The following is a 57,671-nucleotide window of genomic DNA, read 5'->3' as shown; positions in this document are numbered from 1 at the left end:
ACGCTGCTACGTTCTCCCATCCGCCGCCGTCGATGCTGATCCTGGTTGACACCACATCGTTGGTGGTGGTGGATGGGGAGGACCAGTTCAAGGTCAGCGACTTCTGGTTCCTGGCACCGTTCTGTCCTGAGGCTGAGGGCGTACCCGGCGACCCGAAAGGGGTGGTCGAGGCGCCGGCGCTGGCATTGGAGCTCGGTGCAACGGTGGAGTGCGCGATTACGGTGACGGTGGTCGGTGCACCATTGGTGAAGCCGCCGACTGTCTGGCCGCGTGTGATCGGACCGTTTTCGCCCGTACTCGCGTTATAGCTGTAGCTGACCTCGTTCACGGACGAGCCGTTGCGTTCGGCCGCTGTCAGTTCCTTGAAGTTGATGGTCACTCTCCGCCCCGCTCCTCCGGTGTCAGCTGCAGCGACAGTGACCCCTGAGACCTGGCCGAGTTTTCCGGTGGCCCGTCGGGGCGCCGAGGCGGGACTAATGGCACCCTTGCCGGCCTTGTTTTCGGCCTGGACGGTAAAGGTGTAATCGGCCTCGGAATTGTTGGCGGTGAAGTTTGCGGTCCGCACAGTACCCGCGATGGTCTGGGTTTGCGGTGCGCCGCCGCCGCCGCTCATGGTGACGTAGTAGTTCTTGATGGCGTCACCGTTGGTATCGGGTTCGGTCCAGTTCACCCGCAACTGGTTGGTGGTGCCCACCGCTGAGGCCACGGCGGAGGTTGGTGCCGCCGGTGCCGCGGGCACCCCGGCGGGGTTGTCTTCGGAGGAATAGATGCTCCAGTCGGACGGGCCGAGCTCATTGACGGCCTGGGCTCGCACCTTGTAGCGGACTCCGTTGGTCAGGCCGGGCCAGGTGTAGGTAAGTCCGGTGACACCGTTCTTCACGGCGATCCCGCTGGCTGGCGGCGGGGAGAGCTCGAGGTTGTAGCTCTTGACGGCCGAGCCCTCGGTCTTGGCTGGCAGCCAGTTGATCACCATGTTCTTGTCCCCCGCTTTCACGGAGGGTGCCTCGGGCGGTGACGGCTTTTCGTCGGGCCGGATTTCGTTGGACTGCGCTGACGGCTGGGAGTCTCCTACCTCGTTGGTGGCGATCACGGTGAAGACATACTTCACGTCGTTGGTCAGCCCGCTGAGAGTGCAGGTGGTGGTGGCGCATTTTTGTTCAAAGCCTGTGTTGGATTTGACCGTATAGCCCGTGATGGTGGCACCGTTGTCCGACGGCGGCGCCCACTTGAGCACAGCCGTCCGGCTGCGCACGTCCGTGGCCGAGGGGGCCGAGGGGGCGTCCGGATTGTCCCGGACCGTGATGCGGACCCGGCCGTTCACCTGGCGCGACGGATCACCGGTCTTGTCCGAGACCGTGTAGCGCAGCACCATCACGCCCTTGGATCCGTCCGCGGGCGTCACCGTGATGGAGTCCCCGCTGATGAGCGGTTGCCCCGCGGCGGATCCGGTTTCCACGGCGACGGAGGCGATTTTCAGCGGGGTGTCACTGAACGGGTTGAAGTCGTTGGCAAGGACATTGATGGTCTCGGTCCGGCCGGCGTTGGCCTTCTCAAGGACGTCCTCATTGGCGGTGGGCAGCGGCCGGTTGGAGGCGACGACGGTCGCCGTCACCGAGGCTTTGACGGGTCCGGACCGCCCGTCCGTCACTTTCAAGGGGATGGTTCCCTTCCGGCCGGCGGCCATGCCCGTCTCGGAGCTCACGGACAGCGTCTGGCCCTCAATCGTTGCCTTGAAACCCTCCGGCAGGGATCCGTCGAACTCGAACTTGAGTTTTTCCTGATCGCCGGCATCCACATCCCTGGCAAGGTTGCCCAGCTCCAGGCGTCCGGTTTCGGCCTTCGGCACTTCCAGGTCGCTTCCGCTGAAGGTGGGCTCATGGTTGGCGTTCGGGTCCGGTATGACCTTGGTCATGACGGTCAGCGTCGATTTCAGGCCCTCCGGGTCTTCCGGACCGGAACCGTCTGTCACTTCGAAGGTGACGGAGCCGGGTCCAACGTAGTCCTTGAGCGCAGCGTAGCGAAGCGTTCTGGCGTTGCCGCCGATGACGTTTTGGGGGTCTGCACCCTGTACCTGGACTTTGTCCGCCTGCGAGATCTGCGGCGTGCGGCCGTCCCTCACGCGGACATACTCGTTGAGGTCCAGCGTGACCTCCTTGCCGGCCATCACTTCCACTACATCGGTGCGGGCCAGGGTCGGGTGCTCCTCACCTTGCCCGGGCACCCAGATGACCGCAGTGGCGGTCTGGCCGTCGACGTCGGTGACGGTGTACGGGACCAGCTGGTCAGCCGGGGCAAGGCTGACCACCACGTTGCCGTCACCGCCAACGCGGGCGTTCGGGTTGCCGTCAGGCAGGCTGACTTTCAGTTCCGAGGCCACTCCGTCGGGATCGGAGTCGTTCTTCAGGACCGGAGCGTCCACGGCGGATTTTCCGAGCGTCTCGGCCCGTGTGATGACGTCGTCCTTGGCGATCGGGGCCTTGAGGGTGGCGTCCGGGCTGACCCGGACACGGATCACGGCACTGCCCTGGGCTTTCTTGTCGTCCTGGATCTTATAGCCGACACTCTCGTTGCCGGCGGCGCCCGGCGCGGTGAGCAACACCCTGCCACCGTCCGCGGTTTCGACGCCGAGTTCAGGGCGGGCCTCGAAGGCGTCGCCGACAAGCCCGATTGGGTCCCCGTCCGGGTCTGAGTCGTTGCTGAGAGCGTCCACGGCGATCTTGCGGCCAGGCCGGACATCGACGGAGTCGTCAACGGCAATGGGCTTCTGGTTATTGGGCTCGGGCGGTGCGATGCCGACGATGACGGTCCCGGTGTTCTCGGCGCCGATCCGGTCCCGGACACGGTAGGTGAACGTGTCCGTGCCGGCAGCGGATCCGGTCGCGGTGAATTCGAGGTAGCCGTCCCTCACGACCGCCGTTCCCATGGCGGGGGCCTTGTCCACACCGATCAGCTGGACGGAGTCGCCGTCGGAATCGATGCCGTCCAAGGGCACGGGAATCCGCACTACCATGCCGGAGACCACCCGGGCGGTGAGGTTTTTCGGCTCGGGGCGGGTGTTCCGTTCGTCATCGCGTGCGCGGATGCGGATGGTGACCTGTTGGGAGTCCGACTGTCCGGATTCGTTGGTGACCTTGTAGATCGCATACGCCGTCTTGGGCAGGTCCCCGGCAATAAAGCGCAGCGTGTTGCCGGCGAGGAAGACGCGGCCGTCGGCGTCGTCGGGCTTCTGCGGAAGCTCCGGCTCAAGCGTGAGTTTCCCACCGTTGGGATCAGTGTCGTTCTCAAGGACGGGTATGGTGACGACGTCGCCGACCCGGACCGAGACCTCGTCCGGTTTTGCCTGGGGTGCCTGGAGCTTGGCCGGTGCCGGGACCACCAGCACCGCGATGTCACCGCTGGCCGAGGACTTGCCGTTGGAGATCGTGTATTTGACGTTGAGCTGGCCCTCAGCCCGGATATCGGTGATCCGGACTACGGCGTGGTCCAGCACCGAAGCAGTGACCGGCAGGCCGTCGGCCGCGGTCACGGACTGGACAACCAGGACGCCTCCGGACGGGTCCGAGTCGTTGCCCAGCACGTCGACCAAAACGCTGCCGCCGCTCGGCAGCAGGGCCGTGTCCCGCACAGCGACGGGGGCGCCGTCGCCGTCGCCGGAAACGACGTCGACGCGGACCAGTTGCTGGGCGCTGGCCGGCCCGTTGGTCACGAGGTAGGACACATAGTGGGCGCCTTCGGCCGTGGAGTTGAACGTGAAGGTCTGCTGGTCCGCCCCCAGGGTGGCGGTGGAGTTGCCGTCAGGCGTGATCTGCGCGAGGCGGAGTGCCCCGCCCTGGGGGTCGGCGTCGTTCTTCAGCGGTGCGATGACAGTGTCCACACCGGCTACGGCGACAACGTGGTCCGCGTTGGCGATCGGCGGCAGCGCCCCCGGGGCTCGGACGTCCACGGTGACTTTTCCTTCCGCGGTCGACTGGCCGTCGGACACCGTCACGGTCACCACTTTGCGGCCAGGTTCCGTGCCGGCGTCCTGGAAGGTGATCAGCCCGTCAGGCCGGATCTTGACTTGGTCACGGGGGTCGCTCCCGGTGGCGCTGACCGTGTACAGGTCGTCGCCGTCGGGGTCCGTCCAGTCGGTGAGGATGTTCTGGCTGACGATTTTGCCTGCCTGGACCACGAGGGTGGTGTTGCGGTTGGGCTTCTGCCGCGGGGCGGAGTTCTCCCCCGGCGGGATGATGTTCAGGGTGACGTCGGAGGAGGCTGTGAGGCCGCGGCCATCGTCCACCGTGTATTTGAAGGTTTCGGAACCGGCTTTGTCCGCTGGGACGCTGACCTGGAAGCCGGTGGAGCCGTAGATCGGGGCGACGAGGCCGGACTTGATCGGATCGGGGGCGCGGACGGTGAGGATGTCGCCGTCAGGGTCGGTGTCGTTGTCCAGCACCGGGAGGATGGCGGTCCGTCCCGCCCGTATCCCGAACGTGTCAGGCTTGGCCACCGGTGCGCTGTTGGGTTTGGTACGGTCCGGCAACACAGTCTGCTGGACCTCATCGGCGGAGTCCTTGTCCGCGTCGTCCGAAGTTTCCTTCGGCGGGATGACGTCCTCCCAATTGTTCACCAGCTGCATGTTCTGGTTCACCAGCCACACATTCCCGGAATTCACATCGTTCAGGACCACCAGATCCCGGTTCACCCGGAAAACGTACGACGGCGACGCACTCGCCTTGGGCACATCAACGTCTTTATCATCGGCATCGTTTGTGCAGTCCCGGACATACTTGTTCGCCCCGGACCACGCCGCATGCACACACCCGGCCAACTGCACCGGAGCCGCCGGCACACCCTCACCATCGAACGTGACGGTCTTCGCCGTCGAACCATCCAACGGCTGCTTCAGCAACGCCTTCTGCGTCGAAACCGCCACAAAATCACTGGCAGGCCCGCCCTGCTGAAGCTTCGCATCCCGCGCATTATCCAACTGCAACCGCTTACCGCCCGGCAGGAACAACTTCCCCGCAGCAGCATCCAACACCACCGGCTTATCCCCCACCACCGTGATCTGCAGATCACCGGCGCCCTTCAACTCACCCCAGGTACTGGCATCGGAGGACGTCGGCTCACCATCCGCGTTGACCGAAGTGACAGTCACCGTCCCCGTCTTCGGGTCGGCGCTGTAGATCCGGTCATCGGCCCCCACCGCGGACACCGTGCCCTGCGAAGCAGTCAGCACCGGCTCCGAGGACTCCTCATCAAAACCATTAACGCTGGACGGCGACAGCGCCCAGACCTTGCCCATCCCCGCATCCGTCACCGAGATCACGCGGGCACCAAAACTCACATCCGCCGAACCCGGCAGCTTCTTATCCCCGCCCAGGCGCATGTTCGCAGGAGAAATCTGGTTCAACGTCGAACCCGCCTCATCATCCACAAACACCTCCCCGGAGTTCTGGAGAATATCGAAAGTAGTACCCGCAGGCGTCACCGCACCATCCAAAACCCGCGACGGATAATTCAGCCGGCCCACCGCATTATTCGACTTCGAAACCACCCACACGCCGCCGTCGTTCAACTCCACCTCAGTGGTCTTGAACCCCGGATAAATGATCGCACCGGTCACCAGGAGGACCGCGGCAGCGGCAAGGGCCGTGCCCGCAACGCCGCGGGAGCGCAGAATGCCGCGGCGGGTAGTCCAGCCACCGCCGTTTCCCGCGCGCAGGTTTGTGGCACGCGGGTTTGTGGCGCGCGCCGTTCGGCGAAGCTTCATGGCCGGTTTCTCCCCCAAGTAATACTCCGGCCGGGCCGATATACGGTCCGCTGCAGCCGGGCACAACCGACTATAGCGGCATTCACCATCAAGTGGATAAATACATGGGGCCGTAACGCCCTAGTCGAGGACCAGGCCTTTTCCTTGTCCGCGGGCCAGGCGAACCGGATGGATTTCGCCGAACCCCCGGACATTCTCCGCGGGCTGAGGAACGAGAACGAATCTCTTGTCCTGGTCCAGTGCGGAAGCAGTCATGGAGTCGATCAGGACCGTTCCCGGATCCGCCAGCGTGGTGAGCCGGGCGGCGAGGTTGACCGTGGGGCCGTAGATGTCCCCCAGCCGGGACAGGATCCTGCCCCAGACCATAGCTACCCGCGCTTCCGGCAGGATCTCATCTTCGGTGAACGCCTGTGCCAGGGCCAGCGAGATCTCGGCTCCGGCAGCCGGCGTTTCCGCGATATACAGGACTTCGTCGCCTACTGTTTTGACCAGCCGCCCTCCCCCGACGGAAATGATTTCTGCGCATTTGTTCTCAAAGCGCTGGACCAGCCGGGCGAGGGTCTTTTCATTCATCCGGCGGGAGAGGCTCGTATAGGAGACCAGGTCGGCAAAGCCGACGGCGCGGGCCAGCGGCAGGGGCGCATCGTCTTCATCGCCGTCGCGGCCTTCTTCGCTGGCCTGCAGGCCGGCTTCCGCGCGCACGGCAAGGCGTTGAACGCCGGCATTGAGTTGCCGCCGCCACGAATAGACCAGCATCTCCTCCAGCGCGTCCAGCAAGGATGGCAGTTCCTTCACCAGTCGCTTGCGGGCCACGGCGTCAGTGACGCCCTGTTCGTGGACCATGTCCTCCACCAGGGCCTCGATCTGCCAGACCACCATGCGGTCCGTCATCTGTCCGATGGACCGGGTCACGGAGATGGCGGCTTCTTCGGTGAGCACCCCGGTGCGGACCAGATCAACCACCGTGGACAGCGCGGCCTGATCCCTTTCGGTGAAGGCGACGTCCTCGTCACCGAAGTTGGGGAAACCGAGGGCACGCCACAGCTTCCGGGCCGAAAGGAGGGACAGTCCTGCCCCGGCGGCCACCTCACGGCGGCGCAGCTTCCGTTCGCCGCCCAACAGGCGGGTTTCGAGGGCCTTGGCAGCTACCCGCTCGGGAGACAGTGTGCCTGTTGCCGGGTGGGCAGTTTCGGGCACGGCGGGAGCCGGCAGGTCCACTTCGTCCCGCTGGTCCTCATCGTTCATCGTCTCCACCTTCTCTCAACTCCCACGGCAACGCTTCGTCTGTGTAATCCGGTATCTCATCATTCTCCGGGCCCCCGCTGGCAGGCAGTTCGTCGATTGCATCCAGCACAAAGTCCCGGAACCGCACCGCTTCCGGGACGTCCTGGATGACCACCACGCCTTGGTACCCGGTTTCCAAGGATATATTCCCGGAGCGCAATATGCGCTGCAGCACCGACTGGTGGACCGTCACGTTGCGGATCGCGGCGAGATTGACCTGCTCATCCCGGCGCCGCACCATGCCGTAGCGGGCAACAATCCGCCTGCTCGTGAGGATGTACCTGGTTGCCTGCCACCGCAACAGCCGAGGCAGGCAATACGCCAACCATATCCACGCGGCGGCCAGGACGCATGCAAGGACGATCCACGGCGTCCAGTCAGCGGAAGCCAAAGGCAGTAACCGGGTAGCCTCGCCCCGTACGGTCCAGGCGCTGACAAAGGCTGCAGCGGCGGGCGCCGCAATAAAAGCTGCGGCCGGGCCGGCCAGTTTCCTCGGCTGCGGGCGGGTAATCGTGATGACCTGCTCGCCCGGCACGAGGCCTTTACGCATAGCCGCTTTCGGTGCCCTGGCCGGGCGGGGTCCACGGGCGCAGGTGGACCACATCGCCGGCGGTGACAACATGCTCCCGGCGGTCCTTGTCCACCACCAGCAGTGAGCCGTACTCGTCCAGCCTGGATGCGTGCCCAATAATCTCGTGGTCGCCGGGCAGCTGCGCGCGCACTTGCTTGCCCAGCGTCACCATCACGGACTCCACCCGCTTGTGGAGCGACGGGCCGCCGGCAAGCCCGGCGGTGGGGTCGCCGTCGGCATTGCAGAAGCTGCGGTAGAGCACTGTGAAATGGGCGAGGTAGCTCTTGAGCAGCAGGGTGCGGTCAACAGTCAGCGGCTCTTCCAAGGCAACGGAAGTCGCTGTGGGCACCGGGAGTTCTGATGCGGTCAACGTCACGTTCAGGCCGGTCCCCAAAATGACCGGCGGAACGGTCCCGTCCCCCATTGGACCCAGCTGGGCAAGGATCCCGGCGATCTTACGGCCCCGGACCAGGACGTCATTGGGCCACTTGAGCTCGGCCGGAATGCCCGCGGCCTCGATCAGCGTCTCCCGCAGCGCGAGTGCGCCCAGCAGTGACAGCCACGAATACGTTTGGGTGGGCAGCGGCCTACCTTCTGCATTCGCGGGACGCAGGACCAGGGATACCGACACCGAGCTCATCGGCGGCGCTTCCCACCGCCGGTCCAGGCGTCCCCGGGCAGCGGTCTGGTACTCGGCCGTCAGCACTGACAGGTCCGGCCACTCTTTGGGCTCAACAGTCACCGAACGCAGGAGGTCCGCGTTGGTGGAACCGATGGAGTCAACCACCACCACCTTGGCGATGCCCGTGGCCGCAAGGAAATCCTGGTCCGCCAAGGCTCCGCGATTCAACGGATTTCCTGGGGTGTGTGAGTCATCCATGGTTGAATCCTATCGACTCAGGCGCCTCCGCTGGCCGTTCCCACACAGCCACATGGCTGGAACCGCGGCTCAGAGGAAGATGTCCGGAACCAGCCGATCCTCCGCTGCCCCGAGGCTGTAGGGACGGAAGTCGGTGACACCCGCAGCGCGAAGTACCTCTTCGTCCGTGTAGAAGTTGCCGCTGGACGCGCCCGCACTGTCCCCGGTGCTGCCGGCCGGGTGCGCGCCGGCGAGGTTGCTGCCGGTCAGGACGGCATGCGCTGCGTCGGCCATGATCTGCGGTCCGCGGGCAGCCTGGACGATCTCCTGGCCGCCGGGCATATTCCGGATGGCCGCCGTATCGATAAGGGTGCACGGCCAGAGTGAGTTGACGTGGATGCCGTCGGCCTTGAGTTCTTCGGCAAGGCCCAGCGTGGTGAGGCTCATCCCGTATTTGGCCATGGTGTACGCCAGATGCCTGCCCGCCCAGTGTGGGTCAAGGTTCAGTGGCGGCGACAGCGTGAGGATGTGGGCGTGGGCCGATTGGCGCAGCGCGGGCAGTGACAGCTTGGACAGCAGGAATGTCCCGCGGACGTTGATGTCCTGCATCAGGTCGTAGCGTTTCATGTCCACATCGTCTGTGGTGGACAGATCGATGGCGGACGCGTTGTTGAGCACGATGTCGATTCCGCCGAAGCGTTCGACGGCGGCCGCCACGGCACCTGCGACGTCATCGTCATTGCGCACATCACCCACGATGGCCAGGGCATGGCCCCCGGCGGCCTCTACCTGCTCGGCGGCGCTGAAGACAGTGCCTGCCAGCTTCGCGTGGGGCTGGCCGGTCTTGGCCATCATGACAATATTGGCACCGTCCTGCGCTGCCCGGGTGGCAATCGCCAGCCCGATGCCGCGGCTGCCACCGGACATCAGAATGGTGCGGCCCCGAAGGGACCCGGCGGCCTGGTATGGCGCTGCGGCAGCGGCCCGGTACGGAGTTGCGGAATCGTTGCTGGAAGTCATGGCTCCACTGTAACCGAGGTATGTTACTGATGAGTAACATAGGGCTGGCCGCCGGAAAGTGCGGAAAATTGTAGGTTTTCTACAGTCGTCCCACGCAGATGCGTCATTAGACTAGCCAGCAGGGTTCGTCTTTTGTGTGGAAGCTACTTAAATCACGCGTCTGACCTGCCAGTTACCACCGCACGCAGCACCACATTGTTGCAGCACCAATCTGCTACAGAGCCGGAGAAACTTGATGAGCCACGATCTGACAACGACAGCGGGAAAGATCGCCGATTTCCGCGACCGCCAGGCCCGTGCAGAACAACCCTCCGGCCCCGAAGCCATAGAAAAGCAGCACGCCCGCGGAAAGAACACTGCCCGCGAGCGTGTGGACCTGCTGCTGGACGAAGGCTCGTTTGTGGAGCTTGACGCTCTGGCCGTGCACCGCTCCACCGCTTTCGGGATGGAAAAGAAGAAGCCGCTCGGCGACGGTCTGGTCTCCGGCTACGGCACGGTGGACGGGCGTCCCGTCGCCGTCTACAGCCAGGAATTTTCGGTGTACGGCGGATCGCTGAGCCAGGTCAATGGCGAGAAGATCGTCAAGGTCCAGGAATTCGCGCTGCGCAACGGCTGCCCCGTCGTCGGCATCCTCGACGGCGGCGGTGCCCGCATCCAGGAAGGCGTGGCCTCCCTGGCCATGTTTGCCGACATCTTCCGCAACAACGTCCACGCGTCCGGTGTGGTGCCGCAGATTTCGCTCATCATGGGCCCGTCCGCCGGCGGCGCGGCGTACTCCCCCGCCCTCACGGACTACGTGGTGATGGTGGACAAGACCTCGCACATGTTCATCACGGGACCCGACGTCATCAAGACCGTTACGGGCGAAGACGTGGACATGGAAACCCTGGGCGGCGCCCGCCAGCACAATGCCAACACGGGCACGTCCACGTACTTGGCCTCCGACGAAGCCGATGCCATTGAGTTCGTCCGCGAGCTGCTGGACTTCCTGCCGTCCAACAACCTCGCCGAGGCCCCGGTGCTGGAGCACCAGCAGGAGCTGGAGATCAACGACGACGATCTCGCCCTGGACACACTCGTCCCGGACTCTGCCAACCAGCCGTACGACATGCGAACGGTCATCGAGCAGATCGTTGACGACGCCCACTTCCTGGAGATGCAGTCCCTTTATGCCCCCAACGTCATCATCGGCTACGGCCGGGTAGAGGGCCACACCGTGGGGATCGTGGCCAACCAGCCGCTGCAGTTCGCCGGCACGCTGGACATCGCGGCCTCGGAGAAGGCCGCCCGGTTCGTCCGGAACTGCGATGCCTTCAATGTCCCCATCATCACGCTGGTGGACGTCCCCGGCTTCCTGCCCGGCAAGGACCAGGAGTTCCAAGGCATCATCCGCCGCGGCGCCAAGCTGCTGTACGCCTACGCCGAAGCCACCGTCCCCAAGCTGACAGTCATCACCCGCAAGGCGTACGGCGGAGCGTACATCGTGATGGGCTCCAAGAAGCTCGGCGCGGACCTGAACCTGGCATGGCCCACAGCGCAGATCGGCGTGATGGGCGCCCAGGGCGCCGTTAATATCCTGTACCGCCGCGACCTGGCCGAAGTTGCCGAGGCCGGCGGCGACGTGGAGGCCCGGCGCGCCGAGGTCATCCGACAGTACGAAGACGAGCTGCTGAACCCCTACCAGGCCGCCCAACTGGGTTACGTGGACGCGGTCATCGCACCGTCCGATACCCGGGGCCAGATCATCAAGGGCCTCCGCGCCCTCCGCGACAAGCGGGCGAGCCTGCCCACCAAGAAGCACGGGAACATCCCGCTGTGATCCCCAACGGCCCCCTAACCTCGCAGGCTCGGCCAGGGAACCCTGCCGTCGTGGCCCCTGGCAGCGAGCCGGTGGTTGAGCCGGGGAGCGAAACCCTTGAGCCCTCATTCCCCCTGCTCTCTGTCGTCAAGGGCCAACCGACAGCGGAGGAGCTCGCGGCCCTGACCGCCGTCGTGCTTTCCCTGGGCAGCGCTGACCCCGTGGCCTCCGGAAAGCCCACTGCCCGCGACTGGGTACGCCGCCAGCAGCTGCGGCTCGCCCCGACACCGGGTCCCGGCGCGTGGAGGCGGAGCCGGGGTTAGGCTCGTGGGGTGACTACCGAAGCCGCTCCTGCCGCCCGTCCGCACTCCGCCATCGATGCCATGGCGGATGACTACACCGACACGCTCATCCGACTTGACCCGTCGCTTGCCACCACGCTGGGGCTGCCGGGGCACGAGAAAGAGTACCCGGATTACTCCCCCGCGGGCATCGACGCCTTTGCGGCAGCGGCCCGGAACGCCCTTGCTGCCCTGGAGGGCCTGGCGCCGCAGGACGACGTGGATGCTGTCACCCTGGACGCCATGCGGGAACGGCTGGGCCTCCAGCTGGAAATCCATGAGTCGGGCTGGGACGAGGCGGCGCTGAATAACATCGCCTCGCCCGCACAGGACATCAGGGCCATTTTCGACCTGATGCCCACCGAAACCGATGAGCATTGGGAGCACATCGCCGGCCGTGCCCGGAACGTCCCCGGCGCTCTCCGCGGCTACATCGAGTCCCTGCGCCGCGCCCGGGACGCCGGCAAAGTCGCGGCCGAACGCCAGGTCTCCATTGTCATCGAGCAGACCACTAAATACGCCGCCGACGACGGTTTCTTCGCCAAGCTCGCCGCCGGAGCCCGGATTGGCGATAGTCCCCTGCCGGGTGAAACGCAGGGAAGGCTCGACGCCGGTGCTGCCGCCGCCCGGGGTGCCTACCGGGAGTTCGCGGAGTTCCTCCGCACGGAACTGCTGCCTGCCGCACCGCAGCAGGACGCCGTCGGCCGGGAACGGTACGCACTGGCTTCGCGCTCCTTTCTGGGCGCAGCCGTCGACCTCGAAGAGACCTACGCGTGGGGAGTCCAGGAACTGGACCGGCTCATCGCCGAGCAGGAAAATGTCGCGTCTCGCATCAAGCCAGGGGCCAGCATCGCGGAGGCCAAGGAGGTCCTCAACAATGACCCGGCACGCCAGCTCAAGGGCACGGAGGCCCTCAAGGCGTGGATGCAGGAACTCTCGGACAAGGCTGTAGCCGAGCTTGCCGGGGTGCACTTCGAGATCCCGGACGTGATGAAACAGCTCGAATGCCTTATCGCCCCGACCGACGAGGGCGGCATTTACTACACCGGCCCCTCTGATGACTTCTCACGCCCGGGCCGGATGTGGTGGTCGGTTCCGGCCGGCGAAGACACTTTCACCACCTGGGCCGAAACCACCACGGTGTTCCATGAAGGCGTTCCCGGGCACCACCTGCAGGTGGCCACCGCCACGTACCGGCGGGAGCTGCTGAACAAGTGGCGGCGCAACATCTGCTGGACGTCCGGCCACGGCGAAGGCTGGGCCCTCTACGCCGAAAAGCTCATGCAGGAACTCGGCTATTTGGCCGATCCCGGCGACCACATGGGCATGCTGGACATGCAGCGGATGCGGGCAGCCCGTGTGGTATTCGACATCGGCGTCCACCTGGAACTTGAAATCCCCGAACGCTGGGGCACCGGAACATGGACCCCGGACGCGGGCTACGAATTCCTCAAGGAGAACCTGCCCATCAGCGAAGGCCAGCTCAAATTCGAGTTCACCCGCTACCTCGGCTGGCCCGGCCAGGCCCCTTCCTACAAAGTGGGCCAGCGTCTCTGGGAACAGATCCGCGCCGACCTCGAAACCCGGCCCGGCTTCGATTTGAAGGCGTTCCACACGCGAGCGCTGAACATTGGATCGGTCGGCCTTGATACCCTCAGGCGAGCGCTGCTCGGAGTTTCACAATAGGGGCCCACGCCGGCAGGGTCCCCTGGCCGAGCTTGCGAGGTTAGGGAGCCGGTGGGGAGCACGCTGCCGGATGCGCCCCCTCCGGCCCCCTGAACGCGAGACGTTTACCACATCCGGCCTGGGAATAACTTCACAATTCCCTTGCATGACGGCGGATTCGCGCGGATTTCCGGTCTTGGACCGTTCGGGGGCCGCGTAACATTTCTCAACATCTGTTCGCCGTGGTAGGGACCCCCGGCCTAGCGTGTTCTGGTGAGCACTCAAACCCGCACCCCCGAATCCACAGGAAAGACCGGCTTCCAGCTGCCCAAGTGGGCTGGCTCGTTCGGTTTCCAGATCATCGCCGCCCTCATTGTTGGGCTGGGCCTCGGCCTGCTGGCCAAATACACGGGCAGCACCAAGGAGGCCCCCAACGGCCTTGGCGCCACGCTGCAGACCATTGGCTCCAGCTACGTTTCGCTGCTGCAGACCGCGGTGGTCCCGCTGATCTTCACCGCCGTGGTGAGCTCCATCTCGAACCTGCGCCAGGTCTCCAACGCCGCCAAGCTGGCCTGGAACACCCTGCTCTGGTTCGCCATCACGTCGCTGATCGCCGTGGTGATCGGCATCGGCCTCGGCGTGCTCCTGCAGCCCGGCGCCAACACCGGCATCACCCAGGAAGCCAAGTACGCCGGCAAGTCCGGTGACTGGTGGTCCTTCCTGATCGGACTGTTCCCCAAGAACTTCCTTGGCCTGGGTGCCAGCTCCACCGTGACCGAAAGCGCCACCGCAGCTACCACCGTCAGCACCTCTGTGAGCTTCAACGTGCTCCAGATCCTGGTGATTGCCATCGCCGTCGGCGTCGCCGCCCTCAAGGTGGGCAAGGCTGCTGAGCCGTTCCTGAACCTCAACGCCTCGGCGCTTGCCGTCATCCAGAAGGTCCTTTGGTGGATCATCCGCATCGCCCCGCTCGGCACCGTGGGCCTGATCGGCAACGCCGCGGCCGTCTACGGCTGGGACACCATCGGCGCGCTCGGTAAGTTCACCTTCGCCATTTACGTGGGCCTGGCCCTGGTGCTGTTTGTGGTTTACCCGACCCTGATCCGCTCGCACGGCCTGTCCGTGAAGCAGTACTTCTCCGGCGTCTGGCCAGCCGTGCAGCTGGCATTTGTGTCCCGCTCCTCGATCGGAACTCTGCCGCTAACCCAGCGCGTCACGGAGCGCAGCCTGGGTGTTCCCCGCGCCTACGCATCCTTCGCCGTACCCCTGGGCGCCACCACCAAGATGGACGGCTGCGCCGCGATCTACCCCGCGATCTCCGCCATCTTTGTGGCCCAGTTCTTCGGCGTCCAGCTGGACGCCAGCCACTACGTGCTCATCGCCCTCGTCTCGGTCCTCGGTTCCGCCGCAACGGCCGGCACCACCGGCGCCGTGGTGATGCTCACCTTGACGCTCTCCACGCTGGGACTGCCCCTGGCCGGCGTCGGACTCCTGCTCGCGATTGACCCGATCCTGGACATGGGCCGCACCGCGGTCAACGTCGCGGGCCAGGCCCTCGTGCCCACCATCGTGGCCAAGCGCCAGGGCATCCTCGACGAGACGCTCTACAACGCACCCCGCAACGGGACTCCGTTCGTGGACGACGACGCCGACTCCGCCGCTGCGGATCCCTCCGCCATCGCCGGAGCTACTGACGCACCGGAAGCCGGACGCACACTGGCCGATGCGAAGGCCTGACGCACAAGGCTGACGCATAGGCCTGACGCCGCCGCGCGAACAGCTAACAGGGGAAGTCCCCGGGAAGTGCTCCCGGGGACTTCCCCTGTTCTGTGCTGCGTGTCGCCCAGCCCAGCTTGCGCTAGCGGCCACCACCTCCGATGACTCCGTTCTGGACAGCCTTGGTCACGGCGTCCGCCTCGGCCTGGGTCAGCTTGCCGTCAGTGACGGCCGCATCCAGGCGCGTCTTCAGAGCCGCGGCGCGATCCGCCTGTTCGGCAGTGCGCAGCTCTTCGAGCGCCGCCGTGACCTTGGCCTCGTCGATGCCCAGCGTCGCCGCGAGGGACTTCGCGAGTTCAGCCTGCTTCACGGCCGGGTCCGGCCGGGTTCCTTCAGTTTTTGTTCCGTCGGCTGGCGGGGTGGCGGGCCTGTTGGCGTCACGGTAGGCCTTCAGGGCCTCCGTCACCTTGGCCTCATCCACACCCAGCTTGGTGGCGAGTGCCGCGGCGTCCGTACCACCGAAACCTCCGAAGCCGCCGTGGCCGTGACCGCCCCGCATGCCCTTGCCGTCGGCGGGCGCGCTGCTGGTGCTGCCGTCCGCGGCGGCGCTCGAGCTGGCGCTGGGGGTGGGCGTCGTGGTTGCCGATGCCATGCCGGCAACGCCGATCCCGGCGCCAAGTGCCAGCGCAGTGGCCGTGAGGCCCACAGCAATTCTCTTTGTGCGTACCATTCTTGTCTCCTGGATCTGCCGCCCGGTGACGGCTGGTCAAGATGTCCCAGACGGGACTCTTTCAGTCTCCGGCGGCAGCCTCAGGCCCAGCTGTCGGGAACCTTTCATCTTCCTGTGAATCAACTTGCGCGGCGTGCAAAATTGCACGTAGTGTAATTTTATGCCCGAACTTCTCTCGCGCCGTGAGCTGAACAAAGCCGCCACGCGCCAGGCCATCACCGATGCCGCGTTGACCCTGCTGCGCGCCCAGGGACCCGGGAATTTCACCGTGGAAGACATTGCCGAATCAGCCGGGATCTCGCGCCGCACCTTCTTCAACTACTTCAGCAGCACCGAGGCCGCGCTGGCCTCCATGACCCACGGGTTTCTGGACAACGCCCTTCAGCAGTTCCGGCAGCGGCCTGCTGACGAGCCCATCCTCGAGTCTGCGCGCGCAGCCCTGATGCAGCTGGCCGACCCCATGACGGTTGCTCCGCTGGCCGAACTCTTCACCCTCACCCAGAACAACGCCGTCCTGTCCCGGTCCGAACTTGAGGCGTGGGACCACTGCACCGAAGAGATCATCAGCGCGGCCCGGGAGCGCTTCGCCGGAACCCCGGGCCCCGCCGTCGACGAACTGTACCTGCGCGCCCTCGCCGGCTCCGTCATCTCCTGCGGGAAGGCGGCCATGGACGTGTGGTTCGCCCAATGCGGCGCTGATCTCTCCCCCGTATCGCTCGCTGTCCTGCGGCAACTGCTTATTGACGCCATGGGCCACCTCGGCTCCGGCTTCGGCAGCCCACTTCCAGCAGCCGGCCCCACTGCTACTTCACTGGCTGCCACCACCCACCCCCTCAAAGAACGGCTCTGACATGGCCCTGCTGCTCTACCGCCTCGGCAAGTTCTCCTACCGCCACCGCTGGCTGGTCGTTTCCCTCTGGCTCGCGGCACTGGTGGCCGTGGGCGGCTCCGCAGCAGCCTTCCACGGCACACTGTCCAACAACTTCCAGATCCCGGGCACCGAGACCCAGCGGATCGCGGACAAGCTGAAGCAGGAACTGCCGGCAGCGTCCGGCGGCTCTGCGACCATCGTCTTTGAAGCCCCGGACGGCGGCTTTACGGACGGGAGCCGCGCCGCTGTAACGGCCGCGCTGACCAAGCTTGGTGACCTGCCGGACGTCAAGGCCACGGTGGATCCGTTCGCCACACAAGCCCAGCTGGACCAGGCCGGGCAGGCCATCGCCGACGGCGAGCAGCAGCTTGCCGCTGGCCAGGCCCGCCTGGATGCCTCACGCGCCGAGCTCGACGCCGGCACGGCGCAGTTGGCTGCCGCGGAGCAGCAGATGACTGCCGCCGGCGCAACCCCAGCCATGATCGAAGCCCGGCTCGGAGCACAGAAGGCCGCCCTGGCCCAGGGCCGGGCGCAGTTCGACGCCGGCACCCAGGACCTGCAGGCTGCCAAGGCCAAGCTGGACCTGGGCAAGCGGCAGGCAGAAGCTTCCGCCGGGATCCGTTTCGTCTCGACGGACGGTCAGGCCGCCGTGGCACAGGTGCAGTTCAACACCTCCATCAATGCCCTGACCCCCGCAGTGCGCCAGCAGGTGCAGGACATCGCGCATGAGACCTCGTCCGCGGGTGTGACGGCACTGGCCAGCAAGGAAATCACCGAAGACATTTCAGAACTCTTCGGCACGGCCGAGATCATCGGCATCGGAGTGGCGGCCCTGGTCCTGATCCTGATGCTCGGCACGCTCATCGCCGCAGGCCTGCCGCTGCTGATGGCCGTGATCGGCGTTGGCGTTGGCGTGGGCATCACGTTCGCCCTGTCCGGCGCCTTCGAGATGAGCTCCATCTCCCCCATGCTCGCGCTGATGCTGGGACTCGCCGTGGGCATCGACTACTCCCTCTTCATCGTCAACCGGCACCGGACCCAGCTGCTTGCCGGCATGGACCCCGAGGAATCCGTGGCCCGCGCCACCGGAACCTCGGGCAACGCGGTGCTTTTTGCCGGCCTGACGGTCATCATCGCCCTCGCCGCCCTGGTGGTACCCGGGCTGCCGTTCCTGAGCGTGATGGGCCTGGCCGCGGCCGGCACCGTCGCGGTGGCCGTCATGGTGGCGCTCACCCTGACACCCGCCATGCTGTCCCTGATCGGCCGGCGCATCATTTCCCGGCGGGCCTGGGCCAAAGCCGATGCCCACAACGCCGAGGCCGGCCACGAGGTTTCCGACCAGGCCAAGGACGAGGAAAAGAGCACCCGTGGCTGGGGCGGCCTCGTCACCAGGCACCCCGTCGTGGCACTCGTCGCCGGTGTGCTCCTGCTGGGGACGCTGGCCCTGCCTGCCGCTCAGCTTCAGCTCGCCCTGCCCGACGGCGGCTCCGAACCTGTGGACTCCGAGGCCTACCAGGCCTATGACGTCACCGCGCGCAGCTTCGGCGAAGGCGTCACCGGACCGATTGTGGTGGTGGGCGAGTTCCCGGCCGGGCTGGACGAAACCCAGGCCCAGAAACTGCAGTATGACGTCGCGGACCTCATCCGCGGCGTGGACAACGTAGTGGCAACAGTGCCGGTAGCACTGAGTGAAGATCGCCGCACCGCCGTCTTCCAGGTCATCCCGGAGGAGGGGCCCGCCAAGGCCGGCACGGTGCAGGTGGTCAGCGAACTCCGTGAACGCGGCATGCAGATCCAGGCCGAAACGGGGGTCACCATCGGCCTGACCGGGCAGACCGCCGGCAACATCGACGTCTCTTCAAAACTTGGTGATGCCCTGCCGCCGTACCTGGCGATCGTCGTCGGGCTTTCCCTCATCCTGTTGTTGCTGGTGTTCCGCTCCATTGTGGTTCCCCTCCTGGCAACCGGCGGTTTCCTGCTGTCCCTGGCCGCCGCGTTCGGCCTGGTGGTGGCCGTTTACCAGTGGGGCTGGCTGGGCGGCGTGTTCGACGTCGCCAACCCCGGCGCGGTGCTGAGCTTCCTACCGATCATCCTGATCGGTGTGCTGTTCGGCCTGGCCATGGACTACCAGGTGTTCATCGCCTCCGGCATGCGCGAGTCCTACATGCACGGTGCTCCCGCCAAAAAGGCCGTACGCATCGGCTTCAGTCACGCCGGTGCCGTGGTGACCGCCGCCGCGATCATCATGGTCAGCGTGTTCGCCGGCTTCATCTTCAGCCACCTGACCATGGTCCGGCCGCTGGGCTTCGCCATGGCGTTCGGTGTGCTGCTGGATGCCTTTGTGGTCCGCATGACCATCGTCCCGGCCGTGATGTACCTCCTGGGCGAAAAGACCTGGTGGCTGCCGAAGTGGCTGGACCGGATCCTGCCGGACGTGGACGTGGAGGGCGCCCGGCTGGAACGCCGCGAAAACGAGCCGCAGAACCTGACCGAGCCAGTCCATTAGGCTGAAACGGTGACCCGCCTCATCCTCGCCTCCCAGTCCCCCGCCCGCACCAAGCTCCTGGCTGACGCCGGCATCCGGCACTCCGTGCTGGTCTCCGACGTGGACGAGGACGCGGTCCAGGCCCGCTACGGCGTCACGGATCCGCACGATACCGCGCTGCTGCTGGCACGCGCCAAAGCCGAGGCGGTGGCCGCGTTGCCGGAAGCCGAGGGCGCGCTGGTCATCGGCTGCGACTCCGTCTTCGAGTTCGACGGCGAGGCGCACGGCAAACCGTACACGGCCGCCGTCGCCCGCGAACGGATGCTGCGAATGAGCGGCAACAGCGGGGTCCTGCACACCGGGCACTGGCTGGTGGACTGCCGCGCGACGGCAGCCGACGAGGAATCCGCCGATGAGGCGGGGAATGAAGCGCCCGACGACGGCATCACGGCGCTGGGATCCGGCGCCACGCTCGGGGCGGTCGCCTCCGCCGAAGTCCACTTCACGGACATGGATCCCGAAGAGATCGACGCGTACATCGCCACCGGCGAACCGCTGCACTGCGCCGGCTCCTTCACCATTGACGGCCTGGGCGGCGCGTTCATCCTGAAGGTGGACGGGGACCCGCACGCCGTTGTGGGCCTGTCAGTCTCCACGCTGCGCAGTCTCCTCGGGCACGCAAACGTACGCATCACGGAGCTGTGGTCCGCCGAATAATTGCGGCGATTTTACGGCCAGTTGTAGGTTCCCTACAAAGCCGTGCCCGTTTACACGCGGAAACCGCAAGTAATATCGGCGGAACCCACAAAATCGCGCTAGGCTCCCTGAAGGAAAGAAGGAGACGCCTTGTCAGCAAATTTGGAGCAGTCCGCTAGTCCCGTGCAGTCGAACCTCACCAAGGTGCTGATCGCAAACCGGGGCGAAATCGCCGTGCGCATTATCCGCGCGGCACGCGACGAAGGCATTGCCTCCGTGGCCGTCTACGCCGATCCGGACCGCGACGCGCTCCATGTCAGGCTTGCCGACGAGGCCTACTCCCTGGGTGGCAACACCGCCGCGGAGTCCTACCTGGTGATGGACAAGATCATCGACGTTGCCCGCCAGTCCGGCGCCGACGGCATCCATCCCGGTTATGGCTTCCTCGCCGAAAACGCCGAGTTCGCAGCCAAGGTCATCGCCGCCGGCATCACCTGGATCGGCCCTTCCCCTGCCGCCATTTCCGCGCTGGGCGACAAAGTCCAGGCCCGGCACATCGCCGAGAAAGTCGGCGCGCCCCAGGTCCCCGGCACCGCCGATCCTGTGCAGTCTGCCGAGGAAATCCTCGAGTTCGTGGACAAGTTCGGCCTGCCGGTGGCCATCAAGGCAGCCTTCGGCGGCGGCGGACGCGGCATCAAAGTGGCCCGCACCCGCGAAGAAATCCCGGAACTCTTCGAGTCAGCCGTCCGTGAGGCCATCGCAGCGTTCGGCCGCGGCGAATGCTTCATTGAACGCTTCCTGGACGCCCCGCGCCACGTCGAGACGCAGTGCCTCGCGGACGCCCACGGCAACGTCGTGGTCATCTCCACGCGTGACTGCTCGCTGCAGCGCCGCAACCAAAAGCTCGTTGAAGAAGCACCGGCACCGTTCCTCACCGCAGAGCAGAACCGCCGCCTGTACGAATCCTCCAAGGCAATCCTGAAGGAAGCCGGTTACCTCGGCGCCGGAACCTGCGAGTTCCTGGTGGGCCAGGACGGCACCATCTCCTTCCTCGAGGTCAACACCCGCCTGCAGGTGGAGCACTGTGTCTCCGAGGAAGTCACCGGCATCGACCTGGTCCGCGAACAGTTCCGGCTGGCTCGCGGCGAGGAGCTCGGCTACGGCGATCCTGAGGTCCGCGGCCACTCGTTCGAATTCCGCATCACCGGCGAGGACCCGGGCCGCAACTTCATGCCCGCCCCCGGCACAATCACCACCCTGAAGAACCCCACCGGCCCTGGCATCCGGATCGATTCCGGTGTGGAGGAGGGCGACGTCATCAGCGGCAACTTCGACTCGATGCTCTCCAAGCTGATCGTCACCGGCGCCACGCGCACCCAGGCCCTGCAGCGTTCCCGGCGCGCCCTGGAGGAAATGGTGGTGGGAGGCATCCCCACCGTTATCCCCTTCGACCTCGCCGTTGTATCGGACCCCGCCTTTGCGCCCGAGGAAGGGCCGTTTAGCATCCACACCCGCTGGATTGAAACCGAATTCGTCAACAACATTCCTGCCTGGACGCCGGACGGAACCGCTGACGCCGGCGGCGACGCCGGTGAACGCCAGCGTGTGGTGGTTGAAGTGGGCGGCAAGCGCCTCGAGGTAGTCCTGCCCGCCTCCCTGGGTTCGATCGGGGCGGGTTCCGCCGCCGGTTCCGGAGCCAAGACGGGCAAGTCCAAGAAGCGCGTCCGTTCAGGCGGTGCGGCCGCGGCCGCCGCCGGGGACGCGCTGACATCCCCGATGCAGGGCACCATCGTCAAGGTTGCCGTGGCCAACGGCGATGTTGTGGCCGAGGGCGACCTGGTGGTTGTGCTCGAGGCGATGAAGATGGAACAGCCCCTGACCGCGCACCGTTCCGGAACCATCACCGGACTCAGTGCAGTGGCCGGTGAGACGGTTTCGGCCGGCGCCGTCATCGCCACGATCGAAGACTAGACCCTGCCGGAGGCACCCCATGCTTGCACCCAGTTTTGAAGAAGAAGTAGACCGCTACCACCTGGCGGTTCCGGAAATCACCCGCGGGAATCCCGGTGCCGTCAAGGAACTGTATTCCAGGCTCGACGACGTCACGCTGGCCAACCCGTTCGGCGGCATCGCACGCGGTTGGGCCCAGGTTGAGGCCCGGCTGGACCAGGCGTCCCGCCAGTTCCACGACGGCGAGATGCTCGGGTTCGACACCATCACGTCCTACACCGCACGTGACACGGCCTTCCTGGTGGAAACGGAACACTTCCGGGCCCGCCTGGAAAGCGCCGCGGCGCCGGAGGAATTCGCGCTCCGTGTGACCAGCATCTTCCGGCGTGAAGAAGGCTACTGGAAGCTCGTCCACCGCCACGCGGATCCGGCCGCACAGCCGCAGTCCCGGCGATCGCTCGCGCAGCCGGCCGGCCACTGACATCAGTCCGGCGCAGGCTGCACTCTGGCGCTGCGCTGGAGCCAACGGCACACTTAGCGTGTGAAGCCTTTCCTGCTCCTGGCCTCCCGGGCCGAAGACGCCGCCGCCGAAGACGAGTACGCCGCATACCTGAGGTATGGCGGGCTGGCACCGGACCAGCTCCGGCGCGTCCGGCTTGAGGCTGCTCCCCTGCCGCACCTGGACCTGGCCGACTACTCAGGCGTGATCGTGGGCGGCAGTCCCTTCACGTCCAGCGACCCGGCAGAGAAGAAGAGCGACACCCAGCACCGGGTGGAGCGTGAGCTTGCCGGGCTGCTGGACCGGATCGTCGCTGAGGATTTCCCGTTCCTTGGCGCCTGCTATGGGGTCGGGACTCTGGGAAGGCACCAGGGCGCTCTCATTGACAGGACATTCGGCGAACAGTTGGGCGGGGTGGAAATCGAACTGACACAGGCAGGGCTCGCGGATCCGCTCCTGCGCGGGATGCCGCGCCGCTTCACCGCCTTCACGGGACACAAGGAGGCCTGCACCAAACTCCCTTCCCACGCCGTGCTGCTGGCATCCTCCCCGGCCTGCCCCGTCCACATGTTCCGGATCAAGCAGAACCTGTACGCCACGCAGTTCCACCCTGAGCTGGACGCGGAGGGCCTGGTCACCAGGATCGACATCTACCGGCATGCTGGCTACTTTCCGCCCGAATCCGCCGAGGAGCTTATGGCGGGTGCGCGGCGGTTCACTGCTACGGAGCCTATGAAGATCCTGGCGAATTTCGTGGAGCGCTACGCCGGCTGAGCCTGCGCAAGGGTGGCGGCGCCGCCGTCGTGCGTTCCTCTGTGTCCTGCGCGGGTGCGCCTGCCCCGAACACAACAATGCCCGGCGCGCTCCCCGGAATTTCGGGGAGCACGCCGGGCAGTTCTGTCAGCAACCGGGCTGGAACACCCGACGGCGGGGCGTCAGGCTACGTTGTTCTCGTAGTCCAGGTCGCGGGTTTCCTTGCTCACGAACAGCGCGATCAGCGTCAGCACCGACATGACTGTCAGGTAAACACCCACCAGGACCGGGCTGCCGTCAGCCAGCTCCCACAGCGCCACGGCGATGAACGGGGCCACCGCAGCGCCCAGGATGCTGGAGACGTTGTAACTGACGGCGGAGCCCGTGTAGCGCACGTTGGTGGGGAACAGTTCCGGCAGCAGCGCACCCATGGGACCGAACGTGAGGCCCATCAGCGAGAAGCCGATGACCAGCAGGGCCATAGTGCCCACGAAGCCGCCGCTGAACAGCGGAACGAACAGCAGGCCGAAGACGAAGATGCCGCCGGTGACCGTCAACAGCATCTTGCGGCGGCCGTACTTCTCCGCCAGCGGTCCGGAAACCAGGGTGAAGATGCCGAAGAAGACAACGCCGGCAATCAGCATCCAGAGGAAGTCGTTGCGGGTGAAGCCCAGGCCGGGAACAAACGCCGCAGCGGCGGCCTCGGACATCGGCTTGCCGGCCTTCTCTGCGGCAGCTTTGGCGGCATCGAGGCTGGAGGCGCGGGTGCCGTAGGTCAGCGTGAACGTAGTCATCAGGTAGAAGAGCACGTACGTGGCGAGCATGATGAACGTGCCCAGGATGAGCGGACGCGAGCTTGTCTTGAAGACCCGGGCCAGGGGCAGCTTGGCCACCTCATTGGATTCGAGCACCTTGGTGAAGGCAGGCGTTTCGATCAGCTTGAGGCGGACGTAGAGGCCGATGATCACCATAACGGCGCTGAGCAGGAACGGCACGCGCCAGCCCCAGGCCAGGAAGTCGGCCGGCGTCAGCGCGTAGCTGGCCACCAGGAAGATCACGTTGGCGATGATGAAGCCGATGGGCGCACCCAGCTGCGGGAACGTGCCGTAGATGGCGCGCTTGTTGGCCGGAGCATTCTCCGTGGCCAGCAGGGCCGCGCCGCTCCATTCGCCGCCAAGGGCCAGGCCCTGGGCGAAGCGCATGACCACCAGCAGTGCCGGGGCCCAGAACTGCCAGCCCGGGACAAGCGCCGTGGGCAGGCAGCCGATCAGGAACGTGGCAATGCCCATGGTCAGCAGCGAGGCCACCAGGGTGCCCTTGCGGCCGAACTTATCGCCGAAGTGGCCAAAGACGATGGATCCCAGCGGGCGGGCCACAAAGGCCACACCGAAGACAGCGAAGGAGCTGAGCAGCTGGGTGGTCTCGTTCTGGTTGGGGAAGAACAGCGACGGGAAGACCAGCACGGCGGCGGTCGCGTAGACGTAGAAATCGTAGAACTCAACGGTGGTGCCGATCAGGCTGGCCACAATCACGCGGCCGCGTGAGTTCACCGCCTTGGGGGATTGTGACTCCGCGGTGGTTTGACTGGATGACATATGAACACTTTCCTGGGGACCGGCCGGGCCCGGTAAGGTCCGGCATGCAGTAGTTAGGGTTCAATATTAGTTCCGGCCGTCCAGTCAATGGACAAAAGGTCCACCATGCGGACTTATGGCATATGTCCCATCCTTCGGTCCGTTAACTCTCCTCACGCCGCCGGACGGCTGCCGATAGGCAAATGTCACAGCGCGTTAACAAACCGCGACCGTCCACGAAACGCACCTTCTCTACCTTGGAAGAACATCATCCCCCATGAGGAGGTCCACCGTGACTGTTGACCGCAGCGCAAATGCCGGCCCCGGCAATTCCGTAGATATAGACACCGACCCACTGCACGGAGGCGTGTCCTCAGCCGCCAGCGCGCAGCCCTCCACCGGGACAACCGACGCCCCGGCCCTTGAATTCCGTCCCGGCCGCTGGATCGCCAACTGGAACGCCGAGAACAAAGAGCAGTGGGAGTCTGGCGGCCGGGCCATCGCCCGCCGCAACCTGAACTGGTCCATCTTCGCCGAGTTCCTCGGTTTCGTGGTCTGGCAGCTCTGGTCCATCGTAGTGGTCCAGCTCCCCGCTGCAGGCTTCACATTCAGCACCTCGGAAATCTTCTGGCTGATCTCGATGCCCAGCCTGGTAGGCGCCACGCTCCGCATCCCCTACACCTTTATGATTCCCCGCTTCGGCGGCCGGAACTGGACCATCGTGTCCGCGCTCCTGCTCCTGATCCCCTCCGTCGGACTGGGGCTCTGCGTCTCCAACCCGGAAACCCCGTTCGGTGTCATGCTCTTCGTGGCAGCCCTCGCAGGCTTCGGCGGCGGCAACTTCGCCAGCTCCATGGCCAACATCACCTTCTTCTACCCGGCCAGGGAAAAGGGCTGGGCCCTTGGCCTGAATGCTGCCGGTGGCAACATGGGTGCCGCCGTCGCACAGCTCGCCGTCCCGATTGTGATCACCTTGCTTGCCGTCGGCAGCGTCAACCTGCCCATGGCCGGCTGGATGTGGATCCCCTTCATCCTGATCGCCGCCTTCGGTGCCTGGAAGTACATGGACAACCTCACCAGCGCCAAGGGTGATGTGGCCGGTTCGGTCGCAGCACTGAAAGAACCGCACCTGTGGATCATGGCACTGCTGTACATCGGCACCTTCGGTTCGTTCATCGGCTTCGCCGGCGTGTTCCCGAAGCTCATCAAGGACTACTTCCCGGCGTTCTCCTCCATCGGAGTCGGCACCGTGGCACTCTCGCTCGCCTTCCTCGGCCCGCTGGTCGGTTCACTCGCTCGCCCCTACGGCGGACGCATGGCTGACCGCATGGGCGGGGCACGGATGACTGTCGCAGCATTTGCCGCCATGGCCGTTATCACCCTGACCATGATCTGGACCCTGCCGCTGAAGAACTTCTGGCTCTTCCTGGTCCTGTTCCTGATGCTCTTCACCGCCAGCGGCTTCGGCAACGGCGCAACCTACCGGATGATCCCCATCATCTTCGCCACGTCCAGCCGGGCAGCAATCTCCGGTGCCAGCACGGTCCAAACCCAGCGGCTCGCGTCCTCGGCCCTCGGCCTCATCTCGGCCATCGGTGCCTACGGCGGCTTCGTTATCCCGCAGGTGCTGAACGCCTCCAACACCGCCAGCGGCTCCTACACCCCGGCCTTCTACGGTTTCGTCGGAGCCTACGTCGTCATGCTGGCGGTCTGCTGGTTCTTCTACATCCGCAATGCCAACCGAAACGCGATGGGACACGTCTAACATGACCAAAAGCGCCGACACGCACTGCCCTTACTGCGCCCTGCAGTGCGCCATGACGCTCACGTCACCAGCGGAACTGACCCCGGCTTCCGAGCCGGGGTCAGTCCCCGTGCCGGCTGAATCCGCAGCGCTGGCCACTGCGGATGCCACCCTGAAAGTCCCCCTGCTCGAGGTCAGTGGACGCGATTTCCCCACCAATCGCGGCGGCCTCTGCCGCAAAGGCTGGACCTCCGCCACGCTCCTGAACCACCCCGGACGGGTCACCGAACCGCTCCTCAAGGGCGCCGACGGCGTCCACCGCCCCATCGGCTGGGACCAGGCTTTGGCGCTGGTCACCACCGCCGTGAAGGACACTCAGGCACGCTACGGTAAGGACGCCGTCGGCGTTTTCGGCGGTGGCGGCCTCACCAACGAAAAGGCCTACATGCTGGGCAAGTTCGCCCGCCTGGCCCTGGGCACCTCACGCATCGACTACAACGGCCGCTTCTGCATGTCCTCCGCCGCGGCCGCCGGGATGCGCGCGTTCGGCCTGGACCGCGGCCTCCCGTTCCCGCTGACGGACCTGGACACGGCCAGCACCATCCTGATGCTCGGCTCCAACGTGGCCGAAACCATGCCGCCGTTCGTACAGCACCTCCAGGGCGCGCGCGACGCCGGCGGGCTGATCGTGGTGGATCCCCGCCGTTCAGCCACGGCAAAGTTCACGGCCGACGGCGGCGGCCTTCACCTCCAGCCCCTGCCGGGCACGGACCTCACCCTCCTGCTGGGGCTCTCGCACGTGATCATCCACGAAGGCCTTGCAGACGCAGACTTCATCGCGGCACGCACCACCGGCTATGACGCCGTGGTCCGCAGCGTCAACTCTTTCTGGCCCGAGCGTGTCCAGTCCCTCACCGGCGTCCCGGCGGAGCTCATCCGGGAAACCGCCCGCAGGCTCGCCGACGGCGCAGGCAAGGGCGGCAGCTACATCCTCACCGGCCGCGGCGTGGAACAGCACGTGGACGGCACGGACACAGCCACCGCCGCGATCAACCTCAGCCTCCTCCTGGGACTGCCCGGTTCACGCCGCAGCGGCTACGGCACCCTCACTGGCCAGGGCAACGGCCAGGGCGGCCGCGAGCACGGCCAGAAGGCCGATCAGCTCCCCGGCTACCGCAAGATCACCGACCCCGCCGCCCGCGCCCACATGGCCGGCGTCTGGGGCGTCCCGGAGGGAACCATTCCCGGACCCGGACTGCCCGCCGTCCAGCTGCTGAAGTCGCTGGGACAGCCCGACGGCGTCCGGTGCCTCTTTGTGCACGCCTCCAACATCGCGGTGGCCTCCCCCGACGCGAACGCCGTCATCGCCGGGCTCCGCAGCCTGGACTTCCTGGTGGTCTGCGACTTCTTTATGTCCGAGACCGCCGCCGAAGCGGACCTTATCCTCCCGGTCCTGCAGTGGGCCGAGGAAGAAGGCACGCTCACCAACCTGGAGGGACGCGTCCTGCGCCGCCGCCGGGCCCTGCAGCCGCCCGCGGGCGCACGGAGCGAACTGTGGATCATGGCCCGGCTCGCGGAAGCGCTTGAAGCCCCGTCCACATACAGCGAGGATCCGGAAAAGGTCTTTGAGGAACTGCGCCTGGCCTCGGCCGGCGGGCACGCAGACTACTCCGGCATTGACTACGCCATGCTGGATCGCGGCGAAGCCGCCTACTGGCCCTACCCCGTGGGGAGCACCGGGACGCCCCGGCTCTTCCTGGACGCGTTCGCCCACGCCGGCGGCAAGGCGGTCATGACCCCGGTGACGCCCCGCCGTCGTCGTACGCCAGCCGGGCCCCCTGTTGGGGACCCCACAGTTCCGGCCGCAAAAACCATGACCCTCATCACCGGCCGCCTCCTGGAGCACTACCAGTCCGGAGCGCAGACCCGGCGGGTCTCCGAGCTGCTGGCCAGCCAGCCCGAGGCGAAACTGCAGATCCACCCCGCCGCCGCGGCCGCCATGGGCATCACCGACGGTGCGTTTGTCTCGGTGGCCAATGAACGCGGCGAAGTGTTCTGCCGGGCGGAACTCAGCACCGCGATCCGTGCCGAGACGGTCTTCCTGCCGTTCCATTTTCCGGAACTTGAAAGCGCCAACCGCCTCACCGAAGCGGCCACGGATCCCATTTCCGGGATGCCCGAATTCAAGTTCAACAAGGTGTGGGTCCGTGTGGTCGCAACCGGACTTCAGAACAGTGTTCTTCAGACATCGGAGGCCTCATGAGTGAGCAGATTGTCGTTGTTGGTTTCGGTCCCGTGGCTGCCCGCCTGATCGATGAACTGCTGCCCGCAGTCCGCGACGGGCACGTCAGCCTGACCGTGGTGGGCGAGGAGGCCGAGGCCGCGTACAACCGTGTGCTGGTGGCCGATCTGGGCGTTGGACGCACCACTGCCGATGCCCTGGCGCTCTCCGACGCCGAAGCCCTGGCCGCCGACGGCGTGGACGTCCGGCTTGGCGTCCGGGTCCGCCGCGTGGACCGCGCCCGCCAGCAGGTGCTCCTCACGGACGGCACCTCCGCCCACTATGAGCGTCTGGTCTTCGCCACCGGTTCCCGGCCCGTCATTCCCAACCTGACCGGCATCAACCCGGACCCCGCCTCACCCGTCCTCCCGGCCGGTGTCACTGCGCTCCGTGACCTCCGTGATGCTGCGGTCCTGCGCGCGGCGGTCGACGGCGGCAAGCGTGTTGTGGTGCTGGGCGGCGGCGTCCTTGGCCTCGAAACAGCCCTCGCCGCTGCCGAGGAAGGCGCCACCGTCACGGTGGTGCACAACGGGCCGCACCCGCTGGGCCGCAACATCGACCGCGGCGGTGGAGCGGTCCTCGCGGCCAGCCTGCGCCGGTGCGGGGTCCGGATGGCCGGCAACGCCCGGTCCACCGGCGTGGAGCACAACGCGCCCGACGGCGGGTTCTCGGCGCTGCTGCTCAATGACGGTTCGGCGATCGACGGGGACCTCCTGGTCCTCTCCTGCGGTGTCCGTCCCCGGACCGAGCTCGCCGAAGGCTGCGGGCTGTCGGTGGGGGCTGGCATCCTGGTGGACCACCGGCTCCGGGCCCACCACGAGCCGCACATCTTCGCGATCGGCGACTGCGCCGAGGTCCGCTGCCCTGACCCCGCCTGCGGTGAGTGCCGTACGGCAAAGGGCCCGTCCGGCCTGGTGGGACCCGGCTGGCGGCAGGCCGAATGGCTGGCCGAATACCTGACCCTGCTGGCCTCCGGCACACAGGAGGACGCCGACGCGCTGCAGGAACTGCCCCAGGAACAGGCCGCCGTGATTGTGCTCAAGGCCCGCGGCATGAACATGGCCGTGGCCGGGGACAACGGCGCCGAGCCGTGGGATGAGGAGGCGCTCACCGCGGGCGCCGTGAACGGCCGGCCGCGGCTGCAGATCGCCCAGTGGGCTGATCCGGAACACGGCCGCTACGTCAAGATGACCACCCGCGGCGGAGTGCTGGAAGGCCTGGTGTCCGTGGGCATGCCGCGGACCGCCGCGGAACTGGTAGGGCTGTTCGAGCGCGGCGCGGAACTGCCGGCTGACAGGTCACTGCTGCTGCGGCTGGACGGCCCTGACCAGCTGGCAGCATCCGGCCCGGCTGACCCGGCGGGCACTGTGTGCCGCTGCGCCGGAGTCAGCGGCACCAAGATCCAGGGTGCCGTGGCCGATGGCTGCTCCACAGTGGCCGAAGTCTCCAAGGCAACCCGCGCCGGCACCGGCTGCGGCGGCTGCCACGAGGACATCAAGGGGCTCATCGAAAAACACTTCCAGGCGGCTCCCGCCGCCTGAAGTGGGCTGAAGGCGGGGCCGAGCCCCTCGAAACCCCAAGCCCGGAGTTGCGACGTAATGCGAATCGGGCCGGAGGCCTGCGGCAGGTAGCATCGGGGCCATGAATGCCGACGAAGAAGACGACATCACCGAAGACCTGCTGGCTGACGCCGGGAAACTCACGGGGCTGAGCCTGGAGCTGCTTGGCCTTGACCCGCACCCGGATGACATGACGCCGGAACAGCGGCTGCAATTCGACCCGGAAGACCTGGACGAAATGGCCTCAGTTTTGCCGGAAGTCCGGAAAACCGCTGTGAGCCAGACACTCCTGCTGGCAGGCCTCCTGTGGAACTCGTCGGGCGTTCTCGTTGACCAGCTCTTTCACGATCTGGGGACCCTGAGTTCCCTGGATGTGGTTACTCCGTCTGACGTCGCCGGTACGTCTGTGCTGTCCTCGCTGCCGCCTCAGTTCGCCGCCAGTTACGACGCGACGTTTACCCGGAAGTTCCTCGTGGTCGCTTCCGATGTGACGGCATCGCTGGTCCGCGGCTGGACGGCCCCCGGATGCCTCGCTGCAGAGCTCGCCGTCCGCTGCCTGCTCGATCAGGCGGAAATCACCGAGGACATCTATGAACTCGACCTCCCGGAAGACTGGCGGGCACAGGTCGAGGAAGTCCTGTTGGAAGAGGCGGACAGTCCGGCTCTCTACGCGGACAGCCCCGACCTTCCGGAATACGACGCCGGGAAGCTGAGTATCGGGGGCTGGTTCACCCCGTTTGCAGCCGGGAGCTCGGTCCCGCCCTACGCTCTGACTTAGGCGTTGAGGCCGGAATCCGGGCGGTCTTTAGGCCGGGGCCTTGGGGATCATGATCCACAGCGCGATGTAGACCAGCTCGCCGATCCCCACCAAGCCAAAGATCACAAAGCCAAGCCTGACCAGGAACTTCGGGAGCCCGAACCGGGCTGACAGGGCGGCGCAGACGCCGCCGATGATTTTTCCGCGGCGTGGCCGCTCCAGAGCTGTAGTCATGCCCGCCACGCTACCCGAGATTGCCGGCGATTAGGCATGATCCCTCGGGTTTCGACAAGCTCAACCACCGGGCTCGGGTTTCGCGCACAACCACCGGGGCAGGCTACATGTGGACGTGCAGGCGCCGCGCGGCTTCCGAGATGGACCCGCTCAGTGACGGGTACACAGTAAAGGTGTTGGCTACGTCGTCGACGTGGAGCTTCTGCGTGACCGCAAGGGAGATGGCAAAGATCAACTCGGAAGCGTTCGGCCCCACCACAACACCGCCAATCACGGTGCCGGAGCCCTTACGCGCGAAGATCTTGACGAAGCCGTCCTTGTGATTGCGCATTTTGGCGCGGGCATTGCTCTTGAGCGAGAGCTTGACGATGTCGCCCTGGTATTTACCCGACTCGATCTCGGCTTCGGAGACGCCCACGTTCGCGATCTCCGGTGAGGTGAAGATGTTGGAAGCCACCTGGTGAAGCTTGAGCGGCATAACGCTGTCGCCCAGGAAGTGGGCGATCGCGATCCGGCCCTGCATTGCGGCCACCGAGGCCAAAGCCAGCACCCCGGTGCAGTCGCCGGCGGCGTAGATGTTCGGCGCGGTGGTGCGGGAGACGCCGTCGACCTTTATATGGCCACTCTCGGTGAGGGCCACGCCGGCCTCTTCAAGGCCGATGCCGGCGGTGTTCGGGATGGACCCCACGCACACCAGGCAGTGGCTGCCAGTGATCTTCGATCCGTCACCGAGGGTGACCACCACGCCGTCGTCCGTCCGCTCGACGGTTTCGGCACGGGAGCGGGACAGCACGCGCACACCGCGGCGCTCGAAGACTTCCTCCAGCACCTCCGCGGCGTCGGTGTCCGAACCGGGCAGCACCCGGTCGCGGCTGGAGATCAGGGTGACTTTGGAGCCCAGGCCGTTGTAGGCGGAGGCGAACTCGGCACCGGTCACGCCGGACCCCACCACGATCAGTTCCTCGGGAAGCTCGTCAAGGTTGTAGATCTGCGCCCAGTTCAGGATGCGTTCCCCGTCCGGCCGCGCGGTGGGCAGCTCGCGGGGGTGCGCGCCGACGGCCAGCAGAATGGTGTCAGCCTCCACGACTTCGGTGCCGTCAGCGGTCAGCACTTCGATGGTGTGGTTGTCCAGGAGCCTGCCGGAACCCAGCAGGATGCGGACGTTCTGGTGCTCCAGCCCAGTGGAGATGTCGGTGGACTGTTGGCGGGCAAGGCCCAGCAGGCGGTCGTTGATGTGTTTGAGATCGGCGCGCATCGCCGGCACAAAGTCGCCGCCGTCGACGTCGAACTTCACTCCCAGCTCCCCCGCCTCACCGACGCGGGTCATCAGATCCGCCGTCGCGATCAGGGTCTTGGAAGGCACGACGTCGGTCAGCACGGCCGAGCCGCCCATGCCCGCGCGTTCGATGATGGTGACCTGCGCTCCCAGCGAGGCAGCGACCATGGCGGCTTCGTATCCGCCGGGGCCACCTCCGAGGATTGCGATCCGGGGTGAGCTGAAATCAGGGTGCGTAGTCACAATCAACTATTCTCCCGCATCTGCACAGGGACCACCAATAAAAGAGTGGCCCGTCACGATGCCGGCCGCGGCCCGGAGTGACTCCGTCGCCACTGTGCACAGCGGCAACGGCACGATAACTTGTACCAGTGAGTAATACAGACTTCCAGAACACGGACCCTTTCGCCACCGCGCGCTCCGCCGCTGACTACATCGCACAGGAGACCGGGGTGGGCAGCCACGACGTCGCCCTCGTCCTGGGCTCAGGCTGGGCCGAAGCCGCCGACCTCATCGGCGAGACCACCGCTACCCTGACCGCTGATACCGTCCCGGGCTTCCATGCCCCGGCCGTGGAAGGTCACGTGGGCACCATCCGCTCCGTCCTGACCAAAGAGGGCAAACGCGCGCTGGTCCTGGGTGCACGGACGCACTACTACGAGGGCAAAGGCGTCCGCGCCGTGGTCCACGGCATCCGCGCTGCTGCGGCCGCCGGCTGCAAAACCCTGGTCCTCACCAACGGCTGCGGAGGACTGAACGAAAGCTGGACGCCGGGCACCCCGGTGCTCATCAAAGATCACATCAACCTCACCGCCACGTCCCCGCTGGAAGGCGCAACGTTCGTTGACCTGACAGATCTTTACAGCTCGCGCATCCGTGCCCTCGCCCGTGAAGTGGACGCCTCGCTGGAGGAAGGCGTCTACGCCCAGTTCAGCGGGCCGCACTACGAAACGCCGGCCGAGGTCCAGTACGCCAAGCGGATCGGCGCGGACCTGGTGGGCATGTCCACCGCATTGGAAGCGATCGCCGGCCGACACGCAGGCATGGAAGTGTTCGGAATTTCGCTGGTCACCAACCTCGCGGCCGGCATCAGCGCCATGCCGCTCAGCCACCAGGAAGTCATTGAGTCCGGCCAGGCCGCCGGACCGCGGATCTCCAAACTGCTGGCGGGCATCATCGCCAAGCTTTAGGACAACGCGAGGTCACTTAGCGCCCCTCCGAGGCCTTCCCATGGGTACGTAGTGACTCCGCCTTGCCGATGGACTGGTCAGGACTTGGCGCCCATGAGTTGGCTGACCGTGGCCTCCCGTGCCTCGGGAAACCGCTGCTCGATGGACTGGGCGATCCCGGCAATGTTCTGCCGGGACAGCTCAGTCCGCCAGGTGACTTCGGCATGGCGCATGGTCTGCGAGATCAGGCACGTGCGGGCGTAGTCGGCATCCATGCTCCCGCCCGGGGCGTCCTTGACGATGCCTTCGCAGCGGAAGGCATCGTCATTTCCTTCGATGGCGAGGACCACGTCAAGGACGGAAATCCGGTCCGGACGCCGGGCCAGCGAAAAACCGCCCCGCGGACCGGACACCGAGGCCAGTATCCCGGCCCGCACCAGGGCCTGGAGCTGTTTGTTCAGGTATGGGGCAGGAAGCTTGTAGAACTCGGCCAGCCGTGCACTGCTGACGGCCTCCCCCGGCGCGGTCCAGGACATGTTGACGCAGCTATGCAGCCCCCATTCGACGCCCTGCCCCAGTTTCATATTCGCGACATTACTTGTCCAGAAAATTTCCTGCAAGGATTTCACTGCTTTCCCCTGTCACAGGCGAGTGTTCAGGCACAGTTCCTGAAGCAATGACGATAGCGTGGACCGCATGACGTCCCCCGCTGCCGCTTCCTTGTTCAGCCAAGCCCGCGAATGGGCGGCCAAAGATCCGGATCCCGCCACGGCCGCAGAGCTCACAGATCTGCTGCAACTCGCGGAGGAGGGCTCCCCCGCAGCGTCACAGGAGCTGTCCGACAGCTTCAGCGGCACCCTGCAGTTCGGCACCGCAGGCCTCCGCGCCGCCCTGGGCGCCGGGCCGAACCGGATGAACCGAGTGGTGGTGCGCCGCGCCGCAGCCGGCCTCGCCGACTTCCTGGTTGCGGCGGTGGGCGAGGCCGCCCCCGGGACCCGGCCACGCGCCGTCGTCGGCTATGACGCCCGCTACAACTCCGACATCTTCGCCGAGGAAACAGCGGCCATCTTCACGGCAGCCAGCATTGAAACCTTCCTGATGCCGTCCGCGCTACCCACCCCGCTGCTCGCTTTCGCCGTGCGGGCCCTCGATTGCGACGGCGGCGTGATGGTGACTGCCAGCCACAATCCGCCGCAGGACAACGGCTACAAGGTGTACCTGGGCCGTCATGCCGTGGAGGTCAGCGGCCGCGGAGCGCAGATCGTGGCGCCCTACGACGCCCGGATCGCCGCGCGGATCGACGCCGTGGGCGCACTGGAATCCATCACCCTTGCCGCGGACGGCTGGACGGTCCTGGGCCCGTCGGTTGCGGCGGATTATGAACGCGCGACGGCGGCACTCGCCGATGCGGCCCGCTTCCCGTCCCGTGACCTGCGGATTGTCCTGACCCCCATGCATGGCGTCGGCGGCGAAACTGCCGTGGCGGTTCTGAACGCTGCCGGCTTTGCCGATGTCACCCTGGTGGCCGAACAGGCTGAACCGGATCCCGACTTTCCCACGGTGAACTTTCCGAATCCGGAAGAACCCGGTGCGCTGGACCTGGCCCTGGAGACTGCCGTCCGCGTCGACGCCGATATTGTCCTGGCCAACGATCCGGATGCGGACCGCGCTGCAGTGGCGGCCAAGGATCCTGACACCGGCGCGTGGCGCATGCTCCGGGGCGACGAGGTGGGCGCGCTGCTGGGAGCACACGTTGTGGCCCGGCGGGCGGCTGGCAGTGACGGCGCATCGGGCAGTGCTGACGAAACCGCCAGTGGTGCGGGTGCCGGCGTCTTCGCCAATTCGATTGTCTCCTCGCGGCTGCTCTCCCGCATCGCAGCCGCGGCCGGATACGAGCATGAGGAAACGCTCACCGGGTTCAAATGGATTTCCCGGGTGCCGGGGCTGGTCTACGGTTACGAGGAAGCCCTGGGCTATTGCGTTGCACCGGATCTGGTCCGGGACAAGGACGGAATCTCTGCCGCGGTCCTCATCGCGGAAATGGCCGCCGCCGCCAAAGCGGACGGGAAAACCATCTTCGACACCCTGGACGAGCTGTACCTTCAGCACGGGATGCACGCCAGCGACCAACTGAGCATCCGGGTGGCGGATCTGGGCCTGCTGGACGCCATGATGAACCGGCTCCGGGTGAGCCCACCCGACTCGTTCGGTTCGTCCGCTGTTGAAACATTTGTGGACTTGGCCGAAGGGAGCGAACACCTGCCGCCCACCGATGGCCTGCTGTACCTGACCCGGGACGAAACCCGGGTCATCATCCGGCCCAGCGGCACCGAGCCCAAGCTCAAGTGCTACCTGGAGGTCATCCTCCCGGTTGAGTCGGCGGCCGAACTGCCGGAAGCCCGGCAGGCAGCCCGAACCGCCCTCGACAATGTGCTCAGCGACGTCCGCGAGGCCCTCGGGCTCTAGCGGGTCGCTAAACCTCGACTTCGATGAAACCGTCGGAAATGCGGGTGCTGAACGTTTCAAGGCGCACGGCGGCAGTTCCGAAGCATTCGCCCGTTTCCAGGTCGTAGACCTCTTTGTGCAGTGGCGACGCGATAGTGGGTCGGGTGCCGCGTGAACCCAGGATCCCGCGGGCCATCACATGGGCGCCGGTGGCCGGATCTTCGTGGGCCACCGCAAAAACCTCACTGGGGCCGGTCCGGAAGAGTGCCACCTGGCGGCCCGAAATGAGTGCTGCTTCGCCCCATGCGAGCTCAAGCTCTTCCACGGCGCAGACCCGGTGCCAGGTCGCGGTGTCGGCGGCGAGCGCCCCAAGTTCCAGTGTTGCCGTCATGTCCGGCTCCTCTCCCCGTGCTTGATTGGCCACCTCTATGGCCGTACTAAACAACTTAGGGAACGGGTGTTTCAAAGGCGTGCAGCGAATGTGTCCGGTGCGTAAAAGAGACCTCACCCGAACGGAAACGCGTTCGTGATGCAGAAGTTAAGCCTACGAAACAAAAGGGAAACTGAAGCGAAACTGCGGCTACCTAGTCTGAATGGACACACCTCGTCAGAGAAAGTCGCAGAACATCGTCTGCGGCACATGCGAAAGGCCCACAGTGACCGAACAGACTTCAAGCCAGACGGCAACGCGCCGGATCGTCGTCGCCGGTGGCGGCCCTGCTGCCCACCGCTTCGCCGATGCCATGCACACCCGGGGCCTTGAGGGCTGGGACGTAACGGTCCTCACGGAAGAAGCCCACCTCCCGTACGACCGCGTGGCTCTCTCCAAGGCACTGACGGACAGCACCGTGGACCTCACCTTGGGCTCTGCCTCAATGTGGGACCACGACTCCCTGACTCTGAAGACCGGCGAGCGCGTGGTCAAGATCAATGCCGAGGCGAAGACGGTTGAGACCGCCGCCGGCAGCATCTTTGAATACGACGACCTGGTGGTCGCCACCGGATCGAATGCCGCACGCCTGCCCATCCCCGGTGCCGAGCACACACACGTCTACCGCACGCTCGAAGACGTCTGGGCCATCAACCAGGCCATTACCGGGCTCACGGAGAAGCTGGGCCGCAAGGTCAACGCCGTCACTATCGGTGGAGGCCTCCTCGGACTCGAATCGGCCGCCGGCACGGAGCAGCTGGGCGCCAACCCGATCGTTATTGACGGATCGCAGTGGCTGATGGCAACACAGCTGGACGAAGGCGCCGGCCAGGCAATGGGCCGGCTCATCAAGGCCAAAGGCTTCGCGGTCCACGGCGGCGTGTTCCCTTCGGAAGTACTGTCCGACGACGACGGCCAGGTCACCGGTGTCCTCATGGCAGACGGCCGCATCATCGACGCTGACCTCGTGATCGTCGCCATCGGCGTCCGGCCGCGCGATGAACTCTTCCGCGCAGCCGAAGGGGAAGAGCAGGTGTTCAGCCTGGGCCAGCGCGGCGGCGTGGTCATCAACGACTTCTGCGCCACCGAAGTGGAAGGCATCTGGGCCATCGGTGAGGTCGCCAACTACGGTGGCATGTGCCTGGGCCTCGTTGCGCCGGCCAACACCATGGCGGAGATCGTGGCAGACCGTCTCCACGGCGGCCAGGCCACGTTCCCGGGCTTCGACACTGCCACCAAGCTCAAGCTCTCCGGCGTGGACGTTGCCAGCTTCGGTGACGGGTTCGCCAAGACCGAGCACTCGCTCGAGATCGTCTATGCCGACCCCGCCCGTGGCGTGTACCAGAAGATCGTCACCACCGATGATGCCAAAACCCTGCTCGGCGGCATCTTCGTGGGCGACGCGTCCCCCTACATGAGCCTGCGCCCGCTCCTCGGCCGCGAACTCAGCGCCGAGCCCGGCGCCTACTTGAGCGCGGCAGGCGGCGGCGACGCTCCGGATTCCGAGCTGCCGGACGACGCCATCCTGTGTTCCTGCAACAACGTGTCTGCCGGCACCATCCGCGACACCGTCAACGGCTGCGGCGCCTGCGACGGCAACGCCCCCGTCCAGGAGCTCGGCGAGCTCAAGGGCTGCACCCGTGCCGGAACCAGCTGCGGTTCCTGTGTGCCGATGCTCAAGAAGCTGCTTGAAACCGAGCTGACCAAGTCCGGCGTCGAGGTCTCCAAGGCACTCTGCGAACACATCGAGCTGTCCCGCCAGGAACTCTTCGACGCCATCCGCGTCCTGGAACTGACCTCCTTCGAAGAGATCATGGCCAAATACGGCACCGGAGCCGGCTGCGACATCTGCAAGCCCACCATCGCCAACATCCTCGCCAGCCAGAACAGCGCCTACGTCCTGGACGCCGGCCGCGGCACCCTGCAGGACACCAACGACCGCGCCCTCGCCAACATGCAGAAGGACGGCACCTACTCGGTGGTCCCCCGCATCGCCGGCGGCGAAATCACCCCCAAGAAGCTCGGCGTCATCGCCGCGGTCGCCGAGCAGTACGGCCTCTACACCAAGATCACCGGCGGCCAGCGGATCGACATGTTCGGCGCCAGGCTGGAGCAGCTCCCGGAAATCTGGAAGCTGCTGGTGGATGCCGGCTTTGAATCCGGCCAGGCCTACGGCAAGAGCCTGCGCACCGTGAAGTCCTGCGTCGGCTCCACCTGGTGCCGCTTCGGGGTCCAGGATTCGGTGGCCATGGCCATCCAGCTCGAGCTCCGGTACCGTGGCCTCCGCAGCCCGCACAAGCTCAAGATGGGCGTCTCCGGCTGCGCCCGCGAATGCGCCGAGGCCCGTGGCAAGGACGTGGGCGTCATCGCTACGGCCGACGGCTGGAACCTGTACGTCGGCGGCAACGGCGGCGCCACCCCGGCCCACGCCCAGCTGCTGGCCAAGGACCTCGACGACGAAACCCTGATCAAGTACATCGACCGGTACTTTATGTACTACATCCGCACCGCCGACCGCCTGCAGCGCACCGCGCGCTGGCAGGAAGAGCTCGACGGCGGCATCAAACACGTCGAGGACGTGGTGGTCAAGGACACCCTGGGCATCGCCGAGGAGCTCGAAGCCGCCATGGCCAAGCACGTTGACACCTACGTGGACGAATGGGCGGACACCCTCACGGACCCCGAGCGCCTGCGCAGGTTCCGTTCCTTCGTCAACGCCCCCGACCAGAAGGATGACTCCATCACCTTCGTCTCCGACGAGCGTGGCCAGATGCGCCCTGCCACTCAGGAGGAAAAGGCCCGCGCCAGCGAACAGCCGGTCCTGATCGGCGCCTCCATCCCCATGCGGCCCCGCGCCGAGAACGAGGTATAGCCATGCAGCTCAGCATTGATCTCACCGGCCGCGAAGTCCTGGTCACCGGCTCCGACCACGCGGCCCGCCAGGCGGTCCGCCGCTACGCGGCCGCGGGTGCCGTCGTCTACCGCCTCAGCACCCCTGCGGGTGCAGCACATGACGGCCCGCTCCCCGAGCGTCCCTTCCTGGTTGCAGCGGTCGACGACGGTCAGACCGGCTGGGAGTCCCTGCTCGAGCGCTGCGCCGCCACCGGCATCCCGGTGGCGGCCGAGCCGGCTGCCGGACCGGTGGGCCATGTCACCCTGGTGGGCGGCGGACCCGGCACCACGGAACTGCTGACGGTCGCCGCCGTGAAAGCCCTCCGCGATGCTGACGTGGTGTTCTTCGACCGGCTGGCTCCCTGCCAGGACCTGCCGGACCTGACCTCCGCCGAACTGGTGGATGTGGGCAAGAAGCCCGGCCACCACAAGGTGGGCCAGGCCGACATCGAGAAGCTGATGGTCGAAAGCGCCCTCGCCGGCAACAACGTGGTCCGCCTCAAAGGCGGCGACCCCTACGTCTTTGGCCGCGGCGGCGAGGAAGTGGCCTCCTGCGTGGCGGCGGGCGTGCCCGTCCGTGTCATCTCCGGTGTCACCAGCGCCATCTCCGTACCGGCCGCCGCCGGCATTCCCGTTACGCACCGCGAGGTCAGCCACATGTTCACCGTGGTCTCCGGCCACGCGCCGCTAACCGAAAAGGAACACACCCACCTGGCCGGACTGGGCGGCACCATTGTGGTCCTGATGGGCATCGGCACCCTCCACCAGCTCGCGGCCGGACTCCGTAAAGCCGGCATGCGTCCCGACATGCCCATGGCCGTCGTCGAACGCGGTTACCGCCCCGGCCAGCGCACCACCATCGCGGACCTGGGCACCATTACGTCCGCCGCCGCCGGGTGCAGCAATCCCGCTGTGCTGGTCATTGGCGAGGTGGTTCGCGTGGCAGAAGCCAACCGCGGCCATGCTGAGGCCGCCGCCGACCTCGACCGCCTGGCGGCCTCGCTGCTCGGTTCATGAAAGGATTGACCCCCATGAACGCACTGGCACCAGCTGAACCTGCCCAGCTTGAAGCGACGTCCGGGCCGGAGGCAGCTGACTCCCCGCTGGAGGGCTTCCGTATCGGAGTCACCTCGCACCGGCGCTCCCGGGACCTTATCGAGGCCCTGGAACGCCGCGGCGCGGAAGTGCTGCACGCGCCGGCCCTCAAGATCGCCCCGGTTCAGGAAGACATCCGCCTGATCGAGGACACGAAGGCCATCATCGACGCGCGCCCGGACCTGTGCATCGCCACCACGGCGTACGGCATGCGGCGCTGGTGCGAAGCCGCCGATTCCTTTGGGATCGGTGAGCAGCTGCTGGAAACCCTCGGCGCGTGCCGGATGTTCGTGCGCGGCCCCAAAGCCCGTGGCGCCGTCCGCGCGGCCGGACTCGCCGACGTCGGAATCAGCAGCGACGAAACCACCGCAACGCTGGTGGACATGCTGCTCACCGAAGGCGTGCGCGGCAAGACCGTAGCCGTGCAGCTGCACGGCTACACGGATGTCCGGCAGCTGGAACGGCTCCGCATGTCCGGCGCCACCGTCCTGACGGTCACCCCATACCGCTGGGTAAAGCCCGACGGCGAAGACCGGCTTCCGCGCCTCATTGAAGCTGTGTGCAGCGGCAACCTGGACGTCCTCACCTTCACCAGCGCCCCCGCGGTCGATGCCGTGTGGAGCACCGCCCACGAAATGGGCGTCTACAAACAGCTCATCGAAAGCCTGAAAACCAATGTCACTACGGCAGTGGTGGGGCCCGTCACGGCCCAGCCCCTGATCGACGCCGGTATCTCACCGCTCATTCCGGAGCGGTTCCGGATGGGTGCCCTCATCCGGCTGGTGGTCGAGCACCTCGCCCTGAACCACGTGCGGCGGCTGGACACCGCATCCGGCAACCTTGAGCTGCGGGGACGCAGCCTGCGGGTAGACGGAGCGCAGGTCGAGTTGGCGCCTGCACCGCTGCTGCTGCTGCGCGCCCTGTTGGGAGCAGGTGGCGCCGTACTCTCCCGCGAATCACTGTCGGAGCTGCTCGAGCTGAAAGGCTCGGTCCATGCCCTGGATATGACGGTCAGCCGCCTGCGGTCATCACTGCCGGACGGCCGCCTGGTGGAGACGGTGGTCAAACGGGGTTACCGGATCCGGGTCTAGGGACGCGGCTCCGGCCTCTTTTGTGTCATTCCGGAGCGCAGTGAGAGGCGCATCACGGGTTATGTTACCGGCCGGTAAACGTTGGCGAACAAAGGGATTTTTCCCAGCAACAGCGGGGAAACACGCCTGAAAAGCCAGCCGTCTACGCTGGGATTCATCACGAATTCCCGGCCGCTCCTGCGGCCGCCAGCGAAAGGGCCAGCACATGTCCGCTCCGGCACCGTCCACCTCATTTTCCCCGGCTCCGCGCATCGTCATTGCCGGGGCAGGGCCCGCCGCACAGGCGCTGGTCCGGCAGCTGGACGGTGCACGCTTCCGCGGCACGGTCACCGTCCTTAGCAATCTGGACGACGCTCCCGCCGAGCTCCTGGAGCTCGCAGAGCTGCCCCAGGTATCAGTCCGCTTCGGCCAGCCAGCCAGCTTCATCGACACGGAGAACCGTTCCGTCACCACCGCCGACGGCATGGAACTGAGCTACGACGAACTGGTCATCGCCACCGGATCAGCGCCCGCCGCGTCCCCGGTGGCGGGCGCCGGCCGCTGCCTGAGCTACTCCACGATCGACGACGCCGCCCGGATCGGCGACGCCGTGATGGAAGTGACGCGGGAACTGGGCAGGCGGCCACTGGGGATCCTCGTGGGAACCGGCGCGGCGGCAGGCCAGGCCGAAGCGGTGCTGCGGGCCCGCGGAGTCCGGCCCATTCGCACAACTGTCCGGCCCGCCGCCGTGGTGCACTCCATCCACGGCGCAGGCCTGACCGCCTCCGGGGTTGTCTTCGAAGACGGCAGCAGCATGAACGGGGACCTCGTTGTCCTGGCCGAGGAGCGGGTTTCCCGTGATGCACTCGCCGCCAGCGCCGGACTCGCCACCGCTCCCAACGGCGGAATCGCCATCAACAAGGACTTCAGGACATCGGTCGCCGGCGTCTGGGCCATCGGCGACGCCGCCGCGTTCGACGGCGTGCGGCTGGGACTGCTGGTCGCAGCGGCCTCTGCCGCTGGCGCCTGCGCGGCGCAGCTGATGACCGCTACATCAGCGGCGGAGCGCGTGCCTGCGGAACACCGCGTTGCCGTGGCTGCCTGACCTCCTGATCGCAGCAACGCGGGGTCACATCCGGCCCAATGGGGCAGGTTTATTGGGCCGGATGTGACCCCGCGTTGGCCTGCTCTGCTGGCCCATGGACGATAAGGCTGTGACAGGATGGTCACCTGAACAGCCACGCACCACGTGGCTCCGGCGGCCCACAAGGCCACATGGAAAGGACCATCATGAGCAACGCAGCCACTCCTGCCGACCAGACTGGAGCCGGTACGGTCTCAGCGTCAGGCAACATCGCTTCCTACATCGACCACACACTCCTCAAGCCCGAGGCCAGCGAAGCGGAAATCCTCAAAGTCTGTGCCGAGGCCGCTGAGTACCACTTCAAGTCGGTCTGCGTGAACCCCGTCTGGGTCAAGACAGTCAAGACCGCGCTCAAGGGGTCCCGGGTTCTGACGTGCTCGGTGATCGGCTTTCCCATGGGTGCCACGCCCAGCGACGTGAAGGCGTTTGAAGCCCGCGGCGCAGTCCTGGACGGTGCGGACGAAATCGACATGGTCATCAACATCGCGGCAGCCCGAGCCGGTGACAAGGGCGCGCTGGTGGACGATATCGCCACCGTGGCGGAGGCGGTCCACGCGAGCGGGGCCATCCTGAAGGTCATCATCGAAACCGGATTGCTCAGCGACGACCAGAAGGTCCTTGCCTGCCAGGCGTCCGTTGAAGCGGGGGCGGACTTCGTCAAGACGTCAACGGGGTTCAATGGCGGGGGTGCCACAGCCGAGGACATCGCCCTGATGCGCCGCACTGTAGGCCCCGATCTCGGTGTCAAGGCGTCCGGCGGCGTACGTTCCCTGGCCGACGCGCAGGCTATGATTGCTGCAGGTGCAACACGTATTGGTGCCAGTTCCGGCATTGCCATCGTCAAGGGTGAACAGGGTTCAGCCAGCTACTGACGTCGGCCCGGAGCCGCCACAGTTTGAGCCCCGCGGGGCCGAGGAGGAAACAATGTCCAGCAAGACCACCGAGTCCGGCAACGCCACGGTACAGACCCCCCAGAATGAGAACAGCCTCCTGGGCAGCATCCTTCTGTTTGTACCCATGATGGCGCTGTTCCTGGGCTCCATCTACTCCCTGTCCTTCCTCACGCTCGGCAACCCGTGGCCCATGGCCGTTTGCCTGGGCCTGTTTTTCCTGGCGTTCTGGATCCCGCAGACCATCACCGGTCGCTCCGATTCGGCCGGCGGCAAGTAAGAACCCTCAGTAACTTAAAAGGCTGCGGCCCCGGATATTCCGGGGCCGCAGCCTTTTAAGTTACTGGCTTAGATCTTGGACGCCAGAGGCCGGCCGCTGAAGTACGGGCGGCGTCAGCCCACGCCAAGCAATCGGCTGACCGTGGTCTTTCCGATCGCCATCGCGGCGGGAAAATGTGCTTTCGCCAACGACCACGCTGCGACGCACATGCCCACCATCGCGTAGGCGCTGACCGGGATCAGCACCAGCCACTCGCGCCGGGAACCTGCGCGGCCCAGCAGCGGCAGGGAAAAGGCGCCGTTCGCTTTCCAGATGTCGTTGAGCCCTGGCAGCTTCCGGAGGAACTTCGGTGGCTTGATGACGATCGGCCACAGCAGCGGCACGCCTCCGGTGGTGATCATGTCCCCCACGATGTGGACCACTACCCCGGTCAGCATCGAGACGGGCAGCCAGGTCCACTGCTCAGGAGCGAACCAGGTCACCAGTCCGGCCATGGCCAGGGCAAAGATCCAGTTGCTGATAAATCCGGATTTGGGAAACAGCTTCAGCGCCTTGGCCGCAATGTTGATCATGAACATGCACAGCAACCCGGCGCCCACCGACAGCAGGCCCCAGTCCGTCTGCAGCTGGAACTGCCCGGCCATCATGGCCAGCAGCACAAAGCACACCGCCCCCAGCACCGAGTGGGTGCCTTGCCGGTGCCCGCCGCTGGCGTTTTCAATACCCACGGCAATCAGGTTGGACAGCGGCGGCAGTGAGTTTGCCACCGTGCTGTGGCGGTGGTCCCAATCGCACACAAGCGCCGTCCCCGCCGTCGCCATCCCGCCGATGAGGATCCCGGTGGCGTCCAGCGGATACCAGCCCAGCGTGTATGGGCCCGTTGAAGCAATAGCTATCCACGCCGCGGCTCCCGACGCGGCGTGATGTCCTCCCATCAAGCTCTAACCTCTTGCTGCTGGAGCGGCCAGAGGCGCGTCAGCGAAAATGTTGCGGATGACCCCGTTGGCCCATTCAAGGATTTCGGCATCCTGCAGGTCGCGGCCGCCGATCCTCGCTGTCTTCGGCTTCGGAATCAGCACCGCGTCCAGGGCAGGCTTGGGCTGGGAACCAGGGTACATCCGGGTCAGCCGCATCAGTTTCGATTCCGGCAGCTGCGCCGGCGAGAACTTGATGAAGTTCCCCTGCAGTGCGACGTCGGACAGGCCGGCTTCGCGGGCACCCACCCGGAATCGGGCCACGGCGATGAGGTTCTGGACCGGCAGCGGCGGCTCGCCGTAGCGGTCCACAAGCTCGGCCAGGACCTCGTCGATGGCCTCGTAGGTCACCGCAGAGGCCAGCTTCCGGTAGGCCTCCAGGCGGAGCCGCTCCCCGGGCACATAATCGTGCGGGAGATGGGCGTTCACCGGCAGCTCGATTTTCATTTCAGCGGCCTTTTCCTCGGCGTCGCCGCGGAAGTCGGCCACTGCCTCACCCACCAGGCGGATGTAGAGGTCGAAGCCAACACCCTGGATGTGGCCGGACTGCTCGCCGCCCAGCAGGTTGCCGGCACCGCGGATTTCAAGATCCTTCATGGCCAGCTGCATGCCGGCGCCGAGCTCGTTGTGGGTGGCGACGGCCTTGAGCCGTTCCAGGGCCACCTCGCCCAGGGGCTTCTCGGACGGGTACAGGAAGTAGGCATAGGCGCGTTCACGTCCGCGGCCCACCCGGCCGCGGAGCTGGTGCAGCTGGGAGAGGCCGTATTTGTCCGCCCCGTCCACGATCAGCGTGTTGGCGTTGGAGATATCCAGGCCGGTTTCGATGATGGTGGTGCACACGAGGACGTCGAAGCGCTTTTCCCAGAAGTCCACGATGATCTGCTCCAGCCGGCTCTCGGACATCTGCCCGTGCGCCACCTCCACGCGTGCCTCCGGGACCAGTTCGCGGACTTTCGCGGCGGTCCGTTCGATCGTGGACACCCGGTTGTGGACCAGGAACACCTGGCCTTCGCGCATCAGCTCACGCCGGATGGCCGCGGAGGTCTGCTTGTCCGTGTACGGGCCCACGTAGGTGAGTACGGGGTGGCGTTCCTCCGGTGGGGTCGCCAGCGTGGACGTTTCGCGGATGCCGGTCAGCGACATCTCCAGGGTCCGCGGAATCGGGGTGGCGCTCATGGCCAGCACGTCCACGTTGGTGCGCATCTTCTTCAGGGCTTCCTTATGCTCCACACCGAAGCGCTGTTCCTCGTCCACGATCACCAGGCCCAGGTCCTTGAACGCGAAGTCCTTGGATAGCAGCCGGTGGGTGCCGATGACCACGTCAACGGAGCCGCTCTTGACGCCCTCCACGGTCTCTTTGGTTTCCTTGGTCCCTTGGAACCGCGACAGGGCTTTGACACGCAGGGGGAACCCGGAGAAGCGCTCGGTGAACGTTTCGTAGTGCTGCTGGGCCAGCAGGGTGGTGGGCACCAGGATCGCCACCTGTTTCCCGTCCTGGACCGCTTTGAACGCGGCCCGGACGGCGATCTCGGTTTTGCCATAGCCCACGTCGCCGGACACCAGGCGGTCCATGGGGATTTCGCGCTCCATGTCCGCTTTGACCTCGTTGATGGTGGTCAGCTGGTCCGGCGTCTCCACGTACGGGAAGGCCTCCTCAAGCTCACGCTGCCATGGGGTGTCCGGCCCGAAGGCATGTCCCTTTGAGGCCATACGCGCGGAGTACAGCCGGATGAGTTCCCCGGCGATCTCCTTGACGGCCTTGCGCGCCTTGGATTTGGTGCTGGCCCAGTCAGAGCCGCCCATCTTGCTGAGCACCGGGGTGTCACCGCCGACGTAGCGGGTCACCTGGTCCAGCTGGTCCGTGGGGACAAACAGGCGGTCCCCGGGGGCGCCGCGCTTGGACGGGGCGTATTCCAGGACCAGGTATTCGCGGACGCCGTCTCCGCCGCCGGCCACCTTCCGCTGGATGAGTTCGATGAAGCGGCCAATGCCGTGCTGTTCGTGCACCACGGAATCGCCGTTGACCAGCTGCAGCGGGTCCACGGCGTTCCGCCGCTTGGACGGCATACGCCGCATGTCCTTGGTGGAGCCCGCGGACGTCCGTCCCAGCAGGTCCGCTTCGGTGAGCAGCCCCAGCTTGAGGCTGTCCAGGACAAAACCGCGTCCGACGGCGGCAGTAGTCACCTCGATGATGCCCGCCTGTGGCTCGTTCTCAAGGGTGTCCACGCGGGCACAGGGGATGTCTGCGTCGTGGAACAGTTCCGCCAGGCGCTGCGCCGGGCCGGGTCCCTCGGTGGCCACCACGATCCGCCACTGGTCCCGGACGTGGGAGCCGATGAAGTCCATCATCTCGGCCACATCGCCCTGGTACCCGCGCGGTTCCCGGGCGCGGAGGTTGAGGACGTCGATCTCCGGCAGCAGCTCCTCGTCGGTGGCCAGTGACGTAATGGACCACCAGGACACTTCGTGCTCCAGCGAGGAGCTCCGGGTTTCGGCCAGGGAACGGAAACTGGCGGAATGCAAGGCTTCCGACGCCTGCGAGCTGAGGTCCAGTGGGGCCGTGCCACCATCGGATGCCGTGGACCAGGCAGCTTCCAGGAACTCCTCGTTGGTGGCCGCAAGATCATGTGCCCGTCGGCGGACCTTTTCCGGTTCTATGATCACCGAGATGGACCCGACGGGCAGCTGCTCCACGAACGGGACCATGGCATCCACCAGCACCGGGGCCAGGGATTCCATGCCTTCCACGGCGATGCCGCCGGCGATCTTCTCCAGCATGTCCGCGGCCGCGGGAAGCTGCGCCTTCAGGGTGGCCGCGCGCGACATCACTGACGGCGTGATCAGGATTTCGCGGCAGGGCGGGGCATGGAGCTCGGTGGGGTGATGCAAGCCGGGCGCCGACAGCGAGCGCTGGTCGGCCACCGCGAACCAGCGCATCTGGTCCACCTCGTCGCCGAAGAACTCCACCCGGATGGGATGGTCCTCGGTGGGCGGGAAAACGTCGATGATGCCGCCGCGGACGGCAAACTCGCCACGGTGGGTAACCATGTCCACGCGTGCGTAGGCCGCGTCCGCGAGGCTCCGCACCACGCTGGAGAACGGCATGTCCTGTCCCACCTTCAGCGTGACCGGAACCAGCTCACCCAGCCCGGCGACGATCGGCTGGACCACGGCGCGGACCGGCGCCACCACCACACGCAGCCGGCCCGCCGTCGAACTTTCCGGGTGCGCCAGGCGACGCAGGACGGACAGCCGGCGGCCCACCGTGTCCGAGCGGGGTGAGAGCCGTTCATGCGGCAGCGTTTCCCAACTGGGGAACTCGGCCACCGAATCGGCTGGTAGGTAGGCGCGCAGGGCCGCCGTCAGGTCCTCTGCCTCGCGTCCTGTCGCGGTGACTGCCAGCACCACTGGGGGGAGCCCGCCGTCGGGAGTTCCTTCTTCGGCAGCGGCGGCCAGGCCGTCTGCCATTTCCGCCAGCAGGACGGCGCGGAGTCCGGCCGGCGCGCTGATCTGGTAATCCTGTCCCCGGACGTCAAACCCTCTGGCCGCCTCCGCCTGCACCCGGGCGAACGTCTGGTCTGCTGCCAGTACACGGCGCAGTCCGGCGAGCGAGGGACCGGCGTGGGACGGGCCAGGATGGGACGGGCCAGTGGGGCTCATGGCGGAAACTCCTGTGGGTTCATGGGATCGCAGGCAACACGAAAACCCGAAATTCTCTTCGAATCCCGGGTCATCCCAGCCTACCCCTGCACCGGGGCCCGCCGGGCACCCCCTTGCTAAGCTTGCTGAGGAAGCGCGCCTGTTGGACGCGTCCGCCCGTCTGTACTGAGGAGCTTTCAGTGAGCGATAGCAATAGTCCGAGCGACACTCCCAACACGGTGGCCGGGGGGACGGCGCAAACCGTCCTGGTGACCGGGGCCACGGGCTACATCGGCGGCCGCCTGGTCCCCCGGCTGCTGGAGGCCGGGCACACCGTAAAGGTCATGGTCAGGACACCGGCCAAGATCGCCGGCGTGCCGTGGCTGGGCAAGGTTGAGGTGATCCAAGGCAGTCTCGACGACGGCGCTTCCCTGCGCCAGGCACTCGGCGGCGTCGACGTGCTGTACTACCTCGTCCACTCCATGGCCGCTGGCGCCGGGTTCGAATCCAAGGAAAAGGCCATGGCGGAAACGGCCGCGCGGGCTGCTGCCGCCGCCGGCGTGAGCCGGATCGTCTACCTGGGCGGCCTGCACCCGGCCAACGTGAAACTGTCCACCCACATGCGCTCCCGGGAAGCTGTGGGGAAGGTGTTCCTGGACAGCGGGGTGGACGCAGTGGTGTTCCAGGCCGGGGTGGTGATCGGTTCCGGGTCGGCGTCCTTCGAAATGATCCGCCACCTGTCCGAGACGCTTCCGCTGATGCCGGCACCGAGCTGGGTGCGGAACAAGATCGAAGCGATCGCCGTCCGCGACGTGCTGCATTACCTTGTGGGCGCCGCCTCCATGGACGGGCCGGTCAACCGCACGTTCGACATCGGCTGCCGGCAGGTCCTGAGCTACGCGGGCATGATGAAGGAATACGCCGCCGAGGCCGGGCTGCCGTACCGGGTGGTCCTGGCGCTGCCCATTCCCGCCCCGAAGCTTGCCGGCATGTGGGTGGCCCTGACCACGCCTATCCCGCTGTCCATGTCGCTGCCGCTGGTCGAGTCGCTGCAGCACGATGCCGTGTCCCGCGAGCACGATATCGACGCCCATATCCCTGTGCCAGCCGGCGGCCTGACTCCGTACCGGCGGGCGGTTGCCCTCGCCCTGGGCAAGGAGCGCGACGGCCAGGTGGAAACCACGTGGTCAAATGCCGGGGCGGACGCCGATCCGCTGCCCAGCGATCCGGACTGGGCAGGCCACACGGTCTACGTGGATGAGCGGACGTTCCACGGGGATGTTGATCCTGCCTACGTGTGGACCATCATCGAAGGGATCGGCGGCCGGAACGGCTGGTATTCCCTGCCGCTGGCCTGGCGCGTGCGTGGCTGGCTGGACAAGCTCACCGGCGGCGCGGGCCTGCTGCGGGGACGCCGGCATCCCGGCACCCTGGCCTCAGGCGAAGTGGTGGACTGGTGGCGTGTGGAGCGGATAGAGCGTGGAAAACTGTTGCGCCTCCGCGCGGAAATGCGCGCCCCCGGACGCGCCTGGCTTGAGCTGTCCGTGGAACCTGAAGGGACGGGCAGCCGCTACCGGCAGCGGGCGATTTTCTTCCCCAAGGGCCTCAGCGGAAAGCTCTACTGGCTGGCCGTACTGCCGTTCCACAGCCTCATTTTTCCGGCAATGGCACGGAACATCACCACGGCGGCGCAGAAGATCGCCAGCGCCGACAGCGCGGGGGCCGGTTCCAACAACCAGCAAGGCTCCCCGTAGGATGTGGGGAGCAAAAAGCGTTCTGACCTACACATCACTGGAGGACCCATGGCACTGAGTGCAACCACCACCCTTCCGCACGCCGTCGGCAGCGTCGCCGCTGTTTTTATCAACGAGGAGTTCCAGCGGCACACCAGCCAGTTCGTTGGCGGCACCCTGGAGTCCTTCGAAGTGGCCGGAGACGTTGACGGAGCATTCAGCACCACCTCGGTCCGCACCCTGCCCACCACGCGGCTCCCCGAGATCGCCCGTAAGTTCGTGGGCGAAAAGCTCACCGTGACGCAGGTGGAGAACTGGGAGGCGCCCGCGGCCGACGGTTCCCGACAGAGCAACATCACGCTGAAGATCGCCGGCGCCCCCCTTGATGTGACCGCGGTCCAGCGGCTCGTCGCCGAGGGCAGCAGCACACGCATTGAACTCGAAGGCAACGTCACGTCCTCTGTTCCCTTCCTGGGCGGCAAGATCGCCGAGGCGGCCGAGCCCATGGTGTCAAAAGCCCTGAACATCCAGTCCCAGCAGGCCCAGGCCTGGCTCGAAAGCCACTAGGCCGTGCAGCTCCCGTTGTTTGCGGGCTGCCTGCTGATCATTGCCGGCGTCTGGTCCCTTGTGGTCTGGCCGCAGTTCCTGCGCCGCGTGATGAAGGACCCCAGGGCTCGGGACGCCGCCGGCAAGGCCACAAAGTTCCTCACCGTCCACGTGGTGCTGGTCAGCATCTCGATGGTGCTGGGAGCTGCCACCGCGGTGATCGGGGTTCTGGGCCTGCTCGGGTAGGCTGGTCATAGGTGCGCCGGGAAGTCTGGTCGGCAATATTTTTGCCAACCCCTTAATTCCAGGAGCCACCCATGGCCAAGCACCCTTCCCGCCCCGCCTTCGCTGCTAAGGTCCTCAGCCGCTCAAGCTACCCTGAATTCCTACGGATCTCGGCGATCCTCAGGCTGGAAACCGCCGGCGGCGCCCTTCTCTTGCTGGCCACCGCTGCGGCACTCCTCTGGGCCAACTCGCCGGCGGCTGAGGGTTACTTCGCACTGCGGGACCTGAAAATCGGATTCGAACCCTGGCACCTCCGGCTCTCCCTGGGGCATTGGGCCTCCGACGGTCTCCTGGCCATCTTCTTCTTCCTGGCCGGCCTGGAACTCAAGCGGGAGTTTGTCTCCGGCGAACTCCGGAAGGTGTCCAAGGCGGTAGTTCCGGTGGCTGCGGCAGTGGGCGGCGTGGCAGTGCCGGCCCTGATCTACACGCTGGTGAACCTGGGCCAAGGCGCCGAGAGCCTGCGGGGCTGGGCCATTCCCACAGCCACCGATATCGCCTTTGCCTTGGCCGTACTGGCCGTCATCAACACGCACCTGCCTGCGGCCCTCCGGACCTTCCTGCTGACCTTGGCCGTGGTGGATGACCTGCTGGCCATCGGCATTATCGCTTTCTTCTACTCGTCCGGGCTGCAGCCGCTCTTCCTGCTGGCGGCGCTGGTTCCGCTGGGGCTGTTTACGCTGCTGGCCCAGAGGAGGGTCCGTAGCTGGTACCTGTTGCTGCCGCTGGCCGCCGCCACGTGGGGACTCGTGCACGCTTCCGGTATCCACGCCACGGTGGCCGGCGTGCTGCTCGCCTTTGCCGTGCCCGTACTGGCGTCGCGGAAACGGGGTGAGACGGGTTCCGGCATGGCTGAGTCCTTTGAACATCGGCTCCGCCCGCTTTCGGCAGGTTTCGCCGTCCCGGTCTTCGCCTTCTTTTCCGCCGGAGTAGCCGTGGGCGGCCTCGACGGCTTCCGGTCGGCCCTGGCGGATCCGGTGGCGCTTGGAATTGTGGCTGCCCTAGTGGCCGGCAAGACGATTGGTGTGTTCGGCACTACCTACCTGATCACGAAGACCACCAGGGCAAAGCTCGACGACGGCCTCGCCTGGATCGATGTTGCAGGCCTTGCAATGTTGGCCGGGGTGGGCTTCACGGTGTCCCTGCTGATCGCCGAGCTGAGCTTCGGTGCAGGCTCTGCGCACGATGACCACGCGAAGGTGGCCATCCTCACCGGATCACTGGCGGCAGCCCTGCTCGCCACCGTGGTGCTCCGGCTGCGGAACCGGCATTACCGAGCCACGGAAGAGGCGGAACGACGTGATGCTGACGGCGACGGCGTTCCGGACGTTTTCGAGAGGCGGGGCTGACGGCCGCGGCCCGGACTCGCACCGGATTCGAGCCGGCTACGGCTCGGCTTCGGACCGTGCGGGCCTAGGTTGCCTGGTTCAAAGCGTCCTCGGCGGCCACCCATGAAATCATGGCGCACTTAACGCGCGCGGCATAGCGGGCCACACCCTCAAACGCCGCAGCGTCGCCCAGGATTTCGGGATCGGCGTGGATCTTCCCGCGCGAGCGGAGCACTTCGCGGAAGTTGCCGATGACGGCGTGGAGTTCGTCCACGGTCATTCCCTCCGCGAGCTCGCTGAGGACCGACGCCGATGCCATCGAGATGGAACAGCCTTCGCCGTCCCAGGAAATCTGAGCCACCTTGCCGTCTTCCACAGCCACCCGCAGCGTGACTTCGTCGCCGCAGACCGGGTTGAGCTGGTGGGACTGGCCCGTGGACGCCCCCGCCGGCGCTGCGACTCCCGCCAGGCCGCTGCCATAGCGGACCTTGGAATGGTCAAGGATGATCTGCTGATACAGCTGGTCAAGGCTCATGGTGGTGTACCTTCGGTGATCGCGCTAGACGCGGAAGTAGGAGCGGACGCCGGCGACGGCTTCCAGGAAGGCGTCGACGTCGTCGGTGGTGTTGTACAGGTAGGCGCTTGCCCTGGTGGTTGCGGTCAGGCCCAGGCGGCGGTGCAGCGGCTGTGCGCAATGGTGACCCACGCGGACGGCGATGCCCCGGGAATCCAGGAACTGCCCGACGTCGTGAGCGTGCACACCGTCTACGTGGAACGCGGCGAGGCCGATCCGTTCCTGTCCCGCGGCGGGCCCCAGGACCCGGATGCCGGAAATGGACTCCAGCCCCGCCACCATCCGCTGGCCGAGCTCCGATTCCCAGCGGTGCACGCGGTCCAGGCCGGTTTCCGTGAGGTAGTTGGCCGCGGCGGCCAGGGCAACGGCCTGCGAGATGCGCTGGGTACCGGCCTCGAAGCGCTGCGGCGCGGGCAGGTACTCGGCGCGTTCCATGGTTACGGTGGTGATCATGGAACCTCCGGTGAGGAACGGCGGCAGCACGTCCAGGAGGTCCTGCTTGCCGTAAAGGACACCGATTCCGGTAGGCGCCAGCATCTTGTGGCCGGAGAAGACGGCGAAGTCGACGTCAAGGACCTTGACGTTCAACGGCATGTGCGGTGCGGACTGGCAGGCGTCCAGGACCACCATTGCCCCTGCCTGCCGCCCCAGCGCCACCAGTTCCTGTACGGGATTAATGGTGCCCAACACGTTGGAGGCGTGGGTGAAGGCCAGGACCTTGGTTTTGCTTCCCAGGATTTCGGCCGCAACGTCCATCCGCAGGGAACCGGCGTCGTCGATAGGGATGTAGCGCAGTGTGGCGCCGGTGCGGAACGCCAGTTCCTGCCAAGGGATCAGGTTGGCGTGGTGCTCCATTTCGGTGACCACGATCTGGTCACCCGGGCCCACAGCAAGGTCTTTCAGCCGGGCGTCACCGCGGCCCTGCGCGGCCCAGAGTGCGGCGTTGGACAGTGCGTAACTGACCAGGTTCAGGCCTTCGGTGGCGTTGGAGGTCCACACCGTTTCGGTGTAGTCGGCACCAATGTAGTCCGCGATGGTCTGGCGGGCATCTTCGAAGACTTCTGTTGCTTCCACGGCGAGGTAGTGGGCACCGCGGTGCACGGCAGCGTTGCGCTGTTCGTAAAACTCCTGCTCAGCTTCGATGACGCTCAGCGGGTTTTGCGAGGTGGCGCCCGAATCGAGGTACACCAGGGGCTGGCCGTTGACCAGCTGGCCAAGTACGGGGAAGTCGTTTCGAATCCTGAGGACTTCGGCGTTATCCATGGCCGGCACCGCGCGTTCCAGCGTGGCAGGCGTTGATACTAGGGCCAAAGTTAAACTCCTTGAGATGCCAATGGATTGACACTCAATTGTCCCACAACACCACTGTGGCGGCGGCCCGATGGGCTACCGCCACAGCAGCTCCGGGCTTCAGCCCGCGGAAGTGAGGGCCGGCGACGGCTGGGGGGAGAGTCTCGGTCTCAGAAGACTCTGACGTCGCCGACCCCGTTTCGATCCGGCGGCGAGGGCCGGAAGCTTGCGTCAAAAAGAGGCCTAAAAGTCTGTTGGCCGGTCCGCGGTTCGGTGATTCCGGGTTTTCCTGCCGCACTAAGTCAACCGCACACGGAAGCCCCGCACACGAGTAGGCAGTACTCTACTTTTTTGCGCCTAGGCTACGGGTTGCGCCCTGCGGCTACGCGTATCTGGAAATCCGTACGCAGGGCACGGACGGACGGCGACGGTGCGCAAAGTTCCAAACGCACGACGTCGGCACGTGCGCCTAGTGCGGAAGGGCTGTAGCCAGTTCGTCGCGGCTCCGCACGCCGAGCTTGACGTAGGTGCGGTAAAGGTGGCCCTCCACAGTTCGCACGGACACCATAAGCTTTTGTGCGATCTCCCTGTCGGTGAGGCCTTGCACAGCGAGCTCTACGATGTCCTGTTCCCTGCGTGTGAGGTGCACGCTGGGTGCTGCGGCGATGAAGTGGCCTTCCCGGAACCGCTCTCCCAGTTCGTGGTCGCACTTCTCCCGCAGGGCCACCGCCTGACGGGCACGCCGGCGCTCCCCGGAGCTCTCAAGGACGGTGCTCGACCGGGCGTAGGCTTCCCGCGCAAGGTTGACGAATCCCGAGCCTTCAAGCATGGCCGCAGTGTCCATGATGGAATCCGCGTCAGCGGACTCCCAGTGCTCCGCCAGGGTCAGCATGGCAGCGGCCCACCGGCCTTCAACGTTACCCGCCAGGGTGTGGACCAAAGGGATCACGGAATGATCGCCAAGGTCCCAGCAGAGAGCCAAGAGCTCCAGAAGTGTCCCGGCTCGGCTGGTCACCCCGGGCGTGGTGGACAGTGTGTGGAGGGACGCCAGGCCTTTCCCGTCATGCGCCACATACTCTGATGCTGCCGCGGCGTAGGCCGTCGCAAGGAGTCCGAAGCCGGTGGAGCCCAACGGTGCATCCTTGTAATCCAGCTCAAGCCGGCCAGCCTGGGCGGAGTCACCGAGCCTCGCCGCTACATAGAACGCCAGCCCGGAACCAAACCGGAACAGCTGCAACGGGTCGTTGAGCCGCAAGGTCTCCACAGCTGGCAACAACGTTTGGTAGGCGCGTTCCATCCGCCCCTGCCGCAGCAACGAGTAGCCACGGAGTACCTCGAGGCTGCCGCTGAAATACTCGACACCCCGCGGCTGTCCGGCGGCGTAGTTCGCCAACTCCCGTTCCGCCGAGTCCCATTCCCCCATGGCCAGGTAACCTGCCACCAGACGGCCGAGGACAAATTCATTGAAGAAGAACACGCCACCCTGCAGGGCGGGAAGTTCCGAGGCCGCCAGCAATGCCGCATCCAGCCCCTGGACGGCACGTCCGGCCGAGGTGAGGGCATGGGCCAGCAGCGCGAGTCCCACAGCACGCAGGGCGTCCTCCGTGGCATCACCGGCGCGGCTGCTACGAAGTTCCTGGACCTCGGCCTCCAAAGCCTGGTGGTTGCCGGCTTCGCCGAGTTCCAACAGGCGAAGCAAGCACTCCTGCCAGAGCTTGGCAGGAGCACCGGGTACCTGTTGTGAATCCGGCGGTACGGCCAAGGGGCCGGCCGTCATGGCGCCGGCGCTCTTAAGCGCTTCGCGGGAATCGGCCGCGAATACTGCCAGAGGCGTCCCCAGAGCCTGGTGAGCCATTGCCCTGAGCATCAGGACCGGTACAGCCCAGGGCCCCTTCCCCAACTGCAGCCAGCACCCGTCCAAGAGCCTGGCCGCACCAACGAAGTCGCCCTCATTGAATAGTGCCCTTGCCTGGACAGCCTGTGCCTGCGGCACGAGGTCCGGATCTGCGACCTTTGCCGCCATCGTCCGGGTGCTCCAATTTCGGGAATGGACCAAGGCGGTGCCGGCGGCCTCGAGCATCTCGGGATCGGATACTTTCAATCCACATTCGAGGGCCCATTCCACGGCCCTCATCCTGCCCTCAGACCCATCGGGTGCGGTTCCCAGCTGATCCCTGATCTTTTCCAGCAGCTGCAGGCTCCGCGACACCGAGATGCTGGTTCGGAGCGCCTCTCCGAAGACGGAGTTCCAGATCCGGAGTTCGGCTGGACTACCGGAATCTTCGACGATCATCTGCTGGTCCAGAAGCGTCCGTACCAACTCGGCGCCAAAGGTATCCTCGATCACCTTCCGGCTCACGGGCCCGGCGAGGGCAATAAGTTTCAGGACTTCCTGCTCTTCCGGGCCGCGGCGGAGCATATCCTTCACCACTACCTCGGTGAGCCTGGGGCCGTCGGCAGGCAAGGGGCCCAGCAGCATCCAGATCCCGTTCCGCTTTGCGAGTTGGCCCCGCTCTGCGGCATCGTGCAGCAAGGCATCAAGAATCCGCGGGTTTCCGCCGGATGCACTCCAGATGGTGTCAATGGTTCCAGCGGGGACTGTTCCATCTAGTGCATGGGAGAGGACTTCCTCGATCTGCTCCCGGTTCATGGGACGCAGATCCACACGGTCAGCCAGGCCGTCGTACCAGAGCTGCGCGAGCGGCTGCGGCAGCCCGGGCCGCGGCCTGCCGGCGGCAAGCACGGTTGCCCAGCCGGCCGAGATCATGTCGGCCACAATGCTGGCCGTTGCCTCGTCCAAGTGATGGGCGTCATCCATCATCAGAAGCAGGGGGGTATCTTTGCCGCCTTTCAGCGTCTCGAAGTACCTCCACACGGACCGCAGCACAGCCACCGGAGACACCGAGTCCTCGGCTGTGAGCTCCGCGGTGTAGGGTGCCAGAACTCCAAAGGGAACGCCGGACAGCGACGAGCTTCCATGGATCTGAACAATGATCATTTCCTGGGCGAGCCGCTCGGTGATGGCCTCGGTCAGCGTTGACTTCCCGATGCCCGGGCCAGCCATGAGGAACACTGCCTGGCTCGTGCGGCTGCGGATGATATTGCAGATCCGGTCCAGCGGTTCACGCCTGCCCGTGAGCAGCCGGTACGGCGGTCCTGATTTGGCTGCGTGGCCGTTATACGAGTCCAGTCAGATCACCCCTGGATGTTACTCCGAGCTTGGTAAAGACCTGGTATAGGTGTCCCTCCACAGTGCGCACGGACACTCCCATCTCTACGGCTATATCACGGTTGGACGCGCCCCGGCCTGCCAGCCGCGCGATCTGCCTCTCCCTGGCGGTCAGGAGCGGGCTGCCGCTGCTCGGTACGATCGGCAGGCTTGCAACGGTGGCTGCGAGGATGTCGAGCCGGGCCTGTGCAGTCCTGGCGGAGATCGAGTCACCGGCCTGCCGGGCGTAGTCAACGGCCAGCG

The 57,671-nt window shown here is 66.1% G+C and carries 43 protein-coding genes (2 of these 43 cut by a window edge); 26 read left to right on the top strand and 17 right to left on the bottom strand.

Annotated features, from left to right (window positions below; translation table 11 throughout):
• From ACZY0Q_RS12500 to ACZY0Q_RS12480, 5 genes are all read right to left on the bottom strand, one after another.
• Window positions 1-5,755 carry the 5' portion of an Ig-like domain-containing protein gene (locus tag ACZY0Q_RS12500; protein ID WP_463917268.1) on the bottom strand. 446 nt of this gene lie to the left of the window's left edge, so 5,755 of the gene's 6,201 nt are visible here — the first part of the coding sequence; it begins with the start codon at window positions 5,753-5,755; the stop codon falls past the left edge of the window.
• A gap of 120 nt (window positions 5,756-5,875) precedes the next feature.
• Complete coding sequence (locus ACZY0Q_RS12495) at window positions 5,876-7,000, bottom strand: adenylate/guanylate cyclase domain-containing protein (protein ID WP_463917267.1); 1,125 nt, start codon at window positions 6,998-7,000, stop codon at window positions 5,876-5,878.
• Window positions 6,990-7,589 carry a PH domain-containing protein gene (locus ACZY0Q_RS12490; RefSeq protein WP_463917265.1) on the bottom strand — a complete coding sequence of 200 codons (600 nt, stop codon included), beginning with the start codon at window positions 7,587-7,589 and terminating at the stop codon, window positions 6,990-6,992. Before ACZY0Q_RS12490 ends, ACZY0Q_RS12495 begins: the two co-directional genes overlap by 11 nt.
• Window positions 7,582-8,490, bottom strand: a complete 909-nt coding sequence (locus ACZY0Q_RS12485; RefSeq protein ID WP_463917263.1) for a biotin--[acetyl-CoA-carboxylase] ligase — start codon at window positions 8,488-8,490, stop codon at window positions 7,582-7,584. Before ACZY0Q_RS12485 ends, ACZY0Q_RS12490 begins: the two co-directional genes overlap by 8 nt.
• Before the next feature lie 69 nt (window positions 8,491-8,559).
• Complete coding sequence (locus ACZY0Q_RS12480) at window positions 8,560-9,489, bottom strand: SDR family oxidoreductase (protein WP_463917262.1); 930 nt, start codon at window positions 9,487-9,489, stop codon at window positions 8,560-8,562.
• Between the two features lie 235 nt (window positions 9,490-9,724).
• Between ACZY0Q_RS12480 and ACZY0Q_RS12475 the strand changes: the two genes are divergently transcribed.
• From ACZY0Q_RS12475 to ACZY0Q_RS12460, 4 genes are all read left to right on the top strand, one after another.
• Window positions 9,725-11,308 carry an acyl-CoA carboxylase subunit beta gene (locus ACZY0Q_RS12475; protein ID WP_463917260.1) on the top strand — a complete coding sequence of 528 codons (1,584 nt, stop codon included), beginning with the start codon at window positions 9,725-9,727 and terminating at the stop codon, window positions 11,306-11,308.
• 50 nt (window positions 11,309-11,358) lie between these two features.
• Entirely contained in the window at window positions 11,359-11,610 is a 252-nt protein-coding gene (locus ACZY0Q_RS12470; protein WP_463917259.1) for an acyl-CoA carboxylase subunit epsilon, read from the top strand.
• Between the two features lie 9 nt (window positions 11,611-11,619).
• Entirely contained in the window at window positions 11,620-13,314 is a 1,695-nt protein-coding gene (locus tag ACZY0Q_RS12465; RefSeq protein WP_463917257.1) for a DUF885 domain-containing protein, read from the top strand.
• Between the two features lie 252 nt (window positions 13,315-13,566).
• Window positions 13,567-15,030, top strand: coding sequence for a dicarboxylate/amino acid:cation symporter (locus tag ACZY0Q_RS12460; protein ID WP_463917255.1), 1,464 nt, complete (start codon window positions 13,567-13,569; stop codon window positions 15,028-15,030).
• A gap of 121 nt (window positions 15,031-15,151) precedes the next feature.
• Here the strand turns inward: ACZY0Q_RS12460 and ACZY0Q_RS12455 are convergent, their stop codons facing one another.
• Window positions 15,152-15,739, bottom strand: coding sequence for a hypothetical protein (locus ACZY0Q_RS12455; protein ID WP_463917254.1), 588 nt, complete (start codon window positions 15,737-15,739; stop codon window positions 15,152-15,154).
• Window positions 15,740-15,899: 160 nt separating this feature from the next.
• Here ACZY0Q_RS12455 and ACZY0Q_RS12450 point away from each other — a divergent pair, with 160 nt between their 5' ends.
• From ACZY0Q_RS12450 to ACZY0Q_RS12425, 6 genes are all read left to right on the top strand, one after another.
• Window positions 15,900-16,589: a TetR/AcrR family transcriptional regulator gene (locus ACZY0Q_RS12450; protein ID WP_463917252.1), complete on the top strand. Its 690-nt coding sequence runs from the start codon at window positions 15,900-15,902 to the stop codon at window positions 16,587-16,589.
• Window position 16,590: 1 nt separating this feature from the next.
• The gene (locus ACZY0Q_RS12445) at window positions 16,591-19,116 is read left to right on the top strand and encodes an MMPL family transporter (protein WP_463917251.1); all 2,526 of its coding nucleotides are present in this window, start codon (window positions 16,591-16,593) and stop codon (window positions 19,114-19,116) included.
• 9 nt (window positions 19,117-19,125) lie between these two features.
• Window positions 19,126-19,812, top strand: a complete 687-nt coding sequence (locus ACZY0Q_RS12440) for a Maf family protein (protein ID WP_463917249.1) — start codon at window positions 19,126-19,128, stop codon at window positions 19,810-19,812.
• A 129-nt stretch (window positions 19,813-19,941) separates the two neighbouring features.
• Window positions 19,942-21,762 carry an acetyl/propionyl/methylcrotonyl-CoA carboxylase subunit alpha gene (locus tag ACZY0Q_RS12435; RefSeq protein WP_463917247.1) on the top strand — a complete coding sequence of 607 codons (1,821 nt, stop codon included), beginning with the start codon at window positions 19,942-19,944 and terminating at the stop codon, window positions 21,760-21,762.
• Between the two features lie 19 nt (window positions 21,763-21,781).
• Window positions 21,782-22,222, top strand: coding sequence for a YybH family protein (locus ACZY0Q_RS12430; protein WP_463917245.1), 441 nt, complete (start codon window positions 21,782-21,784; stop codon window positions 22,220-22,222).
• A gap of 60 nt (window positions 22,223-22,282) precedes the next feature.
• On the top strand, window positions 22,283-23,014 hold the full coding sequence (locus tag ACZY0Q_RS12425) for a glutamine amidotransferase (protein ID WP_463917243.1): 732 nt from the start codon (window positions 22,283-22,285) through the stop codon (window positions 23,012-23,014).
• Window positions 23,015-23,175: 161 nt separating this feature from the next.
• Here the strand turns inward: ACZY0Q_RS12425 and ACZY0Q_RS12420 are convergent, their stop codons facing one another.
• Window positions 23,176-24,588 (bottom strand): MFS transporter, encoded by a 1,413-nt coding sequence (locus ACZY0Q_RS12420; RefSeq protein WP_463917241.1) that lies wholly within the window; start codon window positions 24,586-24,588, stop codon window positions 23,176-23,178.
• Between the two features lie 271 nt (window positions 24,589-24,859).
• On the opposite strand from ACZY0Q_RS12420, the gene ACZY0Q_RS12415 reads away from it, so the two are divergent.
• The 4 genes from ACZY0Q_RS12415 (at window position 24,860) to ACZY0Q_RS12400 (ending at window position 30,929) form a co-directional block, all read left to right on the top strand.
• Entirely contained in the window at window positions 24,860-26,332 is a 1,473-nt protein-coding gene (locus ACZY0Q_RS12415) for an MFS transporter (RefSeq protein ID WP_463917239.1), read from the top strand.
• A 1-nt stretch (window position 26,333) separates the two neighbouring features.
• The gene (locus ACZY0Q_RS12410) at window positions 26,334-28,574 is read left to right on the top strand and encodes a molybdopterin oxidoreductase family protein (RefSeq protein WP_463917238.1); all 2,241 of its coding nucleotides are present in this window, start codon (window positions 26,334-26,336) and stop codon (window positions 28,572-28,574) included.
• A complete protein-coding gene (locus ACZY0Q_RS12405) occupies window positions 28,571-30,133 on the top strand; it encodes an FAD-dependent oxidoreductase (RefSeq protein ID WP_463917237.1) in 1,563 nt (520 codons plus the stop codon). The genes ACZY0Q_RS12410 and ACZY0Q_RS12405 overlap by 4 nt, the downstream gene beginning before the upstream one ends.
• Before the next feature lie 100 nt (window positions 30,134-30,233).
• A complete protein-coding gene (locus tag ACZY0Q_RS12400) occupies window positions 30,234-30,929 on the top strand; it encodes a hypothetical protein (RefSeq protein ID WP_463917235.1) in 696 nt (231 codons plus the stop codon).
• Window positions 30,930-30,956: 27 nt separating this feature from the next.
• Here ACZY0Q_RS12400 and ACZY0Q_RS12395 read toward each other — a convergent pair whose 3' ends face one another.
• Window positions 30,957-31,142: a PspC domain-containing protein gene (locus ACZY0Q_RS12395; protein ID WP_185262998.1), complete on the bottom strand. Its 186-nt coding sequence runs from the start codon at window positions 31,140-31,142 to the stop codon at window positions 30,957-30,959.
• 103 nt (window positions 31,143-31,245) lie between these two features.
• The gene (locus ACZY0Q_RS12390; protein WP_463917234.1) at window positions 31,246-32,661 is read right to left on the bottom strand and encodes an NAD(P)H-quinone dehydrogenase; all 1,416 of its coding nucleotides are present in this window, start codon (window positions 32,659-32,661) and stop codon (window positions 31,246-31,248) included.
• 128 nt (window positions 32,662-32,789) lie between these two features.
• On the opposite strand from ACZY0Q_RS12390, the gene ACZY0Q_RS12385 reads away from it, so the two are divergent.
• On the top strand, window positions 32,790-33,608 hold the full coding sequence (locus tag ACZY0Q_RS12385; protein WP_463917232.1) for a purine-nucleoside phosphorylase: 819 nt from the start codon (window positions 32,790-32,792) through the stop codon (window positions 33,606-33,608).
• Between the two features lie 77 nt (window positions 33,609-33,685).
• Here the strand turns inward: ACZY0Q_RS12385 and ACZY0Q_RS12380 are convergent, their stop codons facing one another.
• Complete coding sequence (locus tag ACZY0Q_RS12380) at window positions 33,686-34,171, bottom strand: RrF2 family transcriptional regulator (RefSeq protein ID WP_463917230.1); 486 nt, start codon at window positions 34,169-34,171, stop codon at window positions 33,686-33,688.
• Between the two features lie 112 nt (window positions 34,172-34,283).
• On the opposite strand from ACZY0Q_RS12380, the gene ACZY0Q_RS12375 reads away from it, so the two are divergent.
• Window positions 34,284-36,053, top strand: coding sequence for a phospho-sugar mutase (locus tag ACZY0Q_RS12375; protein WP_463917228.1), 1,770 nt, complete (start codon window positions 34,284-34,286; stop codon window positions 36,051-36,053).
• 7 nt (window positions 36,054-36,060) lie between these two features.
• Here the strand turns inward: ACZY0Q_RS12375 and nirD are convergent, their stop codons facing one another.
• Window positions 36,061-36,423, bottom strand: a complete 363-nt coding sequence (gene nirD, locus ACZY0Q_RS12370; protein ID WP_463917227.1) for a nitrite reductase small subunit NirD — start codon at window positions 36,421-36,423, stop codon at window positions 36,061-36,063.
• 265 nt (window positions 36,424-36,688) lie between these two features.
• Between nirD and nirB the strand changes: the two genes are divergently transcribed.
• The 6 genes from nirB (at window position 36,689) to ACZY0Q_RS12340 (ending at window position 43,833) form a co-directional block, all read left to right on the top strand.
• The gene (gene nirB, locus ACZY0Q_RS12365) at window positions 36,689-39,334 is read left to right on the top strand and encodes a nitrite reductase large subunit NirB (protein WP_463917225.1); all 2,646 of its coding nucleotides are present in this window, start codon (window positions 36,689-36,691) and stop codon (window positions 39,332-39,334) included.
• 2 nt (window positions 39,335-39,336) lie between these two features.
• A complete protein-coding gene (gene cobA / locus ACZY0Q_RS12360; RefSeq protein ID WP_463917224.1) occupies window positions 39,337-40,371 on the top strand; it encodes a uroporphyrinogen-III C-methyltransferase in 1,035 nt (344 codons plus the stop codon).
• Window positions 40,372-40,385: 14 nt separating this feature from the next.
• On the top strand, window positions 40,386-41,540 hold the full coding sequence (locus ACZY0Q_RS12355; RefSeq protein ID WP_463917223.1) for a uroporphyrinogen-III synthase: 1,155 nt from the start codon (window positions 40,386-40,388) through the stop codon (window positions 41,538-41,540).
• A gap of 205 nt (window positions 41,541-41,745) precedes the next feature.
• Window positions 41,746-42,624, top strand: coding sequence for an FAD-dependent oxidoreductase (locus ACZY0Q_RS12350; RefSeq protein ID WP_463917222.1), 879 nt, complete (start codon window positions 41,746-41,748; stop codon window positions 42,622-42,624).
• Between the two features lie 185 nt (window positions 42,625-42,809).
• The gene (gene deoC / locus ACZY0Q_RS12345; protein ID WP_463917220.1) at window positions 42,810-43,535 is read left to right on the top strand and encodes a deoxyribose-phosphate aldolase; all 726 of its coding nucleotides are present in this window, start codon (window positions 42,810-42,812) and stop codon (window positions 43,533-43,535) included.
• Window positions 43,536-43,587: 52 nt separating this feature from the next.
• Complete coding sequence (locus ACZY0Q_RS12340; protein WP_254747855.1) at window positions 43,588-43,833, top strand: hypothetical protein; 246 nt, start codon at window positions 43,588-43,590, stop codon at window positions 43,831-43,833.
• Window positions 43,834-43,946: 113 nt separating this feature from the next.
• Here ACZY0Q_RS12340 and ACZY0Q_RS12335 read toward each other — a convergent pair whose 3' ends face one another.
• Both ACZY0Q_RS12335 and mfd read right to left on the bottom strand, forming a co-directional pair.
• Window positions 43,947-44,768, bottom strand: a complete 822-nt coding sequence (locus ACZY0Q_RS12335) for a metal-dependent hydrolase (protein ID WP_463917218.1) — start codon at window positions 44,766-44,768, stop codon at window positions 43,947-43,949.
• Window positions 44,769-44,774: 6 nt separating this feature from the next.
• Window positions 44,775-48,467, bottom strand: a complete 3,693-nt coding sequence (gene mfd, locus ACZY0Q_RS12330; protein WP_463917217.1) for a transcription-repair coupling factor — start codon at window positions 48,465-48,467, stop codon at window positions 44,775-44,777.
• A 179-nt stretch (window positions 48,468-48,646) separates the two neighbouring features.
• Between mfd and ACZY0Q_RS12325 the strand changes: the two genes are divergently transcribed.
• From ACZY0Q_RS12325 to nhaA, 4 genes are all read left to right on the top strand, one after another.
• Entirely contained in the window at window positions 48,647-50,200 is a 1,554-nt protein-coding gene (locus ACZY0Q_RS12325) for an SDR family oxidoreductase (protein WP_463917215.1), read from the top strand.
• Between the two features lie 48 nt (window positions 50,201-50,248).
• Window positions 50,249-50,746, top strand: coding sequence for a DUF2505 domain-containing protein (locus tag ACZY0Q_RS12320; RefSeq protein ID WP_463917213.1), 498 nt, complete (start codon window positions 50,249-50,251; stop codon window positions 50,744-50,746).
• 3 nt (window positions 50,747-50,749) lie between these two features.
• Window positions 50,750-50,971, top strand: a complete 222-nt coding sequence (locus ACZY0Q_RS12315) for an SCO4848 family membrane protein (RefSeq protein ID WP_463917211.1) — start codon at window positions 50,750-50,752, stop codon at window positions 50,969-50,971.
• A 71-nt stretch (window positions 50,972-51,042) separates the two neighbouring features.
• On the top strand, window positions 51,043-52,356 hold the full coding sequence (gene nhaA, locus ACZY0Q_RS12310) for a Na+/H+ antiporter NhaA (protein ID WP_463917210.1): 1,314 nt from the start codon (window positions 51,043-51,045) through the stop codon (window positions 52,354-52,356).
• A gap of 64 nt (window positions 52,357-52,420) precedes the next feature.
• Here the strand turns inward: nhaA and sufU are convergent, their stop codons facing one another.
• From sufU to ACZY0Q_RS12290, 4 genes are all read right to left on the bottom strand, one after another.
• The gene (gene sufU, locus ACZY0Q_RS12305) at window positions 52,421-52,870 is read right to left on the bottom strand and encodes a Fe-S cluster assembly sulfur transfer protein SufU (RefSeq protein ID WP_463917208.1); all 450 of its coding nucleotides are present in this window, start codon (window positions 52,868-52,870) and stop codon (window positions 52,421-52,423) included.
• Between the two features lie 24 nt (window positions 52,871-52,894).
• The gene (locus ACZY0Q_RS12300; RefSeq protein ID WP_463917207.1) at window positions 52,895-54,220 is read right to left on the bottom strand and encodes a SufS family cysteine desulfurase; all 1,326 of its coding nucleotides are present in this window, start codon (window positions 54,218-54,220) and stop codon (window positions 52,895-52,897) included.
• Window positions 54,221-54,668: 448 nt separating this feature from the next.
• On the bottom strand, window positions 54,669-57,296 hold the full coding sequence (locus ACZY0Q_RS12295; RefSeq protein ID WP_463917567.1) for a LuxR C-terminal-related transcriptional regulator: 2,628 nt from the start codon (window positions 57,294-57,296) through the stop codon (window positions 54,669-54,671).
• 79 nt (window positions 57,297-57,375) lie between these two features.
• On the bottom strand, window positions 57,376-57,671 hold the final stretch of the coding sequence (locus tag ACZY0Q_RS12290; protein ID WP_463917205.1) for a LuxR C-terminal-related transcriptional regulator. The gene runs 2,443 nt beyond the window's last position; 296 of the gene's 2,739 nt are visible here — the last part of the coding sequence; its start codon lies beyond the right edge, outside the window; it ends in the stop codon at window positions 57,376-57,378.

This window comes from Pseudarthrobacter lactosi, from assembly GCF_055412785.1.
This window is presented reverse-complemented; position numbering and strand designations above follow the sequence as displayed.

Excerpts from the sequence above, each read along its gene's own strand:
- ACZY0Q_RS12495 (WP_463917267.1), bottom strand. The coding sequence starts at position 7,000 with ATGAACGATGAGGACCAGCGGGACGAAGTGGACCTGCCGGCTCCCGCC.
- ACZY0Q_RS12490 (WP_463917265.1), bottom strand. The coding sequence starts at position 7,589 with ATGCGTAAAGGCCTCGTGCCGGGCGAGCAGGTCATCACGATTACCCGC.
- ACZY0Q_RS12485 (WP_463917263.1), bottom strand. The coding sequence starts at position 8,490 with ATGGATGACTCACACACCCCAGGAAATCCGTTGAATCGCGGAGCCTTG.
- ACZY0Q_RS12480 (WP_463917262.1), bottom strand. The coding sequence starts at position 9,489 with ATGACTTCCAGCAACGATTCCGCAACTCCGTACCGGGCCGCTGCCGCA.
- ACZY0Q_RS12475 (WP_463917260.1), top strand. The coding sequence starts at position 9,725 with ATGAGCCACGATCTGACAACGACAGCGGGAAAGATCGCCGATTTCCGC.
- ACZY0Q_RS12455 (WP_463917254.1), bottom strand. The coding sequence starts at position 15,739 with ATGGTACGCACAAAGAGAATTGCTGTGGGCCTCACGGCCACTGCGCTG.
- ACZY0Q_RS12450 (WP_463917252.1), top strand. The coding sequence starts at position 15,900 with ATGCCCGAACTTCTCTCGCGCCGTGAGCTGAACAAAGCCGCCACGCGC.
- ACZY0Q_RS12445 (WP_463917251.1), top strand. The coding sequence starts at position 16,591 with ATGGCCCTGCTGCTCTACCGCCTCGGCAAGTTCTCCTACCGCCACCGC.
- ACZY0Q_RS12430 (WP_463917245.1), top strand. The coding sequence starts at position 21,782 with ATGCTTGCACCCAGTTTTGAAGAAGAAGTAGACCGCTACCACCTGGCG.
- ACZY0Q_RS12420 (WP_463917241.1), bottom strand. The coding sequence starts at position 24,588 with ATGTCATCCAGTCAAACCACCGCGGAGTCACAATCCCCCAAGGCGGTG.
- ACZY0Q_RS12410 (WP_463917238.1), top strand. The coding sequence starts at position 26,334 with ATGACCAAAAGCGCCGACACGCACTGCCCTTACTGCGCCCTGCAGTGC.
- ACZY0Q_RS12405 (WP_463917237.1), top strand. The coding sequence starts at position 28,571 with ATGAGTGAGCAGATTGTCGTTGTTGGTTTCGGTCCCGTGGCTGCCCGC.
- ACZY0Q_RS12400 (WP_463917235.1), top strand. The coding sequence starts at position 30,234 with ATGAATGCCGACGAAGAAGACGACATCACCGAAGACCTGCTGGCTGAC.
- ACZY0Q_RS12395 (WP_185262998.1), bottom strand. The coding sequence starts at position 31,142 with ATGACTACAGCTCTGGAGCGGCCACGCCGCGGAAAAATCATCGGCGGC.
- ACZY0Q_RS12380 (WP_463917230.1), bottom strand. The coding sequence starts at position 34,171 with ATGAAACTGGGGCAGGGCGTCGAATGGGGGCTGCATAGCTGCGTCAAC.
- ACZY0Q_RS12375 (WP_463917228.1), top strand. The coding sequence starts at position 34,284 with ATGACGTCCCCCGCTGCCGCTTCCTTGTTCAGCCAAGCCCGCGAATGG.
- nirD (WP_463917227.1), bottom strand. The coding sequence starts at position 36,423 with ATGACGGCAACACTGGAACTTGGGGCGCTCGCCGCCGACACCGCGACC.
- cobA (WP_463917224.1), top strand. The coding sequence starts at position 39,337 with ATGCAGCTCAGCATTGATCTCACCGGCCGCGAAGTCCTGGTCACCGGC.
- ACZY0Q_RS12355 (WP_463917223.1), top strand. The coding sequence starts at position 40,386 with ATGAACGCACTGGCACCAGCTGAACCTGCCCAGCTTGAAGCGACGTCC.
- ACZY0Q_RS12350 (WP_463917222.1), top strand. The coding sequence starts at position 41,746 with ATGTCCGCTCCGGCACCGTCCACCTCATTTTCCCCGGCTCCGCGCATC.
- deoC (WP_463917220.1), top strand. The coding sequence starts at position 42,810 with ATGAGCAACGCAGCCACTCCTGCCGACCAGACTGGAGCCGGTACGGTC.
- ACZY0Q_RS12340 (WP_254747855.1), top strand. The coding sequence starts at position 43,588 with ATGTCCAGCAAGACCACCGAGTCCGGCAACGCCACGGTACAGACCCCC.
- ACZY0Q_RS12335 (WP_463917218.1), bottom strand. The coding sequence starts at position 44,768 with ATGGGAGGACATCACGCCGCGTCGGGAGCCGCGGCGTGGATAGCTATT.
- mfd (WP_463917217.1), bottom strand. The coding sequence starts at position 48,467 with ATGAGCCCCACTGGCCCGTCCCATCCTGGCCCGTCCCACGCCGGTCCC.
- ACZY0Q_RS12320 (WP_463917213.1), top strand. The coding sequence starts at position 50,249 with ATGGCACTGAGTGCAACCACCACCCTTCCGCACGCCGTCGGCAGCGTC.
- nhaA (WP_463917210.1), top strand. The coding sequence starts at position 51,043 with ATGGCCAAGCACCCTTCCCGCCCCGCCTTCGCTGCTAAGGTCCTCAGC.
- sufU (WP_463917208.1), bottom strand. The coding sequence starts at position 52,870 with ATGAGCCTTGACCAGCTGTATCAGCAGATCATCCTTGACCATTCCAAG.